This is a genomic window from Schaalia cardiffensis F0333 (assembly GCF_005886435.1).
Lineage (GTDB): Bacteria > Actinomycetota > Actinomycetes > Actinomycetales > Actinomycetaceae > Pauljensenia > Pauljensenia cardiffensis.
The window spans coordinates 1729745-1787415 of sequence record NZ_CP040505.1; the positions used below are offsets into that span (position 1 = coordinate 1729745).

Annotated in this window: 50 protein-coding genes (1 of these 50 cut by a window edge); 17 read left to right on the top strand and 33 right to left on the bottom strand. The window is 63.2% G+C overall.

Going from position 1 to position 57671, the window contains the following annotated elements; translation table 11 throughout:
• The 15 genes from FFA61_RS07235 to FFA61_RS07305 all read right to left on the bottom strand — a co-directional run.
• Positions 1-872, bottom strand: the 5' portion of a protein-coding gene (locus tag FFA61_RS07235; RefSeq protein WP_423213310.1) for a complex I subunit 4 family protein. The gene continues 685 nt to the left of window position 1, outside the view; 872 of the gene's 1557 nt are visible here — the first part of the coding sequence; it begins with the start codon at positions 870-872; its stop codon lies beyond the left edge, outside the window.
• Between the two features lie 14 nt (positions 873-886).
• On the bottom strand, positions 887-2857 hold the full coding sequence (gene nuoL, locus FFA61_RS07240) for an NADH-quinone oxidoreductase subunit L (RefSeq protein WP_005963446.1): 1971 nt from the start codon (positions 2855-2857) through the stop codon (positions 887-889).
• 14 nt (positions 2858-2871) lie between these two features.
• Positions 2872-3171: an NADH-quinone oxidoreductase subunit NuoK gene (gene nuoK, locus FFA61_RS07245; RefSeq protein ID WP_005963444.1), complete on the bottom strand. Its 300-nt coding sequence runs from the start codon at positions 3169-3171 to the stop codon at positions 2872-2874.
• Positions 3168-4139 (bottom strand): NADH-quinone oxidoreductase subunit J, encoded by a 972-nt coding sequence (locus tag FFA61_RS07250; protein WP_005963443.1) that lies wholly within the window; start codon positions 4137-4139, stop codon positions 3168-3170. The genes nuoK and FFA61_RS07250 overlap by 4 nt, the downstream gene beginning before the upstream one ends.
• The gene (gene nuoI, locus FFA61_RS07255) at positions 4136-4795 is read right to left on the bottom strand and encodes an NADH-quinone oxidoreductase subunit NuoI (protein WP_005963441.1); all 660 of its coding nucleotides are present in this window, start codon (positions 4793-4795) and stop codon (positions 4136-4138) included. The genes FFA61_RS07250 and nuoI overlap by 4 nt, the downstream gene beginning before the upstream one ends.
• Positions 4788-6098: an NADH-quinone oxidoreductase subunit NuoH gene (gene nuoH, locus FFA61_RS07260; RefSeq protein ID WP_005963439.1), complete on the bottom strand. Its 1311-nt coding sequence runs from the start codon at positions 6096-6098 to the stop codon at positions 4788-4790. Before nuoH ends, nuoI begins: the two co-directional genes overlap by 8 nt.
• On the bottom strand, positions 6095-8659 hold the full coding sequence (locus tag FFA61_RS07265) for an NADH-quinone oxidoreductase subunit G (protein WP_005963437.1): 2565 nt from the start codon (positions 8657-8659) through the stop codon (positions 6095-6097). Before FFA61_RS07265 ends, nuoH begins: the two co-directional genes overlap by 4 nt.
• The gene (gene nuoF / locus FFA61_RS07270) at positions 8656-9957 is read right to left on the bottom strand and encodes an NADH-quinone oxidoreductase subunit NuoF (RefSeq protein WP_005963435.1); all 1302 of its coding nucleotides are present in this window, start codon (positions 9955-9957) and stop codon (positions 8656-8658) included. Before nuoF ends, FFA61_RS07265 begins: the two co-directional genes overlap by 4 nt.
• The gene (gene nuoE / locus FFA61_RS07275; protein ID WP_005963433.1) at positions 9954-10646 is read right to left on the bottom strand and encodes an NADH-quinone oxidoreductase subunit NuoE; all 693 of its coding nucleotides are present in this window, start codon (positions 10644-10646) and stop codon (positions 9954-9956) included. Before nuoE ends, nuoF begins: the two co-directional genes overlap by 4 nt.
• Positions 10643-11992: an NADH-quinone oxidoreductase subunit D gene (locus FFA61_RS07280; protein WP_005963431.1), complete on the bottom strand. Its 1350-nt coding sequence runs from the start codon at positions 11990-11992 to the stop codon at positions 10643-10645. The genes nuoE and FFA61_RS07280 overlap by 4 nt, the downstream gene beginning before the upstream one ends.
• Positions 11992-12702 (bottom strand): NADH-quinone oxidoreductase subunit C, encoded by a 711-nt coding sequence (locus FFA61_RS07285; protein ID WP_005963429.1) that lies wholly within the window; start codon positions 12700-12702, stop codon positions 11992-11994. The genes FFA61_RS07280 and FFA61_RS07285 overlap by 1 nt, the downstream gene beginning before the upstream one ends.
• The gene (locus tag FFA61_RS07290; protein ID WP_005963427.1) at positions 12699-13253 is read right to left on the bottom strand and encodes an NADH-quinone oxidoreductase subunit B; all 555 of its coding nucleotides are present in this window, start codon (positions 13251-13253) and stop codon (positions 12699-12701) included. Before FFA61_RS07290 ends, FFA61_RS07285 begins: the two co-directional genes overlap by 4 nt.
• A 20-nt stretch (positions 13254-13273) precedes the next feature.
• A complete protein-coding gene (locus tag FFA61_RS07295; RefSeq protein WP_005963425.1) occupies positions 13274-13633 on the bottom strand; it encodes an NADH-quinone oxidoreductase subunit A in 360 nt (119 codons plus the stop codon).
• 40 nt (positions 13634-13673) lie between these two features.
• Entirely contained in the window at positions 13674-14930 is a 1257-nt protein-coding gene (locus tag FFA61_RS07300) for a geranylgeranyl reductase family protein (protein WP_005963423.1), read from the bottom strand.
• Positions 14931-15207: 277 nt separating this feature from the next.
• Complete coding sequence (locus tag FFA61_RS07305; protein ID WP_005963422.1) at positions 15208-15927, bottom strand: class I SAM-dependent methyltransferase; 720 nt, start codon at positions 15925-15927, stop codon at positions 15208-15210.
• A gap of 91 nt (positions 15928-16018) precedes the next feature.
• Between FFA61_RS07305 and FFA61_RS07310 the strand changes: the two genes are divergently transcribed.
• Entirely contained in the window at positions 16019-17446 is a 1428-nt protein-coding gene (locus tag FFA61_RS07310) for an isochorismate synthase (protein ID WP_242600882.1), read from the top strand.
• A 328-nt stretch (positions 17447-17774) separates the two neighbouring features.
• Here FFA61_RS07310 and FFA61_RS07315 read toward each other — a convergent pair whose 3' ends face one another.
• The 4 genes from FFA61_RS07315 to FFA61_RS07330 all read right to left on the bottom strand — a co-directional run bounded on the left by FFA61_RS07315 (position 17775) and on the right by FFA61_RS07330 (position 23948).
• Positions 17775-19220 carry a S1C family serine protease gene (locus FFA61_RS07315; RefSeq protein WP_242600881.1) on the bottom strand — a complete coding sequence of 482 codons (1446 nt, stop codon included), beginning with the start codon at positions 19218-19220 and terminating at the stop codon, positions 17775-17777.
• Positions 19221-19705: 485 nt separating this feature from the next.
• A complete protein-coding gene (gene menD / locus FFA61_RS07320; RefSeq protein ID WP_005963418.1) occupies positions 19706-21460 on the bottom strand; it encodes a 2-succinyl-5-enolpyruvyl-6-hydroxy-3-cyclohexene-1-carboxylate synthase in 1755 nt (584 codons plus the stop codon).
• Positions 21457-22530, bottom strand: a complete 1074-nt coding sequence (locus FFA61_RS07325; protein ID WP_005963416.1) for an o-succinylbenzoate synthase — start codon at positions 22528-22530, stop codon at positions 21457-21459. Before FFA61_RS07325 ends, menD begins: the two co-directional genes overlap by 4 nt.
• A gap of 170 nt (positions 22531-22700) precedes the next feature.
• Entirely contained in the window at positions 22701-23948 is a 1248-nt protein-coding gene (locus tag FFA61_RS07330; RefSeq protein WP_005963415.1) for a hypothetical protein, read from the bottom strand.
• A 59-nt stretch (positions 23949-24007) separates the two neighbouring features.
• Between FFA61_RS07330 and FFA61_RS07335 the strand changes: the two genes are divergently transcribed.
• The 4 genes from FFA61_RS07335 to FFA61_RS07350 all read left to right on the top strand — a co-directional run bounded on the left by FFA61_RS07335 (position 24008) and on the right by FFA61_RS07350 (position 28258).
• Complete coding sequence (locus FFA61_RS07335; protein WP_005963413.1) at positions 24008-24988, top strand: 1,4-dihydroxy-2-naphthoyl-CoA synthase; 981 nt, start codon at positions 24008-24010, stop codon at positions 24986-24988.
• A 390-nt stretch (positions 24989-25378) separates the two neighbouring features.
• The gene (locus FFA61_RS07340; protein WP_005963411.1) at positions 25379-26704 is read left to right on the top strand and encodes an AMP-binding protein; all 1326 of its coding nucleotides are present in this window, start codon (positions 25379-25381) and stop codon (positions 26702-26704) included.
• A gap of 22 nt (positions 26705-26726) precedes the next feature.
• On the top strand, positions 26727-27620 hold the full coding sequence (locus tag FFA61_RS07345; RefSeq protein WP_005963409.1) for a 1,4-dihydroxy-2-naphthoate polyprenyltransferase: 894 nt from the start codon (positions 26727-26729) through the stop codon (positions 27618-27620).
• Between the two features lie 191 nt (positions 27621-27811).
• Positions 27812-28258, top strand: coding sequence for a hypothetical protein (locus FFA61_RS07350; RefSeq protein ID WP_005963407.1), 447 nt, complete (start codon positions 27812-27814; stop codon positions 28256-28258).
• 95 nt (positions 28259-28353) lie between these two features.
• Here FFA61_RS07350 and FFA61_RS07355 read toward each other — a convergent pair whose 3' ends face one another.
• The 3 genes from FFA61_RS07355 to FFA61_RS07365 form a co-directional block, all read right to left on the bottom strand.
• Positions 28354-29022: a histidine phosphatase family protein gene (locus tag FFA61_RS07355; protein WP_005963406.1), complete on the bottom strand. Its 669-nt coding sequence runs from the start codon at positions 29020-29022 to the stop codon at positions 28354-28356.
• Positions 29023-29211: 189 nt separating this feature from the next.
• Entirely contained in the window at positions 29212-29310 is a 99-nt protein-coding gene (locus FFA61_RS07360) for a 30S ribosomal protein bS22 (protein WP_003792170.1), read from the bottom strand.
• A gap of 95 nt (positions 29311-29405) precedes the next feature.
• Positions 29406-29624 carry a helix-turn-helix domain-containing protein gene (locus tag FFA61_RS07365; protein ID WP_005963405.1) on the bottom strand — a complete coding sequence of 73 codons (219 nt, stop codon included), beginning with the start codon at positions 29622-29624 and terminating at the stop codon, positions 29406-29408.
• A 199-nt stretch (positions 29625-29823) separates the two neighbouring features.
• Here FFA61_RS07365 and FFA61_RS07370 point away from each other — a divergent pair, with 199 nt between their 5' ends.
• The 4 genes from FFA61_RS07370 (at position 29824) to disA (ending at position 34702) form a co-directional block, all read left to right on the top strand.
• On the top strand, positions 29824-31347 hold the full coding sequence (locus tag FFA61_RS07370) for a TrkH family potassium uptake protein (RefSeq protein ID WP_005963404.1): 1524 nt from the start codon (positions 29824-29826) through the stop codon (positions 31345-31347).
• A gap of 36 nt (positions 31348-31383) precedes the next feature.
• Positions 31384-32058, top strand: coding sequence for a potassium channel family protein (locus FFA61_RS07375; protein WP_040314053.1), 675 nt, complete (start codon positions 31384-31386; stop codon positions 32056-32058).
• A 167-nt stretch (positions 32059-32225) separates the two neighbouring features.
• Positions 32226-33596: a DNA repair protein RadA gene (gene radA, locus FFA61_RS07380; RefSeq protein WP_005963402.1), complete on the top strand. Its 1371-nt coding sequence runs from the start codon at positions 32226-32228 to the stop codon at positions 33594-33596.
• A 35-nt stretch (positions 33597-33631) separates the two neighbouring features.
• Positions 33632-34702 (top strand): DNA integrity scanning diadenylate cyclase DisA, encoded by a 1071-nt coding sequence (gene disA, locus FFA61_RS07385; protein WP_005963401.1) that lies wholly within the window; start codon positions 33632-33634, stop codon positions 34700-34702.
• Between the two features lie 231 nt (positions 34703-34933).
• Here the strand turns inward: disA and FFA61_RS07390 are convergent, their stop codons facing one another.
• From FFA61_RS07390 to dacB, 10 genes are all read right to left on the bottom strand, one after another.
• The gene (locus FFA61_RS07390; RefSeq protein WP_005963400.1) at positions 34934-35620 is read right to left on the bottom strand and encodes a hypothetical protein; all 687 of its coding nucleotides are present in this window, start codon (positions 35618-35620) and stop codon (positions 34934-34936) included.
• Positions 35621-35823: 203 nt separating this feature from the next.
• Complete coding sequence (locus FFA61_RS07395) at positions 35824-36309, bottom strand: DUF3180 family protein (protein ID WP_005963399.1); 486 nt, start codon at positions 36307-36309, stop codon at positions 35824-35826.
• Positions 36306-38414 (bottom strand): 2-amino-4-hydroxy-6-hydroxymethyldihydropteridine diphosphokinase, encoded by a 2109-nt coding sequence (gene folK, locus FFA61_RS07400; protein WP_005963398.1) that lies wholly within the window; start codon positions 38412-38414, stop codon positions 36306-36308. Before folK ends, FFA61_RS07395 begins: the two co-directional genes overlap by 4 nt.
• Positions 38411-39238, bottom strand: coding sequence for a dihydropteroate synthase (folP, locus tag FFA61_RS07405; RefSeq protein WP_005963397.1), 828 nt, complete (start codon positions 39236-39238; stop codon positions 38411-38413). The genes folK and folP overlap by 4 nt, the downstream gene beginning before the upstream one ends.
• 2 nt (positions 39239-39240) lie before the next feature.
• Positions 39241-39810, bottom strand: a complete 570-nt coding sequence (folE, locus tag FFA61_RS07410) for a GTP cyclohydrolase I FolE (protein WP_005963396.1) — start codon at positions 39808-39810, stop codon at positions 39241-39243.
• Positions 39810-41822: an ATP-dependent zinc metalloprotease FtsH gene (gene ftsH, locus FFA61_RS07415; RefSeq protein WP_005963394.1), complete on the bottom strand. Its 2013-nt coding sequence runs from the start codon at positions 41820-41822 to the stop codon at positions 39810-39812. Before ftsH ends, folE begins: the two co-directional genes overlap by 1 nt.
• 11 nt (positions 41823-41833) lie before the next feature.
• Positions 41834-42388, bottom strand: coding sequence for a hypoxanthine phosphoribosyltransferase (gene hpt, locus FFA61_RS07420; protein WP_005963393.1), 555 nt, complete (start codon positions 42386-42388; stop codon positions 41834-41836).
• 232 nt (positions 42389-42620) lie between these two features.
• Positions 42621-43805 carry a tRNA lysidine(34) synthetase TilS gene (tilS, locus tag FFA61_RS07425; protein ID WP_005963392.1) on the bottom strand — a complete coding sequence of 395 codons (1185 nt, stop codon included), beginning with the start codon at positions 43803-43805 and terminating at the stop codon, positions 42621-42623.
• A complete protein-coding gene (locus FFA61_RS07430) occupies positions 43798-44640 on the bottom strand; it encodes a zinc-dependent metalloprotease (RefSeq protein ID WP_051057823.1) in 843 nt (280 codons plus the stop codon). Before FFA61_RS07430 ends, tilS begins: the two co-directional genes overlap by 8 nt.
• A gap of 84 nt (positions 44641-44724) precedes the next feature.
• Positions 44725-46101 (bottom strand): D-alanyl-D-alanine carboxypeptidase/D-alanyl-D-alanine endopeptidase, encoded by a 1377-nt coding sequence (gene dacB / locus FFA61_RS07435; RefSeq protein WP_005963390.1) that lies wholly within the window; start codon positions 46099-46101, stop codon positions 44725-44727.
• 104 nt (positions 46102-46205) lie between these two features.
• Here dacB and FFA61_RS07440 point away from each other — a divergent pair, with 104 nt between their 5' ends.
• Positions 46206-46700, top strand: coding sequence for an inorganic diphosphatase (locus FFA61_RS07440; RefSeq protein ID WP_040313623.1), 495 nt, complete (start codon positions 46206-46208; stop codon positions 46698-46700).
• Between the two features lie 439 nt (positions 46701-47139).
• Here FFA61_RS07440 and FFA61_RS07445 read toward each other — a convergent pair whose 3' ends face one another.
• Entirely contained in the window at positions 47140-48510 is a 1371-nt protein-coding gene (locus FFA61_RS07445; protein WP_005963387.1) for a C40 family peptidase, read from the bottom strand.
• A 279-nt stretch (positions 48511-48789) separates the two neighbouring features.
• Here FFA61_RS07445 and FFA61_RS07450 point away from each other — a divergent pair, with 279 nt between their 5' ends.
• The 7 genes from FFA61_RS07450 to FFA61_RS07480 all read left to right on the top strand — a co-directional run bounded on the left by FFA61_RS07450 (position 48790) and on the right by FFA61_RS07480 (position 57578).
• Positions 48790-50124, top strand: coding sequence for an O-acetylhomoserine aminocarboxypropyltransferase/cysteine synthase family protein (locus tag FFA61_RS07450; RefSeq protein WP_005963386.1), 1335 nt, complete (start codon positions 48790-48792; stop codon positions 50122-50124).
• A gap of 143 nt (positions 50125-50267) precedes the next feature.
• Positions 50268-51416: a homoserine O-acetyltransferase MetX gene (metX, locus tag FFA61_RS07455; RefSeq protein WP_005963385.1), complete on the top strand. Its 1149-nt coding sequence runs from the start codon at positions 50268-50270 to the stop codon at positions 51414-51416.
• 949 nt (positions 51417-52365) lie between these two features.
• Entirely contained in the window at positions 52366-52752 is a 387-nt protein-coding gene (locus tag FFA61_RS07460) for a GntR family transcriptional regulator (protein WP_005963384.1), read from the top strand.
• Entirely contained in the window at positions 52752-53624 is an 873-nt protein-coding gene (locus tag FFA61_RS07465) for an ATP-binding cassette domain-containing protein (protein WP_005963383.1), read from the top strand. Before FFA61_RS07460 ends, FFA61_RS07465 begins: the two co-directional genes overlap by 1 nt.
• A 1-nt stretch (position 53625) precedes the next feature.
• Positions 53626-54378: a hypothetical protein gene (locus FFA61_RS07470; protein ID WP_005963382.1), complete on the top strand. Its 753-nt coding sequence runs from the start codon at positions 53626-53628 to the stop codon at positions 54376-54378.
• A gap of 783 nt (positions 54379-55161) precedes the next feature.
• Positions 55162-56370, top strand: coding sequence for an IS110 family RNA-guided transposase (locus FFA61_RS07475; RefSeq protein WP_040314463.1), 1209 nt, complete (start codon positions 55162-55164; stop codon positions 56368-56370).
• A gap of 83 nt (positions 56371-56453) precedes the next feature.
• Positions 56454-57578 (top strand): alpha/beta hydrolase, encoded by a 1125-nt coding sequence (locus FFA61_RS07480; RefSeq protein ID WP_005963379.1) that lies wholly within the window; start codon positions 56454-56456, stop codon positions 57576-57578.
• The last annotated feature ends 93 nt before the right edge of the window (positions 57579-57671 follow it).

Here is a 57671-nt window from a genome sequence, read left to right on the forward strand (position 1 = left end):
GCCTGATCCGCCGCTTCGGGGAAAAGACGCAGGCACAGGGCGATCATCCCGAAAGTGCCGATCTTGTCGAGGACGCCGACGAGGAGGACGGAGGTTCCCGGACGTGACACGGCGGCCGTATCGGGCAGCCAGGTGTGGAGCGGAACCATCGGGGCCTTGATCGCGAAGGCGATCATGAAGCTGATGAAGGCACCCATCTGCACAGTGGTCGGCAGCATCGACGAAGCGGCGGCAAGCTGATCGAGACGGAAGAATGCTACGGAGTGCTGGGGGGCAAAAGCCCACAGGGCGATGATTCCGCCGAGCATGACGAGTCCGCCTGCAAGGGAGTAGAGGAGGAACTTCATCGCCGCTGCCCTGCGTGCTTGGGCCTCGCCCACTCCGTAGCGCCCGATCATGAAGAACAGGGGGATGAGCATCGCTTCGAAGGCGATGTAGAAGACGACGAGGTCGAAGGCCGCGAAGATCACGACCATGAACATCTCCAGGAAGAGGACGAGGGCCGCGTAGGCTCCAGCTTCCGCTTCGTTCTCGTCCTCGTTCCACCCGGCCAGGAGGACGAGGGGCACGAGGGCGACGGCGAGGAGGATCATCATGAGGCCGAGGGCGTTGACACCCAAGGACCATGTGACGCCCATCTGCGCGATCCAGGGGTGGGACTCGAGGAGCTGGTAGGAGCCCGATTGTGTCCAATCGAAGGAGAGGGCCGCGCCGATCGCGCTCGCCAGTTCAAGCAGTGATACGGCCAGGGCGAATCCCTTGCCGGCGGTCTTGCGCAGCCCCGGGATGACCGCGAGGAGCAGCACGCCCAGTGCGGGCAGGGCCACAAGGAGGGTCAGCCACGGGAAGGAGCTTGCCATGATGTTTTCCATGTTCGAAATCTCCCTCACAGCCTGAAGCCGAGGACGATGGTGAGGGCGAGGATGACGCCCCCGAGGATGTAGGACGCGTAGGCGCGCACGTAGCCGTTCTGCGTCACTGAAATGAGGCGCCCCAGGCCCGCCGAGGCAGCGGCGATGCCTGTGAGGATACCGTCGATGATGAGACGATCCCCTGTGCTCGCGGTCTTCGCCAGAGCTGTGGCCGGTGCGACGAAGAGGGTCTCATTGACCTCGTCCTGGTAGAGGTCCTTGCGTGCGGCCTCGGTCAGGGCGTTGGCTGCTGGGACTGCGGTCGGGACCTCGGATGCGCCGTACATTCTCCACGCGACAAGGGTTCCGGCGATGACGAGGAGGAGGGTCGCGAGCTGAATGACGAGGACCGGCAAGACCGGTTCGACGTGCTCGACCTCGCCGGTGACGGGGGCGAGCCACTTCGTGAAGAAGTCGCCGATCGACATGAGGGCGCCGATGAGGACCGCGCCGAAAGCGAGGATGATCATCGGGATCGTCATGAGGGCGCTCGACTCGTGCGGGTGCACGCCCGATCCTTCTGCTTCAGTGGTCCACCGGGCTGTGCCGTGGAAGGTCATGAAGAAGAGTCGCGACATGTAGAAGGCGGTGAGTCCTGCGCCGAAAAGGGCGATCAGGCCGAAGAGCCACCCGGCCCAGGGCGCGTTGAGTGTGCCGAAGGAGTGGGCACTGAAGGCGGCCTCGATGATCTTGTCCTTCGACCAGAAGCCGGACAGGGGCGGGACTCCGAGGATCGCGAGCCAGCCCATCATGAAGCTCGCCCAGGTGATCTTCATGGCGGTGCGCAGCGCGCCGAAGCGGCGCATGTTCACCTGGTCGTTCATGGCGTGCATGACCGAACCGGCACCGAGGAACATGAGGGCTTTGAAGAAGCCGTGCGTGAAGAGGTGGAAGATCGCGAAGGCCCAGCCGATCGGGCCGAGTCCCGCGCCGAGCATCATGTAGCCGATCTGGCTCATGGTCGAGGCCGCGAGGACCTTCTTCATATCGTCCTTCGCGCTGCCGACGATCGCTCCGAATAGGAGGGTGATCGCGCCGACGATCGCGACGGCGCTCGCCGCGATGGGGGCGGCGGTGTAGACGGCGCCCGAACGCACGACGAGGTAGACGCCGGCGGTGACCATGGTGGCCGCGTGGATGAGAGCAGACACGGGGGTCGGGCCGGCCATGGCGTCGCCGAGCCAGGCCTGCAGGGGGAACTGCGCGGATTTACCGCAGGCTGCGACCAGGAGGAACATGCCGATCAGGGTTGCTTGGGCCTGCGGGAGGCCGGCAACACCGGCGTTGACATCCGAGAATCGGACCGAGGAGAAGTTCGCGACCATCACCATCATCGCGAGGAGCATTCCCATGTCTCCGACCCGGTTCATGAGGAAGGCCTTCTTCGCGGCGCGCGCATTCGCTGGCACACGGTTCCAGAAGCCGATGAGCAGGTAGGAGGCCAGGCCCACGCCCTCCCAGCCGACGAAGAGGACGGCGTAGGAGTCGGCGAGGACGAGGGTGAGCATCGCCGCAATGAAGAGGTTGAGGTAGGCGAAGAATCGGCGCCGATCCACGTCATGGGCCATGTAGGCGATCGAATACACGTGGATGAGCGAGCCGACGAAAGTCACGAGGACCACGAAGGTCATGGAGAGGGGGTCGACGAGGAGGCCGAAGTCCACTGAGAACTCCCCGGCGGGGATCCAGGTAAACAGGGTCCGCGTCATGCGGCGCGACGCTTCATCGACGCCGAGCATCTGGGCGACGATGAGCGCGCCCACGAGGAAGGAAGCCCAAGAGGCAATGGTGGCGAGCAGGTGACCCCAAGAGTCGCAGCGTCGCCCTAGGAGCAGGAGGATCGCGGCCGAGGCGAGCGGGACGGCGATCATGAGCCAGGCGTAAGAGGCGAAGCCGCTCGCGGCGACAGGTTCCACCACGTGGAGGGGTGCGAGGGATGCAGTCATGTGGTTCTCCTCCCTCAGTTCTTCAGCAGGTTGACATCGTCGACGCTCGTCGTGGAGCGCGACTTGAAGATGGACACGATAATCGCGAGGCCGACAACGACTTCAGCTGCGGCGACGATCATGACGAAGAAGGCCATGATTTCGCCGTTCACATCGCCGAGGATCCGAGCGAAGGTCACGAAGACGAGGTTCGCGGAGTTGAGCATGAGCTCGACTCCCATGAGGGAGATGATCGCGGAACGACGCACGAGGACGGTGACCGCGCCGATCGCGAAGAGCACCCCCGCGAGAATGAGGTACCAGGAAAGACTCACTTCTCCTCCTCCTGGGTTGAAGCGGGGGCCGCATCCTCCTCAGTGGAGGGGGCGAGCGGCTGGTCGAGGCCGCTCGGAGCGGCAGGTCCGGGCATGCCCCAGGAGCCGGAGAGGGGGATCGCTGCCGAAGCCTCGGGGGCGAAAGGCGAATCGATGACCTCTGCCCTGCGGGCGAGCATCAGCGACTGCGCGACCTCAGGGTCGACTTGCTCGATGCGGCGGTCCAAACCGCGCACGCGAATCACGCGCGGCACGGACTCTTCAACCGGGGCGAGGGTCTCACCCGAGATCGCGGGAACATCCGCCGCGTTCGAATGCGCGTACACGCCCGGAGCTGGCAGCTGGCCGATGTGACGTTTCGTCTCGGCGAAGGCGCGCATCTTCGCTTTCGCAGTCTCACGCTGGGAGATCTTCGGGCCGAGGGCGTCGGAGTGTGTCAGCAGCATCGCTCCAATGGCGGCGGTGATGAGCAGTGCTCCGGCGACCTCCATAGTGAGCCAGTGCTCGGAGAAGAGCGTTGTCGCCAAAGCGGTGATCGGCTCATCCGAATACGGGTTTTTCGGTTCAAGACCCACGGCCTCGCCCGCGAGGGTGGTGTGGGCGATGGCGGAGATGATGATCACTGCGAGGCCGAGTCCTGCGAGGATTGCGGCGACGATCAGGGATTTCGATTGGGTCGCGTAATCGTCGGTCGCGCCGATGCCGATCATCATGATGACGAAGAGGAAGAGCATCATGATGGCGCCCGTGTAGACGACGACTTGGACGATGCCAAGGAAGGGTGCCTGCTCGGTGATGTAGAGGACCGCTAGGCCGAGCATGACGCCGACCATGCTGATCGCCGCGTAGGCGGCCTTCTTGAAGAAGAGGACGCCAAGAGCGCAGGCGACCATGATGATCGCGGTGATAGAGAAGAGCACCGCCTCACCCGTTGAGCCCATGGTGGGCCATGTACCGAGAAGATTCATCGACGTGCCTCCTTCGCTGCGGCCTCGGCGGAAGCGATAGTCGGGTCGTCGGGGCGGTGCTCCTTGACCCAGTCGATCTGCGTCTGCGTTGGGCCGGTGACTTCACCACGGTAGTAGTCGCCGTCGCACAGTCCCTCAACCATCGGGTGCGGCGCGGCGAGCATCCCCTCTTTGAGGGGCACGAGCAGATCCTGTTTCTCGTAGATGTCCGCCGCGCGATCATAAACGGCGAGCTCGAACTCGTTACTCATGGTGAGTGCGCGGGTCGGACATGCCTCCATGCACAGTCCGCAGAAAATGCAGCGCAGGTAGTTGATCTGATACACCCTGCCGAAACGCTCCCCCGGGGAATACTGGCCTTCGGGCGTGTTCGCCCCGGCTTCGACGAAGATCGCATCAGCCGGGCACGCCCAAGCGCAGAGTTCACAGCCAATGCATTTTTCAAGGCCATCCGCGTAGCGGTTGAGCTGGTGGCGGCCGTGGAAGCGCGGTTGGACGCGGGCCTGTTCACGCGGATACTGCTCGGTGACGGTTTTACGGAAGAAAGAAGAGATCGTGACGCCGTAGCCGGCGATCGGGGCGAAGAACTCCGCGATGGGGCCCTTCGGGTCGTGCTCGAAGCGCATCTCCTCGCCCTTATCGGTGTTCTTACTCATCGGAGCCCTCCTTCGAAGGGGTGACGACGATCGGATTGCGGCCCTGACGCGAGGAGGCGATGGGCGTCTGACCGGGCAGGGGCGGGACGGGGAAACCGTCGGCGAAGCCGGTGTACTCCTCATCGGATGGCTTGGGCCGCTGCTCGGGCTCGCCCTTGTCGGTGATCCACATGATGAGCATGATGAGCCCGAACACTGCGACGATCACTGCGCCCAGGACCGGCAGGGAAACCTCCACCCAGGCGGTGATGCCGCGGACGATCGCAACGGCGACGAGCCAGACGAGGGCGATCGGCATGAGCCACTTCCAGCCGAGAGTCATGAACTGGTCGTAGCGGAAACGCAGGAGGGTCGCACGGGTCCAGATGAGTAGGAACATGAAGAACCACATCTTGAGGAAGAACCACAGCATTCCCCACCAGCCCTCGTTGAAGAAGGCGAAGAAGGAGAAGGGCAGGGGCGCATGCCATCCGCCGAGGAACATGGTGGTCGCAACCGCGGAGACATTGAGCATGTTCACGTATTCGGACAGGTAGTACCAGCCGAATTTCATCGAGGAGTACTCGGTCATGTGACCGGCGACGAGTTCGCCCTCGGCCTCGGGAAGGTCGAAGGGGAGGCGGTTGACCTCGCCAGTCGCGGAAATGCAGTAGACGAGGAAAGCGGGAATCAATGCGAAGGCCCACCAGACATTGCCCTGAGAGGCGACGATCTGCGATGTCGACATTGTCCCCGACATGAGGAACACGGAAACGAGGGCCATGCCCATGGCGAGTTCATAGGAGATCACCTGGGCGGAGGAACGGACCGCGCCGTAGAGGGGAAGGGTCGAGCGAGTCGACCAGCCGCCGAGGACCACGCCGTACAAGCCCAGGGAGGTGATCGCGAGGATGTAGAGCGTCGCGACGGGCATGTCGGCGAGCTGCAGGGGGCTCGAGTGGCCGAAAAGATTGACATTCGGGCCCATCGGGATCACCCCGAAGACGCTGAAAGCGGAGAAGGCCGCGATCGCGGGGGCGAGGAAGTAGAGGAACTTGTCGGAGCGACGCGTCCACATGTCTTCCTTGAACAAGAGCTTGCCCGCATCCGCGAAGGCCTGGAACAGGCCGAGGGGGCCTGCAACATTCGGTCCGGGACGGGTCTGCATACGACCGAGGCCGCGTCGCTCGACCCATAGGGCAAGCAGAACGTTGACAATCAGGTAGACGATGATGAACACCGCTTTGAGCAGCGTCAACCACCAGGTCTCCTCAGAGAAGTCGGATGCGGTGTAGTTGGGAACCGCGTTGAGCAGAAGATTCACCGGGCCACCTCCCCAGTGGCGCTGAGAGTCACGAGGGCACCGGCGGTGCCGAGTGACTGATGGACGAGGGACCCCTGCGAGCATTCCGGAACCCACACGACCGAGTCGGGCAGATCCGCTGCGAAAGCGGGCAGTTCAATGGAGCCGCGCTCATTTGTGAGCGTGAGTGCGCAGCCGGGGGCAACGCCTGCAGCGGCGAGAGTGTTCTCGGAGGCGAGGATGATCGGGCGGCGGGCTGAGCCTGCGAGCCAGGGGGCGCCATCTTGGAGGCGGCCCGCGTCAAGCATTGGCTTGTGGGTCGCGAGGATCGCCTGGCCCGCATCGACCGGCGTCGGGGCCGGGGCGCTAAGAGGCGTGAACTCTTCACGGGCCCCCGAAGAGTCCATGAGGGTGTTCGCCTCTTCATACAGGTCCGTCAAAGCCGTGACGCCCAGATCCACGCCGAACTCTTCGGCGAGCCTGGTGAAGACCTCGCGATCCGTGAGGGAACGGGCGGAAATCGCCTGGCCGAAGGGGCGCAGGCGCCCCTCCCAGTTGATGAAGGTCCCGTTCTTCTCCGTCGGGGTAGCGACGGGGAGGACCACGTCCGCGAGTTCAGTGACATCGGAGGTGCGCACTTCGAGTGACACGAGGAAGGGAACGGCCTCGAAGGCGCGCAGAGCACCGGCCGGGTCTTCGAAGTCTCGCACGTCAACGCCACCGACCACGAGGGCGGAAACACTGGAGTTGATGGCGCCTTCAAGCTGGGCGGACGCATCCAGGCCGCGGGCCTGAGGCAGTGTCCAGCCCATCTGCTCGCGAGAAGCGGCATCATCGAGGGGACGTCCAAAAGGCAGCAGGCCCGGAAGGAGACCCGCTTCAATCGCGCCGCGGTCTCCGGCTCGGCGCGGAACCCATTGGAGGCGCGCGCCCGTACGCTCGGCCAATTCGAGAGCGGCGGAGAGCAGGCCGGGGGCGCGAGCCGCACGCTCGCCCACGAGGATGACTCCACCCTTCAAAGCCTCCACCAAGTCGGCGTTCTGCCCGCCCTCGGCGATAGAGGCAAGAACCTCAGCTTCAGTGCCCGGAGCTGCGCGCAGCAGCCTCGCCGACAGTTTCGCCGACCCCTTGGAGGTGAAAGGCGCGACGCTCGTGACTTTCAGGCCGCCCTTGAGGACTGCCTTGCGCAGGCGCAAGAAGATCGCGCCGCATTCATCTTCGGGCTCGAAAGCGACGAGGAGGACCTGCCTGGCCTTCTCCAGATCCGCATAGCTCACACCCAGACCAGATCCGGCAACCTTTGAGGCGAGGAAGGAACGCTCCTCTTCGGAAAGGACACGCGAACGGAAGTCGATGGAATCGGAGCCGACGACGGTGCGCGCGAACTTCGACCACGCCCAAGCGTCCTCGAAAGTGAGGCGCCCACCGGGAAGGAAGCCGACCTGACCCTTCGCCGCCTCAAGGCCTTTGCGGACCACGTCGAGGGCATCGGACCAGGAGGTCGGGACGAGGGCGCCATCAACGCGAACGAGCGGCGTCTTCAGGCGTGATTCCTTCTCCCATTCGAAAGCGAAGCGGTCCTTGTCGGTGATCCACTCCTCGTTGACCTCGGGCTCGTTCCCGGCCATGCGGCGCACGACCTCGCCGCGGCGGATGTCGACGCGGATCGCAGAACCGGAGGCGTCATGCTCGGTGACCGAAGCGGTGGACACGAGGTCGAAGGGGCGTGCACGGAAACGGTAGGAGGCTGCAGTCAGAGCACCGACCGGGCAGATCTGCACGATATTGCCCGAGAAGTAGGACGCGAAAGCACGCCCGGACTGGTCGCGATCGGCCTCCGTGAGTTCGCCGCAGTTGAGGGCACCGAGGAGCCCGGCTTCACCGTAGGGGCCGGAAAACTCAGGGGCGCTGTGCTCTTTGCCTTTGGGATCGTGAAAATCGAGGGTGGTGGTGTCGAAGCCGCCGATCTGCTCGGCCATGAAGTAGTGCTCGTCCGTGGGGGCAGAGCCCCCGCCTCGGCCCTGAAGGTCGAGGAAGACGTCACCGGAGATCTCCTTGCCGAAGCGCACGCAGCGCTGGCACAGGATGCAGCGCTCACGGTCGAGGAGGATCTGACTGGTCAGGCGAAGGGGTTTGCGGTAGCTGCGCTTCGCATCCGTGAAACGAGATGTGGCGCGCCCATCCGTCATCGCCTGATTCTGCAGGGGGCATTCCCCGCCTTTGTCGCAGATCGGGCAGTCGAGGGGGTGGTTGATGAGGAGGAACTCCATGACCCCGTGCTGCGCCTTCTTGGCGACCTCGGAGGTGAACTGGGTCTTCACGACCATTCCCGGGGTGACGGCCTGCGCGCAGGAGGGCTGGGGCTTGGGCATGAAACGCAGCTCACCCGTGTTGCGGTCCGGCATCCCGACCTCGACGAGGCACTGGCGGCAGGCCGCGACGGGCTTGAGGAGCGGGTGGTCACAAAAACGCGGGATGCGGATCCCGGCCTGTTCGGCGGCCCTGATAACGAGAGTGCCCTGGGGGACGCTCACTTCGACGTCGTCGATGGTGACGGTGACCATGGTGGGAGCGTCGCTCATCGGACACCTCCTCGCGCGTAGACGGCGGATGCCTCGTAGGGGAAGAGTTCACGGGCCGCAGTGTTCAGCCCGGCTTCGAATTCTTCACGGAACTTCTTGATACCCGAGGTGATCGGCGTTGCTGCGGCGTCTCCGAGCGGGCAGAAGGAGCGTCCCGCGATGTTGTGGGCGATCTCGTCGAGCAGATCCACATCGCCGGGAAGGCCCTGGCCCTTTTCGAGGCGGTACATGATCTGCTTGATCCAATAGGTGCCCTCACGGCAGGGAGTGCACTTGCCGCAGGACTCGTGCTGGTAGAACTCTGCCCAACGGGTGACGACGCGGACAACGGAGACCGTCTCGTCGAAGACTTGGAGAGCACGGGTGCCGAGCATGGAACCCGCGGCGCCCACCGATTCGTAGTCGAGTGGAATGTCCAGCTCGGCTTCGGTGAAGATCGGGGTTGAGGAGCCTCCCGGGGTCCAGAACTTCAGGGTGTGGCCCTCGCGGATGCCGCCCGCCATGTCGATGAGTTCACGCATTGTGATGCCGAAGGGGGCTTCGAACTGGCCGGGGTTCTTCACGTGTCCGGACAGGGAGAAGATGCCGTGGCCTTTCGACTTCTCCGTGCCCATTGAGGAGTACCACTCGGGGGAGTTGCGGAAAATCCCGACGACCTGCGCGATCGACTCGACATTGTTCACGACCGTCGGGCGGGCGTACAGGCCTGCGACCGCGGGGAAGGGGGGTTTGATGCGCGGGTGGCCGCGTCGGCCCTCGAGGGAGTCGAGGAGCGCGGATTCTTCGCCGCAAATGTAGGCGCCAGCGCCCGCGTGCGCGGTGATCTCCAGGTCCGAGAGGATTCCCGCCTCCTTTGCCTCCTTGATGGCGTTGAGGAGCCTGCGGTACACGTGGACGACTTCGCCGCGCAGGTAGATGAAAGCGTGACGGCAGTTGATCGCCCTTGAGGTGATCGCAACGCCCTCGATGAGCACATGCGGGTTCGCCATGATCGTGGGGATGTCTTTGCAGGTTCCCGGCTCGGACTCATCGGCGTTGACGACGAGGTAGCGGGCACGACCATCATCGGGCGGCAGGAAGGACCATTTGAGGCCCGTCGGGAAGCCCGCGCCGCCGCGGCCGCGAAGACCGGAGGCCTTGACCGCGTTGACGATCTCAGCGGCCTCCATGGTGTTCGCGCGTTTGAGGCCTTCGTAGCCTCCGCGCGACAGGTAGGAGTCGAGCGTCCACGAGCGTTCCTCATCCCATCCTTTCGTCAGGATCGGGGTGAGGGGGCCGGGTGTTGCGAATGTCGTCATTCTTGTTCGCCTCCCTTGGTGTCGTCGAGGGCGAGGGGTTCGCTCCAACCCTTTTCGGCGGCGATGCGCAGGCCGAGGAGGGAGGGCTCACCCGCAGAGGGGCCTTCGTTTTCGTGTCCGTCGAGGAATCCGGCGAGGGTGCGCTCGTTTTCCTTGAAGGTCGGGACCTCTTGGGCGCCGCGCGTGGGGCGGGCGGGGCGCCCGGCTTCGAGATCATCGACGAGGGCGATAGCGGATTCGGGGGTCTGGTTGTCGAAGAACTCCCAGTTCACCATGACGACCGGCGCGTAATCGCAGGCCGCGTTACATTCAATGCGTTCCAGGGTGATGCGCCCCGATTCGTTCGTCTCATCGGAGCCGACGCCGACGTGTGCGGAGACGGCCTCCCAGATCGCGTCTCCACCCATGACGGCGCACAGCGAGTTGGTGCACACTCCGACGAGGTAGTCGCCGGTGGGGTGGCGCTTGTACTGGGTGTAGAAGGTGGCGACGGCGCTGACTTCGGCGCGCGTGATCCCCAGGATGTCGGCGATGAGGGCGATGCCATCGGGGCTGACGTAGCCGTCCTGGGACTGGACGAGGTGGAGCATCGGGAGCAGCGCCGAACGGGAGTGCCCGCTCGGGTAGCGGCCGATGATCTCGGCAGAATCGGCTCGCAGTCGAGCCTCGACTTCCTCGGTGTAACTCATCGGTCGACGCCTCCCAAGACCGGGTCGATTGCGGCCAGGGAAACGACGACGTCGGCCAGCTGGCCGCCCTCGGTCATCATGGCCAGTGCTTGAAGATTCGCGAAGGAAGGATCGCGGAAGTGTGCGCGGAAGGGGCGGGTCCCGCCGTCGGAGACGAGGTGGACGCCGAGGATGCCCTTCGCGTGCTCGACCGTCTGGTAGACCTGTCCGGCCGGAACGGTGAATCCTTCGGTGACGAGCTTGAAGTGGTGGATCAGGGATTCCATGGAGGAGCCCATGACCTCGCGGATGTGCTCAAGGGAGTTGCCCTGCCCGTCGCTTGCGACGGAGAGCTGCGCGGGCCAGGCGATCATCGGGTCTGCGACCATCACCGGGGCGCCCTCGCACTTTTCGAGGCGCTCGAGGGCCTGGTAGATGATGCGCAGCGACTGGTAGCACTCGTCGAAGCGGACCATGGTGCGGTTGTAGACATCGGACTGGTCGGCAACGGGAATATCGAAGTCGAAAGTCTCGTAGCCGCAGTAGGGCTGGGACTTGCGAAGGTCCATGGGAAGGCCCGCGGCACGAACACCCGGGCCCGTGGTGCCCAGGGCCATGAGGGCGCTCAGCGGCATGACCGCCACATCGCACAGGCGCTTTTTGAAGATCGGGTTGGCGCGAGTGAGGTCTTCGAGTTCACCGATGTCGTGTCGGCACTTGGGAAGGAGTTCGCGGATGTAGTCGATGGTGCCTTCGCCGATGTCTTGGACGACGCCGCCGGGGCGGATGTAGGCGTGGTTCATGCGAAGGCCCGTGATGCGTTCGAAGATCCTGAGGATCTCCTCGCGGCCGCGGAAGGCGATCGTCATGATCGTTGTCGCGCCCATCTCATTGCCGGTCGAGCCGATGGCGACGAGGTGGGAGGCGATGCGTGAGAGTTCCATCATCATGACGCGGATGAGGCTGGCCCTCTCCGGGATGTCATCGGTGATGCCGAGGAGTTTTTCGACGGCGAGGCAGTAGGCGGCCTCCTGGAAGAGGGGGGCGACGTAGTCCATGCGGGTGCACAGGGTCGTGCCCTGGGTGAAGGTCCGGTATTCCATCGTCTTCTCAATGCCGGTGTGCAGGTAACCGGTGTCGACGCGGGTTTCGCGGACGGTTTCTCCGTCGAGTTCGAGGATGAGGCGCAGGACGCCGTGAGTCGAGGGGTGGACTGGACCCATGTTGACGACGATGCGCTCCGAGGAGATCTTCTCGATCTCGTTGAGGATGTCCGCCCAGTCGCCTCCCTGGGTCATGACCTCGGGGATCTCATCGGTGTTGAGGGCGGCACCTGAGGCGGCCGCGTGGAAGTTCGGGGTGCTCATCACTTGTACGACCTCCGCGTATCGGCGGGCGCAATGGTGGCGCCCTTGTATTCGACGGGGATGCCGCCGAGCGGGTAGTCCTTGCGCTGGGGGTGTCCGACCCAGTCATCGGGCAGGGCGGTGCGCGTCAGCGAGGGGTGCCCATCGAAGACAATGCCGATGAGGTCCCAGGTTTCGCGTTCTTGCCAGTCGTTTCCGGGGTAGATGGACACGATGGAGGGGATGTGCGGGTCGGCGTCGGGGCAGGTGACTTCGAGGCGGATCATGCGGTTGTGGGTGATCGACCAGAAGGGGTAGATCGCGTGCAATTCGCGTCCCTCGTCTGAGGGGTAGTGGACGCCGTTGGTGCCCAGGCACATTTCGAAGCGCAGGTCGTTGTCGTCCCGAAGGTATTTCGCGACCCGCACGATGTGCTCGCGTGCGATGAAGATCGTGAGTTCGCCCCGGTCGACGACGACTTTTTCGATGACGTCCTTGATGTCGAGGCCGTCGGCGCTCAGGAGTTCTTCGAGGACGTCGACGACGGTGTCGAACCAGGAGCCGTAGGGGCGGGGGGATTCGCCGGGCAGGAAGCTTTCGGTGACGAGGCCGGAGAATCCGCTCGTGTCGGGGAACATGCCGTGGCGACGGGTGATGAGCTCGGGCGGAGCGAAGGCCCTGAGGGGGGCGACCCCGGTGGCGTCGCTGGGCGTGACGAGTTCGTCGCTCATGCGAGGAGTCCCTTCATCTGGTGGGTCGGGGTGGCGGCGAGCGCTGCCTGCTCGGCCTTGCGCGCGATTTCGCGGCGGTTGACGCCCAGGGGTTCTTTGCCGATCTGTTCGCGCAGCACGAGAACCGCGTGGATGAGGGCTTCGGGGCGCGGCGGACAGCCGGGGAGGTAGACGTCAACGGGCACGATGTGGTCGCATCCTTGGACGACGGCGTAGTTGTTGAACATGCCGCCTGAGGAGGCGCAGGCGCCCATGGAGATGACCCACTTGGGTTCGGGCATGGAGTCGTAGACGCGGCGAATCACGGGCGCCATCTTGTGGGAGACGCGCCCCGAGACGATCATCATGTCGGAGTGGCGCGGCGAGGCGCGGAAGACTTCCAGGCCGAAGCGCGACATGTCGAATCGGGGGGTACCTGCGGCCATCATTTCGATGGCGCAGCAGGCCAGGCCCATGGTGACGGGCCACTGGCTGTATTTGCGTGCAAGGCCGAGGACCTTCTCGATACTCGTCAGCGCAACGCCGGCGGGCAGGCTTTCTTCAAGACCCATTGGTTGTTCCTTCCTGTCCCTCAGTAATCGAGTCCGCCGCGACGCCACTCGTAGGCGTAGGGAACGGTGATGAGCGCGATGAAGGTCAGCATGGCGATGAGCCCGAAGAGGCCGAGCTGGTTGAAGCTCACGGCCCAGGGGTACATGAAGACGACTTCAATGTCGAAGATGATGAAGGTCATCGCGACGAGGTAGTAGCGGACCGGGAATCGGCCCTCGTGCAGGTGTGCGGAGGTCGGTTCGATTCCGCATTCGTAGTTATCGGCCTTCGTCTGTGATTTCTTCGTCGGTCCAAGGATGGCGGAGGCGACCAGGCCGCCGAAGGCCAGGACGAGTGCCGCCGCAGCCATGATGAGCAGCGGGAAATAGGGATTCGTCATCTTTCCTCCATGGATCGATCGAGGTTGGTGCCCTTGTGGTTCATAGGGAGGGCACCAGACGTGTGAGCATTGTGATGAGGCGATCGTCGAGGTCGCCGCCCTTGCGTTCGTAGCCGTCGGACAAGAGTTTGTTGACGAAGGTCATGAGACGCGGGATCGGCAGGCCCTTGTTCGTGCACAGCTGCATGATCTGCGGTTTTTCGATGAGGGCGACGAAGATCCGTCCGAGTTGGTAGTAGCCGCCGTATTCTTCGCGCAGCAGCTCGGGGTATTCGCTCATTGCCCGGTCGAAGCCCGCCCGGCTGTGGCGCGAGAGAGCTTGGGCGGCGCAGTGGGCGGCGAAACGACCGGCTTTGAGGGCCGGGGCGATTCCCTCGCCGTTGAAGGGCGAGACCATGCCGCCTGCGTCGCCGACGAGGACGAGGCCGGAAATGTAGTGGGGTGAGCGGTTGAAGCTCATCGGCAGGGCTGCGGAACGCAATGGGCCGATCTGGTTTTCAGCGGTGAAGCCCCAGTGTTCGGGCAGGTTCGCGGTCCACTGTTCGAAGATCTTCTTGTAGGGCAGCTGGGTCGCGTTCGCCGTGGAGGATACGGAGCCGAGGCCGACGTTGACGACGCCTGCGCCCATGGGGAAGATCCAGCCGTATCCGGGAAGGAGTTCGGATTTTCCGGGTTCACCGTTCCACAGTTCGAGGTGGGTTTCCATGAACTCTTCTTCGCCGCGTGGGCTGTGGAAGTAGGCGCGTGCAGCGACCCCCATGGGGCGATTGTGTTTCTTCTCCAGGCCCAGCAAGGTCGCCAGGCGCGCAGCGACTCCTCCGCAATCGGCGACGAGTTTGGCGTGGACGCTGAATTCGCGCGCCTTATCGCCTCGGCCGATGCGGGCATTCACGCCGAGGACGCGCCCGGTGGCGTCTTGGATTGCGCCGGTGACTGTTGCACCTTCGATGAGGCGGGCCCCGGCCTGGCGGGCTCGGGTGATGAGTTCGTGGTCGAGTTGTGTGCGGGCGCGAGTCATCCCGTAGCCGGGGAGGGATTTCTGGTCGGGCCAGCCCAGGGTCATGGTGTGTCCGCCGCCGATGACGGTCAGGCCGCGGTTGCGGGTCCACTCGGAGGTGTCCATTCCCATGAGGATGAGTTCGTGGACGGCTGCGGGGGTGAGTCCGTCTCCGCAGATCTTGTCGCGGGGAAATTGGGCTTTTTCGAGGACGAGGACGTCGATGCCCAGGGAGGCGAGGTGGTAGGCGGTGGAGGCTCCAGCGGGGCCTGCGCCGACGACGACCACGTCGGCCGTCATTGTGCCAGGTAGGTCATCGACCACTGGTAGTCCTCCCAAGTGTTGCGCAGCCCTTGGCTGCGCAGATGTGCAAAGCGGAGCGGTGTGCACTGCACCGCATTCCGATTCGCTAGCCTAGCCCTTTCCGTGAGGGTGTTGCTCCGCGGCTTGTAATTGCGCTATTCGCATGGTTTTTCTGCGCTTGCGAGGCGAAAAGCAGAAGACATTTTAGAAAAGGAAGGCGCACCTAATTCGCTGCGTCTTCCTCTTCCCTTTTCCTTGCCGAGGCGCGCAGGCCTCAGGGCAGGGGCTTGACCGCCCGATGCAGGGCCGCGATACCGCCCGTCAGGTTGCGGTATTCGACCGAGGCCCAGCCGTTTCGGGCGATCATCTCGCCGATTGTGCGCTGGTCGGGCCAATCGCGGATCGACTCGACGAGATAGTCGTAGGCGGCCTCGTCGGAAGAGAAGGCCTTCGCAAGATATTTGAGGACACTCGACTGGTAGCACTCGTAAAGGGAGCGGAAAAGCGGATTCGGCGGAGTGGAGAATTCGCAGACGACGAGACGCCCTTTGGGACGCACGACGCGAGCCATTTCCCTCAAAGTCAGCTCCGGGTCGGGAATATTGCGCAAACCCCAGGAAATCGTCACAACATCGAAGGAGGCTTCCTCGAAAGGCAGTTCCATCGCATTGCCCTGGATGAACTCAATATCGGGGTGGCGTTTACGTCCGACCTCGATCATCCCTTCAGACAGGTCGCAGGCAGTCACCTCCGCCCCCGCTTTCGCGAGCACCGCGCAAGAGGCTCCGGTTCCTGCGGCCACGTCGAGGACCTTCTCGCCTGGCAGGGGCGCAACTGCATTGCGGAAGGCCTTCATCCACACGCGGTCCATCCCGCCGGTCATGATGAGGTCCATGAGGTCGTAGCGTTCGGCCACGTGGTCGAACATGGAGGCGATCTCACTGGGCGCCTTGGTCAGATCTGCACGCAGGACAGGGGAATCGGCTGGCATCATGGGTCAATCATCCCACGCCTGGCCCTTGACCTCAGGGTGGCGAAGAAGCTGAGGAGGGTGGGCGGGTGTTCACGCGCGTAGGATGGTCGCCATGCCGAACGCCTCCACGACCGAGTCCCTCCACGCCAGAGCCGTCTCGCTCGCGGGCACGCAATGGGCGGACACTCCTCCGCTTCATTTCCTCCCCGAGGACCCCCGCGAGGATGCTGTAGCCCTGGCGTGGTTGGGTTTCAGGTGTCAGATGGTCGGCTGGGGGCGCGCAGCCGCATGGAAGGGCTCGGGTGTTCATGCGATTGGCGAGGCCGGGGCCTGGTGGGATCGTCTTCGCGCGGCCTCGAGCGTGAGTGTGGATGTTCATGGCCCACACTCGAAAGACCGGGATTCGGGCGAGCGGACTTCACGCGCCCCACTCTCGGGCGACTCGCTTTCGGGCGACTCGCTTTCGGGCGACTCGCTTTCGGGCGACTCGCTTTCGGGCGACTCTCCTTCGGCTGAAGCGGCTTCACACCTCGAGCGGGCTCTTCCTTCCTTTCCCATCGCCTTCGGTTCCTTTGGTTTTTCAGCTCGAACAGAGTCAACGCTCATCGTCCCGAGTTTCCTCCTGATCGACACTCCTGAGGGGCGCTGGGCGGTTTCCATCTCCTCGTCCTCGCCGATGCCCGATCCCCTCGAAGTCCTCGCTTCCACAACTCCCACATCCCCCAGGCCCCCGCGTGGACTGCGCACCGATGTGGGGCGCATGACTCAAAGGGAGTGGCGGGCCTCCGTTGAGGCGCTCGCGGCGAGGCTGAGGGCCGGTGACGCTTCGAAAGCGGTCATGACCCGCGACATGCTAGTGCGCGCAGATTCTGCGATCACTGTCCACTACCTGCTCGAACGCCTCGACTCTCTCTACCCGCAGACCTGGAGGTTCTGCGTAGATTCACTCATCGGCGCATCCCCGGAGATGCTGGGTTCCGCAGCCGATGGCGTCTTGCATTCTCGGGTCCTTGCGGGCACCTCTCCCGCTGGGCGGGGTGCCGAGCTTTTGGAGTCGGAGAAGAATCTGCGCGAGCATACGCTCGCAGTCGAGTCCGTGGCCTCAGCGCTGCGCCCGATCGTCGACGACCTGCAAGTGCCTGAGACCCCTTTCATCTTGGATCTTCCTAATGTTGCGCATCTGGCGAGCGATGTTCAAGCCCGTTTAGGTGAGCTCTCCCTTCTGGAGGCCGTGGCGGCCCTGCACCCGACGGCTGCAGTGTGCGGAACCCCGAGGGATCTTGCTCTTGAACTCCTCGAAGAGCACGAGCGCACCGAAAGGGGCCGCTATTCCGGCCCCGTCGGCTGGGTTGATGCGAACGGCGAAGGCGAGTTCTGTATTGCGCTGCGCTGCGGAGCGCTCGAGGAGGAGGGAAGGGCACTGAGGATCTTCGCCGGGGGCGGCATCATGCCCGACTCCGATCCGGGCGAGGAGTTGGCGGAGACTCGAAGGAAGATGGCTCCCCTGCTCGACGCTTTGGGCGTAGACACCACGGCATAGGAACACCAGCCGAAAGCACGCACAGCCCGGGTGTCTCGGGCCCGGCAAGCTCCGTCCACACGAGTGCTTGAGAGTGATTCTGAATATAGGCCGGGCACCTTCGCCGCCGAGTTCAGCGCGGCGAACGCGAGTGCTTGAGTGTGCTTCTGAACAAGCAGGGCCCCGCTCCCAAGAAGGACCGTACCCTCGGAGCCCGAGAAGAGCCGCTGCCCCTTGCTGCAAGACAATGCCGTCTGCCCAAGACAATGCCCGCCGTGAATACGCGCAGTGTCCCCTCAATGCGCGGTGCCCGCCCTCGATTCCGAGGACGGGCACCGCATTCACGCACTCACTGCTGCTTCGCTTTCAAGGTCGTCATCACGTCGTACTTCACACCCTCACGCACGTAGGTAATCTCAACAGAGTCACCGCTCTTGTAGCGGCGAATATAACCGGTGAGCTGCTTCGAAGAGGAAACGGACTCGCCATTCACCGCAAGGATCACATCCCCCTTGCGCAGACCCGCCGCTTCAGCTGCGCCGCCTCGAGAGACCTCCGCGACCTCGGCTCCGGCAACAGTCGAACCATCGACTTGGGTCTGCCCCGTCGTCACGGAGACGCCGAGGACCGCATGCTCAACAGTGCCCGTCTGAATGATCTGCTCAGCGACCGAAGTGACGAGGTCGACGGGGATCGCGAATCCCAGGCCGATCGACCCGGCCTTGTCCGAAGAGCTCGAGTTCGATGCGATCGAGGAGTTGATGCCGATGACCCGGCCAGATGAATCGAAGAGCGGGCCCCCAGAGTTACCGGGGTTGATGGAGGCGTCAACCTGAATCGCGTTCGTGATCACCGACTCTGAGGAGGCCGCCTGAGGGTTGGGCACTCCGGGGAGCTGGTTGAAGGGATCATTCGGATTGAGAGGATCATTGGGATCAAGCTGTTCGGACTCTGATTTTTCGGTGGAGACCTCAACCGGTCGGTTCAAAGCGGAGATGATGCCCGTGGTCACCGTGTTCGACAGGCCGAGGGGCGCACCGACTGCCATGACCTCGTCCCCGACTGAAAGGTCCTTAGAGGAGCCAAAGGTTGCGACGGTCAGATCCGAAGGAGGGTTCTTCAGGCGCACAACCGCAAGATCAGTCGTCTGATCGTGTCCGAGGATTTCTCCCTCGTACATGCGCCCATCGGCGAGGGTCACGGTGATCCTTCCTTGACCGTCGAGGGCCGCGGAGATCACGTGGTAGTTCGTCACGATATCGCCCTGCGCGTCGTAAATGACGCCGGAGCCGACTCCGGAGCTGGAGCTCGAGGAGACATTGATCGTCACAGTCGCCGGGGAAACGGCGCGCGCAACAGCCGCCCAGTCGGGGCTGTCACCGGTCGTTGAGACTGGCTGAACCGTCGAGGGCCCCTCGGATTGGGTGCTCGTCGACGCGTGGGGCGTGGCGTGGGGCTTACCATTGAACAGCGCCCAGGATCCGCCCAGGGTCAAAGCGGAGGTCAGGAGCATCGCGAGGAAGAGGGCCAACCAGGAGGGGCCTTTCTTCGTTTCTTTGCTGCCGCCTGCGCCCCTGGGCCTGGAGGGAGGAGCTTCTCCATTCATCTGCGGACCACCACTCGTCTGTGGAGTAGCACTCGTCTGCGAATCAATCGGCGTTCGCGCCCCTTGAGGGCTCATCGGCCAGGGCTGTGCGCTCGCAAAATCCGCGGCCGAGGTCGAGGCGGGAGTGGAAGGAGTGGGGCTCAGGGGCTTTGTCTGAGCGCTCGGCCCCGGGAAGGGGGCTTGCCCCATCCGGGCAGAGTGTCCCGCCTGCCCAGGCATCCCATGTCGCGGCCCCGATGAGGCCTGAGCAGCACGGGGGGCGCCCAAGGAGGGGGCCTGAGCGCCGCTGGGTGCGCCTGCCCTCGGCATCTGCGTAGTGGGCACCTGAGTACCACTAGGTGTGCTCGCCCTCGGCATGGGCACAGTGGAGGCCGCTGCTTCCTGCGTGTGAGCATTCCCGCGCGTCCAAGGGGAGGGAGTTGAGAATACCGAGGTCTGCTGCGCGTCTCGCCCTGCACCCTCGCGCTCCGGGGTTACAGGCAGGTGCATCGTCTCCGCATCCTCATTCTTCTGCGGATTCGAAGAAGAGCCCCTGTGAGCATTCAAGGGATCAGATTGCGGGGTCGTTGTCATAAGTCCTTCTTTCACTGCCTATCGGCTGATGAGAGACAGTATGGGCGCCTTCCTTGCCTCAACACTGATACTCGCCTGCATGTTTCCTGTACGCCACTGTCTCACTCCTCAGCTATCGGCCTCATCTCTGCCCGCATCGGGCGCGAGCCTTCACCCCGTCGGCACACCGCTTTCACAGCCGCGAGCGCGCTCGGCCTGGAGCAGGGGACTCGCAAAATCCGGATCCCCTTCCCCTCCTCGCCAATGAGCTCACTCAGCTCGGCTCTCGTGTGTGCTTCTCGATAGTCGGCGCCATAGGCGGCGGCGAGCTCTCGGATGGAGGTGGGCTGGGCGGTTGCGAACCAGCGTTCAAAAGTCGGCGCGTTCTCCTTAAGGCCGTGCTCGAGTCCGGCGAAGATCCCCCCGCCTGAATCGTCGGCGACGATGATGAGCAGGTCGGGTGTCTTTTCCTCTGCGGGGATTGCGAGCGCCCCGGCGTCGTGACAGAACGCCAAGTCACCCAAGAGGATCGTCACTGCCTCTCCCCTTGCGAGGGCAAGGCCGATCCCGGTGGCGAGGGTCCCGTCAATGCCCGCGAGCCCGCGGTTGGCGACCACGAGGCGTTTGGCGCCCGCCCGGCCCACGAGGTCGACCGCGCGCACGGAGTTGGAAGCGCCGAGCAGTAGGGTTCGTGTGTCCTTAGCCATCACGGTGTGGGCAATGCCGAGGACCGAGAGGGGTTCGTCCTCGACGAGGCGGGTGATCTTCTCCCCCGCTTCGAGGGCGGCCTCGCGCCATTCTTCAAGCCACGAGCCTTGGTCGCAGCTCACCGGTTCGCAGGGTGCGCTCAGTCCCGGCGCGACAAGGGCCGCATTGCCTGAGACATCGGTCCATTCTGGACTGGGGTCGATGACTACGAGCCGCAGGTCTGTGCGCGCGAGGAGCATCGACACTGAACGCGAAAGGGTGGGGCGTCCCGTGACGATCACCTGTTCGACGCTTCGGGCGAGGGGGCCGGACAGGAGGGACTGCTGGTAGGGGATGGCGTTCTCATCCCAGGCGAGGCCGCTCGAGGGCTCGGCGAGGATCGGAAGTGCGGCCCGGGATGCCCAGATGGAAGCATCCGGGTCGGCTCCATCTCCGGCGAGGATGAGGGTGCGCATCCCCTCCCTGACCGCTTCCTTCCATTCAACCCGGGGCGTGGGGGCGCGAAGAACTTTTGTAGATTCTCCCTCGAGGAGGAAGGGCACTGGAGTGATGGAGCCGCCCTCGGGGGTGAGGGGCTCACGGAAGGCGACATTGAGTTGAACCGGGCCGGGGGTTCCTGTGGGGATGCCCTCGGCGTGTGCGAGCAGACGGCGGACCCTGGCGTTCAGGCTCTGATCGGAGGCTGTTTCTGCGGGCAGGTCGAGGACTTCCAGGGCGTGGGAGGAGAAGATTCCGGGCTGACTGGTGGTCTGTGAGGCTCCGACTCCCCGCATTTCGGCGGGACGATCGGCGCTGATGACGAGCAGTGGGAGCCTCGAATGCTTTGCCTCGGCGACTCCGGCGTGAAGTTCAGCGACCGCCCCTCCTGAGGTCGTGATGATCGCGACGGGCGCGGGGCGAAGGCAGGGCCTCAAAGTGGAAAGCGCGGGTTCTGATTCCGCCCCGTCCTCTTCACTGCGTCCGGCTTTTGACAATCCGAGGGCGAGGAAGGCTGCGGAACGCTCATCGAGTCGCACATGCGCGCGCAGATGACCGGCTCGGCAGGCGGCGTCAAGCGCATAGGCGAAGGGGGCTGAGCGCGAGCCCGGACAGTAGACGACGTCTTTCACTCCCGCGCCGATGAGGGCTGCGAGGATCGCGCGGGCGAGCTTTTCAGCGGGGTGGCTCATCGTTTCTCCTCGCTCCGCTTCTCGTCGAGGTGGGCGCACATGGCGTCGAGTCGGTGCAGCCATTGTTCGCTCAGTTCGGGGGCGACTCCGGGCCCTTCGAGCAGGCTCAGATCGGGTTCGAGTTCACGCAAGGGCAGGTGTCCTTCCTCGACGCGAAGGGGCTCGGCGACGGTGTCTGCTGTGAAGAATCCTCCGGTCGCCAAACCGCAGGCGGGGGGCTCGCCGGGCAGACAGGCGGCGGCGTGCACTCCGGCTGCCAGGCCAATTGAGGATTCGAGGGCGGAGGAGATAACGAGCGTCAGTCCACTCTCCTCTCCGATTCTTAAGGCTCGGCGAATACCGCCGAGGGGAGCGATTTTCATGATCGCGACATCGGCGGCACCGGCGCGGGCGACGGCCAGGGGGTCTGGGGCGCGCCGGATCGATTCATCGGCGGCGATGGGGGTTTTCACGGCGGATCGGACCCGAGCGAGTTCTGGCACGCTCCAGCAGGGCTGCTCGACATATTCGAGTCCCCCGGCGTCGTGGGCCGCTTCCTCGAGGGCGTTGATCGCGCTGATCGCCGTATCCACGTCCCAGGCGCCGTTCGCGTCGACGCGCACCCGAGCCGCTTCACCGACTGTTTCTTTGAGGGCGAGGGCGACGGCCCGGACTCGCTCAATGTCCTCATGAAGGGGTGTGCCCGGGTCTGCGACTTTCACTTTTGCTGTCGCACAGCCCCCGGAGTGGAGGATCTTCTTGTACGCCTCTTCGGGGGCGATCACGGGGATCGTCGCGTTGACGGGAACACGCTCACGAAGCGGCGTGGGGCGTTCTTCATTCGCATGGGCGAGCGCTGCGGCCAGCCAGTTCGCAGATTCTTTGGGATCGTAGTCCCAGAAGGGGGATGCTTCGGCCCAGCCGAAGGGGCCGTGCAGGAGAAGGCCGTCTCGCCTGTTCAGTTGTCGGAATCGGACGTTCATCTTCAGGGAGTGGACGAGGAGGTCATCGACGGCGCCGAGGACGCGGCGAACGGGTGCGGACAGTCCTTCGAGGGGGATGCGAGTGAGGGCTGCGCCGTGATTCTTCATGCGTCCATTGTGCCCGAGGCAGCGACTAGCGACTCGCGCGGGCTGTGAAACCGGGCTTGGGGCGCTTCGAGCGATTCCCGAGTGGGGATGCAGTCATCGAGGCGGTGGCTGATTCTCCTTGCTCGTGAAGACGCTCGGCCCGTGCCGATGCTCCTGCACCTGCCTGTGTTTCAGAGGGCCGCCACGGCCATGGCGCCTGCACGTCCAAGGACGACATGCCCGGTGCACAGGCTCCCACTCACCCGATCAGTTCCGAACACCCCGGAGATCTCGCGCGCACGATCCGCATGGTTGATGAGCAGCAGCATCCCGCCCCTTTGGGCCGCTTCAATCCCATCGGGCAGATCGGCCCTGCTCAGCTGTACTCTCGCATAGGCGCCGATCAGGTTGAGCAGGCCGCGTCTCGTCGCTGAATCCACAACGCTTCCAATGCGCCACAGGGCTCCCGTGCCGCAGGGCTCACGGGTGATTGCCGCCCCTCCTGCGGGGTGGAGGGCGATTGTTTCTTCCTCTTCTCCCTGCTCGACGAGGAGGGATGCACGGGCTTGCAGGCTTCTGGCAGCGGGAGAAGGATCGAGGAGGCGGTCCATCGCTCTTTTCAGGGTGGGTGCGACGTCACGTAAAAGCGGGCCCGGCGTTCCGGTAAGCGCTTGTGTGTGGCGGCCCGCTCGGGAGATCCGATCGACGAGGAATCCCGAGTCGAGAACTCCCTCATCGCCCTCATCCTCGCAATAGTCGAGGATCACCTGCATGCCCTCCTCGACAAAGGGGAAAAGCCCTTCCTCCTCGATACTCGAGTCGGTGATGAGAATCCGAGGCAGATCCCCACTTCTTGTCCACTCTTGTCTGTCCCCATCCCCTGCTCCCCTGGGAACCCCATGTCCCCTCAGGAGTGCTTCACTCAAGCCCTGAAGTGCTTCGCTACACTCTTGCGCTTCGCGGATTCCGAGGGAGTAGCCCGCTTCCCAGGAGCTCGCGTGCCAACGTTGGATCGCGAGCGAGGCTGTGGGCGTGGTCGACACACACAGGATCCGGGGCGCGCTCTGCACATCGCGCCTCGTTCCCCCAAGGTCGGCTCCCTCAACGCCGGTTCCCTCAAGGTCGACTGCTTCAACGCCACTTTTCTCCATCCCAGCTCCTTCGCGCCCCGTTGTCTCGATGCCGAGTCCCCTGTCTTGCGCTGGATCATCAGTGAAAAGATCAGAAGCGTTTCCAAGCACGCGCCCGCGCGCTAAAGCCCCCTGAGCCCCGTGGGCGAGGGCCAGGACGAGCAGCCCGACCTCTTCCACAGCGCTCTTCGGATCGGTGTCGAAATCAGCGATCCAGGCACGTCCTCGGGCTCGGGCGTGAGCGCAATCGAGAGCGAAAGCGGTGGCGCGCGGCGAGGCTGCAAGAATCGACACGAAAAGGGAGGTCATGGACGAAGAGTAGCGGGCGAGGGCAAGAAGAGCTCAGGCGGATCGCCTACCCTGAACCCATGAGTGCACTCCCCTTCGTTTCCGACACCTTCGACCCGGATCGCTGGCGTGAAGTCGTCGGCTTCGACCTTCACGACCTCACCTATCACCGGGGGATTTCTCGCGGCCGTGAGATTGACGGGCACCCCCTCGGGGAGGATCTGCCCGTTGTGCGCATCGCCTTCGACCGCCCCGACATCCGCAATGCTTTCCGGCCAGGAACCGTCGATGAACTGTACCGATGCCTCGATCATGCGCGAATGACAAGTGACGTTGCGGCGGTGATCCTCACGGGCAATGGCCCCAGCGCGAAGGACGGAGGTTATTCCTTCTGCTCGGGCGGCGACCAGCGGGTGCGCGGCAACGACGGCTACCGTTACGAGGTCGAGGGCGCCAACGCCGACGCGGATCTTCAAACCCGGCGCGAGCAGGTGGATCCGGCACGGGCCGGGCGTTTGCATATTCTCGAGGTGCAGCGCCTCATCCGCACCATGCCGAAGGTCGTGATCGCCGTGGTCCCCGGGTGGGCGGCTGGCGGAGGCCATTCTTTGAACGTCGTGTGTGATTTGTCGATCGCCTCGAAAGAGCATGCGGCCTTCATGCAGACCGACGCGAATGTCGGAAGTTTCGACGCGGGCTACGGCTCGGCTCTGCTCGCCCGCCAGGTCGGGGATAAAAGGGCTCGTGAGATCTTCTTCCTCGCGGGTCGCTACGACGCCGATACGGCTGAGCGTTGGGGCGTGGTCAACGCCTCCGTCCCGCATGCGCAGTTGGAGGACACGGCCCTCGAGTGGGCCAAGACAATCGCGAGGAAATCGCCGCAGGCGATCCGCCTTTTGAAGTTTGCCTTCAATCTCGCTGATGATGGCATGGCGGGTCAGCAGGTGTTCGCAGGCGAGGCGACTCGTATGGCCTATATGACTTCGGAAGCTCAGGAGGGGCGCGATGCCTTCCTCGAGCATCGAGAACCGGATTGGAGCGCTCACCCCTACTACTTCTGAGCGAGTTCCTTCTCGGCGAGTGCCACCCGCGGGAAAGCCCCGACCGTCGGGCAAGCGCTGCGCGCCCTCGTCCTTACTACCACCCTCCGGGGGGGAGTCCTCGCCCTCCGGGGAAGCGCCCTCCGGGGAAGCGCCCTCCCTCTGCGCGAACGCGGGCCCCTTCAGGCCCGCTTCTGCACGCGCAGACCTGGCAGAGCTGCGCTGAGCGCGCCCCGTCGAGCTGCGGGTGTGAAAGACGCGAAAGACACGGTTTCTCCTGTGTTCTCTCCTTGGGGAATCGGCCACAGATTCGCGCTTTTCCGCCTTCCTCAAGTTTTTGAGGCGAGAGCAGCATATTGTTGACAGACAAATCTCTTTTCAGCAGTCTCACGAGTCGTACAAGGAGTCACGATGCCCGAGCCACGCGTCCTCGTCGTCCCCGGAGGAACGAACATCGGCGCCATCGCCCTCGCGAACGCCTCTTTACATAAGCTCATCGAATTGTACGAAGAACGCCTAGCGGACCCGGAGCACCCGGCCCCGCACACAGTCGTGGTCCTTCGCGACCCCGCAGAGGTCGCCCCATCGACTCTTCGGGGTGCCTCCCAATCCCCCACAGAGGCCTTTCCCGCCGATCAGTATCCGCAGCTCGCCGACAAACTCGAGGACCCGGACTTCTTCGAGGGCATTGACCTGGTGATCCGCACCTCGGGCTCAACATCTGGGGATCCCCGTCTCGTCGGCTTATCCGTCGAAGCGATCGTCGCTTCCATCCAAGCGACCGATGCCGCGCTTTCTGGCCCGGGGAATTGGATTCTCGCGCTTCCCGCTCACCACATTGCAGGGGCTCTTGTCATGTTGCGTTCCGCTCTCGCCGGGACGAATCCTTTCATCGTTGATGTTGAGACGTCTTTCGATCCGCGAGCGCTCCTGCCCGCCATCGCCGGAGCGACCCAAAACCCGGATGTGCCGGGCTATTTGTCGCTGGTGCCCACCCAATTGGCCGAGTGCCTCGATGCGGATGATGAGGTTCTTCACGCCATGCGCCGCCTTTCGGCGATTCTCGTCGGAGGTTCTGCCTCCCGTCCGGGCCTGATCGAACGCGCCAGGGAACTGGGCTTGAAGGTCCGGGAGACCTACGGGATGACGGAAACCTGCGGGGGCTGCGTCTACGACGGCATCCCACTCGAGGGCGTCGAGGTCCGTATTCTCGACAAGGACGGCCAACCGCGTATCGCCATTGGTGGCCCAACAGTGATGACCCGCTACCTGGATGGAACCGCCGATCCTTTCTTCGAAGAGGGCGGACACACCTGGCTCCTGACCGGTGATCTGGGGCTCATCACCGCGGGCGGGCAGGTCCGCGTTGATGGGCGCGCTGATGACATCATCGTCACCGGCGGCCTCAACGTCGCTCCCCGACAGGTGCTCGATGCTGCTCTGACTTGCGAAGATGTTGTCGATGTGTGGGTGACCTCAACTCCCGATGAGAAGTGGGGCGAGGCCGTCACCGCCCTCGTCGTTCCCCGCTCCATGCCCACTGATGCCAAGCAGATGGCCGCCCTTGGACGCAAGGTTCGCGATCATGTAGGTGGGATCATTGGCCGCACCGCAGCTCCGCGCAGGGTTGTCGCAGTCGACGCCCTCCCCTATCTCGAAGGGATGAAGATCGACCGGATGAAGGGGCTCGAACTCGCTTCGACGACGAGCTCGCCTGAGCGCGAATGGTGGCGTTAAAACGCCGGAAGGAGAGCTTCACGTGGCTTCGTTGAGCGAGTGGATCGAGGGCGCCCGGCCGCGGACCCTTCCCGCTGCGGCCGCCCCCGTCCTCGTCGGTACGGCAGCCGCCATTCACCTGGGTGCATTCGCCCCCCTGAGAGCGGGCCTCGCTTTCCTCGTCGCGCTCGCACTGCAGATCGGAGTGAACTACTCGAACGACTACTCCGATGGGATTCGAGGGACCGACGAGAATCGACAGGGGCCTGCCAGACTGACGGGCGGGCGTTTGACGGAGCCGAAGAATGTCCTCATTGCGGCTCTGTCCTGCTTCGGGGTCGCAGGAGTCGCAGGTCTGATCCTTCTCGCCCTCTCGGGCGCGTGGCTCCTCGTCGTCCCGGGCATCGCCGCAGTGGTCGCCGCCTGGTTCTACACGGGTGGCCGCACCCCCTACGGGTATATGGGAATCGGTTTGTCCGAGCTCTTCGTCTTCGTGTTCTTCGGCCTCATGGCCTGCGTGGGGACGACGTGGACGCAGATCCCGCAGGCTCCGGGGTGGCTGTGGGCTCTGGCGAGCGCACTGGGGCTGCTCTCGGTGGCCCTTCTCATGGCGAACAACATTCGAGATATTCCCTCTGATAGGGAGTCGGGTAAGAAAACCCTGGCGGTTCGTCTGGGCGATATGCCTTCTCGCGGCGTCTACGTGGCCTGCTTCGCCTTCGCGATCGGCATTCTCGGTGGTGTCGTCTCCTTCCTGGGTTTTCCCGTCTCTGTCGTCCTGCTCGCCCTCGTCGTCACAAGTGTGGGGGCAGCGCATGCCGTCTGGGTGCTCGCGAGTGGAAGGCGTGGGAGTTCCTTGATCCCCGCGATTAAAAGAACGGGCCTGTTCACCCTCGCATGGGCCGTGGAGATCAGCGTCTTCTTGGTCCTCGCCTGATCGTCATTGCAGGAAAGCTCCTCTTGGTTCTTCGGAGGTTTCTCTTCTGCCTCCTTGAGGGGGTTGTCTTCTGTACTCTTGAAGAGTTTCTCACGCGCCCCTCTTCGGCGTGTCCTCGAGGCCTTCCTCTCAGCTTCTGAAGCTTTGTCCTCCGCATCGCACACTTCCCGGCTCGACGATAGGATCAATGGATGCTGAGGATTGCCGCCATCGTCTTGTGGATCGCGATCACCGTGTACGCGTTAGCCGATTGTGTGAAGACTCCCGAGGATCAGATCCCCGCTCGGATCCCGAAAGCGATGTGGCTGATCCTCATCATCATTACGATTCCCTCCTTCTCGCTCGGCTCGATCGCGTGGATCATCGTGAAAGCCGTGGCCCGCGCCGAGGCCGGACAGGCTCCGCTCCCGGGCCTTGCATTCCCGAACTCCCAGCGCCCTCACAGCCCTCAAGGCCCCGCCGCCAGGCCGTCTGCGCCTGATGATGATCCGGAGTTCCTTTTCCGTTTGGAACGCGATATCCAGCGCGAGCGCAAGAAAGCCGAAGAAGAGCGGCGCCGCCGCCTCAAAGACGACTCCGCTTCGGATCAAGGTGATTCCTCCGCTGATTCGCCAGAAGGGGAGTCTCACCCCGAATGATCGGCTTTCCCACCTAGTCGTTTTCCCTCTGATCGGCTTTCCGTCTGATTGCTTTTCCCGGGGCGCTGGGCTCTTCAGCCCTGGGCCCCAAGGCCTTAGCGTTTGAGCGCGGCCGCAGAATCGCCGGGCGTCATGTCCTGCGCGTGTTCAAGCAGATCGGCGCTCGGTTCTGCATAGGAGATCCCAATGAGCGTCGCGTCTTCGAACTCGAAGCTCGTGATCGACGCCAAAGAGCACTGACGCGACCAGGGCGCATGAGCCAGAGGCTGTTTGCGGGCGAAGCGCGTGAGGATCGTAATGGGACTTTGATGCGAGACGATGAGCGCCTCATGCCCCTTCGCGGCTTTGAGGGCCCCGGAGACAGCCGCTCGCATGCGTTTGGCGATATCAACGTAGGGCTCACCCCAGCTGGGCTCCAAGGGCCTGAGATAGTTCTTCCAAGCGGAGGGGCGCAGGAGCAGGGAACGATCGGCGTTCACCGGCAAGCCCTCGAAATTGTTGCCCGCCTCGATCAGACGCGGATCGGAAATGATCGGCAGATCGTAGGCGGAGGCAGTCGGGGCGGCGGTGAGTTGTGCGCGCAGCAGAGGGGAGGAGATGACTGCGGTGATGTCCGCTCCCTGGTCGCGAAGAAAGTCCGCGCCTCTTTGCGCCATCTCATGGCCGAGGGGCGTGAGCCCGTAGCCGGGCAGGCGCCCGTACAGGATGCCCTTGGGGTTATCCACCTCGCCGTGGCGCATGACGTGAATCTTCGTCGAAGTCATGGGGCGATTCTCTCACGCCCGCTCCCCTCAGGGGTGAAAGGGCCCCTTTGAGCTCCACTCGACTCTCCTGCACACACGAGGGCGCTCCGCTCGGCGGCGGGCTGATGAGGCACTGGAGCGCCACCTGCGTGCACGAGGGCGAAGGCGCATAAAAGCTGGGCCCGACCTCATGAGGTCGGGCCCTGAAGCTCACTTCTTGTTACGACGCTGGTGACGCGTCTTGCGGAGCAGCTTACGGTGCTTCTTCTTCGCCATGCGCTTGCGGCGCTTCTTGATGACGGAGCCCATGGGGTTCCTCCCTCGTGTTCGGTTTGCGCGGCAGAGGTCACTACCGCTCGAGTGATCGCGGTCGTCTGGACCGCAGCGGGGATATCCTACCCGCTTCAGCCGCTGATTCCCGCAGCCCGATCATCACTGTGATCGGCAAGACCGGAGTTGATGAGTTGACCGACGGCCGCTTCGGGGACGCGGAAGCTCTTCCCGACCCTGATCGCGGGCATCTCGCCGGAGTGAATGAGGCGGTATACGGTCATCTTGGACACGCGCATAAGATCCGCCACTTCGGAAACCGTCATGAAACGGGGGGCGGGCTGGTGCACCATGAAGACTCCTGAAAACCTCGTTGGCGAGGCGCTCGGAATCGACCATCCGTTGCTTAGGCCGCCTCAGGGGACATACTAGTGCCTGAGGGCCGAGCCTTAGCAAGTTCCACAAGGAAATCTTCTCGGTCTTTGAAGACGAGGAGCCCATCGGGCGACTCGAAGTGCGACACGCGCCCCAAGGGGCGAGGAAGGACGGGGCATGGCACCTCGCAAAAGACGCTCCTCCTCCCCCATCGTTTCTCCCCTTGGTACGGGGAATCTGAAATCACGGGGCTCCGCGCTTACCCCCGTCACCGTGGAGGATTTCGGCACCACGCCTTCGCCCTTCGTTCGCCCTGTTGACGGGCCTATCGGGCCGAAGGAAGGAAAAATCGACTCCTTCAAGAGCTGGTTCACCCGCGAAGCCCGCTACGCTCCAGCGCGCCTCGCCCTCGGTGTTTTCGCTTTAATCATCGCGACGATCACCGCTTTGCTCTCCCTGCCCTTCGCCACCGTTCCCGAACGGCCCATCGCCTTCGTTGATGTTCTCTTCACCGCAGTGTCCGCAGTGTGCGTCACGGGTTTGACGACAATCGACACGGCGAGCTCATGGACCATCTTCGGCCAAGCCGTCATCGCCCTGGGCATCATGATCGGTGGCCTGGGGGTCATGACCCTCGCCTCGATCCTCGGTTTCGCGGTTTCTCGCCACCTGGGACTCACCCAGCGCATGCTCGCCGCCCAAGAGACGAAATCCGATGGCCTCGGCCAAATCACGGGCCTACTCAAAGCGGTCTTCACCGCGTCCTTGAGCGCCGAAGCTCTTCTCGCAATCCTTTTCTTCCCCAGGTTCCTCACCCTGGGACATGCTCCCCTCTCCGCCGCCTGGCAGGCCGTTTTCATGGCGATCTCCGTATTCAACAACGCGGGCTTCGTCATCATGGTCGAAGGGCTCTCTCCGCATGTGACAGACGGGTGGATGCTGATCCCCATCACCCTGGGCACTTTCATCGGAGCAATCGGCTTCCCCGTCATTCAAGACCTCAACGCCCACTGGCGAACACCAAGAAAATGGGCACTCCACACGAAGCTCACCCTCTCCGTGTACCTCATCCTCGCGCTCATCGGCTCCGTCATGCTCGCCCTGACCGAGTGGACGAACCCCGCAACCCTCGGCGCCCTCGACACCCCCTCGAGGATCCTCAATGCGCTCCTCGCCGGCGTGAACTCACGCTCTTCGGGCCTATCGGCTCTCGATGTCGGATCGATGCGCCCCCAGACCCACTTCGTGCAAGACATCCTCATGATGATCGGCGGTGGCTCGGCCTCGACTGCAGGAGGCGTGAAAGTCACGACCTTCGCGGTCCTCGTCCTCGCAGTCATCGCCGAGGCCCGGGGCGATCAGGACATTGAAACCTTCGGGCGGCGCATTCCCCCTTCCGTTGTCCGCCTCGCGGTCGCAGTGTCCCTCCTCGGAATGGCGATGGTTGCCGTCTCCGTCGTCTTGCTGCTCACCTTGACGAACTACTCCCTCGACGCGGTCCTCTTCGAAACGATCTCCGCTTTCGCAACCGTTGGTTTGTCAACGGGGATCAGCGCGACTTTGCCGCCGCTGGCGAAATACGTCCTCATCGCTCTCATGTTCGCCGGGCGCACCGGCTCCATGACGGTCGCAGCCGCTCTGGCACTGCGGGAGCGTTCCCGCGTCATCCGCATGCCAGAAGAGCGTCCGATCATCGGCTGAGCACGCAGAGAGCCGTGAACGGGCATAATGGCGGTCATGGCACACGAGGAAAGCAAGGATCTGACGTCTGGGACGCTCGTCATCGGGCTCGGGCGTTTCGGCTCCGCAGTGGCGGTCACCCTTGACAAGCTCGGCTACGAAATCCTCGCCGTTGAGAGGGACCCGGCTCGGGTTCGCGCTTTCGCCGGGCGCTTCCCCCTTGTCGAGGCCGACGCGACCTCCATGGACGCCCTCGAACAGCTTGGCGCCCGAGAGTTTAGGGCCGCAGTCGTCGGCGCAGGTTCTTCCTTGGAGTCCTCGGTCCTCATCACCGCGAACCTCGTGGACCTTGGGATGCCCTCCATCTGGACGAAGGCGATCTCGCGCGAGCACGGTCGGATTCTGCGTCGAATTGGCGCCCATCATGTCATCTACCCGGAGTTCGACGCGGGCCAGCGCACGGCGCACCTCGTGGGCGGAAGGATGATCGACTATATTGAAATGGAAAAGGGCGGCTTCGCCATCATGAAGCTGCGCCCCCCGAGGGAAGTCCACGGTTTCACTCTCGAAGACTTGGATTTGCGGGGCCGTTACGGGGTGAACATGCTCGGGATCCTGCGTCCGGGTCAGCCTTTCGAGTATGCGAAGGCCCAGACCCGCATCAATCCTGAAGACATCATCATTGTCTCCGGGGATGCTCGTCTTCTCGAATACTTCGCGAACCGCCCCTGAACCGAGGGAGTTCAGCGCGGATCGGCCCCTGAACGCAAGCGAAGGCCCCGTCAAACAGCCCGGTGCAGGGCAGTGTGACAGCCCCTCGCTCCCCCTTTCGCCCTCGCCCCTCCCCGCCTGCCTCAAGCCCGTCCGCAAATGCCCAGGGCTGTCGATACGGTTAAGACATGGCGAAGACGAAGACGAGTTACCGCTGTACGGAATGCGGGTGGACCAGCGCGAAATGGCTCGGCCAATGCCGAGAATGCTCCGCTTGGGGCACCCTGGAAGAGGCCGTGCCCGCAGGAGTGCTCGCCGGTGGCACCGCCCCCACTCCCCCGCGCAAGCCGGCCCGTCCGATCGGCCAGGTGGACGCGGGAATCTCGAAGCAGCGCCCCACCGGTGTGGGTGAACTCGACCGGGTCCTCGGTGGCGGTATCGTCCCGGGGGCGGTCATCCTCCTCGCCGGAGAACCCGGCGTCGGCAAATCGACTCTCCTCCTTGATGTTGCGGCCCGAGTCGCCCGCACCTCGACTCGCCTCGGCCCAGTCCTGTATGTGACGGGAGAAGAGTCCTCCTCCCAGGTGAAGTCCCGTGCAGAACGCATTGGCGCAATCGACGAAGGCCTCCTCCTCGCCGACGACAACGACCTGTCCTCGATCCTCGGGCATGTGGAGGCTGTCAAGCCCTCGCTCCTGCTCGTCGACTCCGTGCAGACAATCCAGTCCCCGCAGGTCGATGGTGGCGCGGGAGGCGTCGCCCAGGTCCGTGCGGTCGCAGCTGCCCTGATCCGCACCGCGAAGGAACGCAATATGCCGATCCTTCTCGTCGGTCATGTGACGAAGGACGGGGGCATCGCCGGACCTCGCGTCCTCGAACACCTCGTTGACGTGGTCTGTCATTTCGAGGGCGAGCGCCACGCCCGTTTACGCCTGCTGCGCGCGGTGAAGAACCGTTATGGCCCCACCGACGAGGTCGGGTGCTTCGAACTCACCGATTCGGGGATTCGTGAGCTCTCAGACCCCTCCGGACTTTTCCTTTCGCAGGCCTCACGGGACGTTCCTGGTTCCTGCGCGACGGTTTCCCTCGAGGGGCGGCGCCCCATGCCGACCGAAGTCCAGGCCCTCGTTGCCCCCAGCGCCGGGGGCTCGCCGCGTCGCACCACTTCGGGAGTCGACCATTCCAGGGTCGCAATGATCCTCGCGGTGCTTCAAGCCAGGCTCGACCTCGACTCCTCATCTTTGGATGTGTACGTGTCAACAGTGGGGGGTGCGAGGACCCAGGAGCCTGCGGTTGACCTGGCGATCGCGATCTCCATCGCTTCCGCTTTCAAAGGCTCAGCTCCCCGCTCCTCCTTGATCGCCATGGGAGAGATCGGGCTGACCGGGGAACTGCGGGCCTGCACGGGGCTGGGACGTCGCCTACAGGAGGCGGCTCGTCTGGGTTTTGAAACGGCGATCGTGCCTGCGCAGGGTTCGCAGGATCTTCCCCGCATCGAAGGCATGAACGTGTTCACCGTCTCCGAGCTGTCGACCGCGATCCGCGTGGCTCTGCCCTAGACTCGAATCAAGGTTGAGTCGCCTAGGAGGGTGGCATGAATGCTGACGCCGTCACTTTGAGGGAGGCCCTTGCGGCCGTCGCTCCTGGCACTGCTTTGCGTGAAGGGCTCGAAAGGATTCAGCGTTCACACACCGGCGCTCTCATTGTCCTGGGCTACACGCCCGAGATTGAGGCTTTGTGCTCAGGCGGTTTCGATCTTGATGTCGCTTTCACGGCCTCTCGTCTTCGTGAACTGTGCAAGATGGACGGCGCCGTCGTCCTCGATATTGACAAGTGGCGCATCCGCAAGGCGAATGTCCAGCTCCTCCCTGATCCTTCGATCCCCACTAATGAATCCGGCATGCGTCATCGCACGGCCCAGCGGACAGCCCGTCAGACGCACCTTCCGATCCTGTCCTTGTCCGCGTCGATGCGGATGATCTCCATCTACGTCGGCGAATATCACCGTCTCGTGGAAGAACCCGAGGCTCTCCTTGCGCGCGCCAACCTTGCTGTCGATACTCTCGACCGTTACTCTCAGCGCCTCGACGAGGTCCTCCAGACCCTCACTGTCCTTGAAATCCGTGATTCTGCGACGGTCCGTGATGTCACAACTGTGTTGCAACGCATGGAAATGATCCGAAGGATCATCTCCGAGATCAACAGCTACCTTGAAGAACTCGGCTCCGAGGGGCGTCTCCTCGCCCTTCAGGTCGATGATCTGATCCGCGGTTCTGCATCCGAACGGGCCCTCGTCATGCGCGACTACGTGCGTGACCAGTCCTCCATTGCCACTGTTGAACAGCATCTTTCAGAGCTGCCCGGCGATAAGCTCGTCGATCTCACGGCGATCGCGAATGTCCTCGGTTTGGGGGTCTTCGAGGTCGCCGACCTGGATCGAGAGATCCAGCCTCGTGGAATCCGCGCCCTCTCCCTTGTCCCGCACCTGCCGTGGAGCATCATCAAGGATGTTTCCTCGCATTGGGGGAGCTACGCGGAATTGCGAGCCGCGACCGTCGAGGATCTGCAAAGCATCGAAGGGATCGGCCCCTACCGGGCGAAACTCATCCACGAGAACCTCGAGCATCAGGCTCAGATGGCGGCGAACGGCCTCGTCGGCTGGTGAGGGGACGGCTCGGGAGATTCGCCCGCGCACGCGCGAGATTCACCCAGTAGGGGTGCTCAGGCACCCGCCCAGGGGGACACACGCGGGCACTCCAGAAGACCCGAGCGACAGGCATGCGCAGGTGTTGTGCGCCGACAAAACGCTTGTGGGGACTCCCCGCAAGAGCTCTGCTTACTACACAGTTTTCTCCCCCGCAAAGAGCCCCACAAAGAGCAGAACGGCGAGGGTATATCAGCCCGCAGCTTCGATGACGGTGAACACCAACTCACTCGTCACAGGCACGCCGGCGAAACTCAACTGGGCCCGGTACGTCCCCTCGCTTGCAAGGGGAGCCCCGCCCTCGGGCGTTGAACAGCCCTGCACGTAGACGCGCCCATCCCACGCCAATGAAGACGACCAGGGATCTCCGGGACTCAGGAGCAAGGGCGTCGCTTCCTCGTCACGAGAGGCGCAGCGCGCTGAATCGTAGATGAGTTGATCGCCGGAGCGGATCGCCAGATCCACTCGTCCGAGCGAAGTGAAGCAGGCGGTGCGCCCAATGTTCACCATCGTGAGTGCGAGGTTCTCTCCTGAACCGACCCGCGTTTGCGTGGCCGTCGCGGAAAAACTCAAATCCTTCGCAATGCACCCGGGGATCATCACTCCCTCTTCGCGGGTGACGACACCGTCTTTCGTCACCTCATCACTATTGCGAAGCTCAATCCTTTCTGTTCCGGACTGAATGAACTCCCCCGTCTTCGCCAAGGCCGACTGTGATTCATCGACCTTAGGCTGAGTGGTCATGAAGCCGATGATGAAAAGCACAGCCCACACGACCAGCGCGAGAATGAGGATCAGACCAAGTCCCGTAATGATGCGCCGAGGCCACAGGTTCTGCTTGCGTCTCTTCGGTGCACGACCGCCACCTAAACGCCTCATCCCCCGGGGCGAAGCTTTCTGACCCGAAGCTTTCTGAGAAGCCCCTCGAGAAGATGAAGGACGCGATGTGCCCTTGCCCGGGTTCGTCGTGCGAGGAGTCTTCCCCCGCTTCTGGCTCACGCCGCCTGGTGACTTTCGAGCATTCCCCCGCGACAGCGATGGTGTTTTCCCACGCTTTCGCGGCCCCTTCGACTGTGAATCCTTCATGCTGGGCTCACCGTCGGTCGTTGTGTTTCGACTCCGTCTTCGTGATCGTCCTCGTCAATAATGCACCAACGCTCCACGACGACGGCGATCACGCACCACAGCAGTCCGGTGGCAATTCCGAAGGCACAGGCGAGGGCGTTGCGCATCATCTCAGGTGCGCCGATCCGGCTGAGAGTCGCGACGAGGATGCCGAGCAGAGCACCGACAAGCAGGGACGCGACAATCGCTGATGCCCGCGCGCCTAGGGCGATCCTCATGGCGTGCATAGAGTTCACCCACGTGCTCTTATGAGCGATGAAACGTTTGACATGCACCCCTGCCCATAAGAGGAATACGGCGAGAAGCCCCTGAAGGAGTGCAAGCATCGGGGTGACGAGGATCGGGGAGCCTCCTGAGGCGACGATCATGAGGCCAATAGCTCCAGACACGAGGGCGCTGAGCGCTCCCATGAGGAGGAGCCAGGCCTTCGATAGGGGCATCATCTGTGGTCCCGATCCTTGAAGATCGGGATCTGCCCGGTCGTCGAAGGACGAACAACGATCTTGCGCAACAAGCCCGTCTTCGTGTTTTCTGTGTCGGCCACGTCTGCGCGAAGCGATTGAGAGTGGAGTTCAGGGTCCATGATGGAACGACGAACCGTGGATTCGGGAGCTGCACTGGCCTCAGCTTCCACATGAAGAGTCCGTGGAGTGGGTTCATCGACAATCCGCACGTCCCCGCGTGCAAAGTCCCAGCTCGGCAAATCCCTGTGCTCTTCTTGCACAGTAGCCCCTTCCTCTTCACGTGTAGAGGCGCGTTCGGAGGGGCGCTGAGTCTCAGTGGGCTTCGCTTGGCGATTCTTCCTCGTTTCAGAGGCAGCAGCGAGGGGAAGCCAGCGCAGGCGAGGCTGTTTCCCTTCTGAATTCGCCTCCCTGTCTTCACCTGCCGCTGTGGCCTCGACGCGAGACGCTGGCAACTTTTGAGCCGTGCGGGTCTTCGCTTCATCCCAAGAAGAGGCACGATCGTGCCTGTGAGTGGCTCGAGTCGGCGCAGGAGCCTGGGAGGCCCGAGTCTGTGCAGGAGCCTGGGGGGCCCGAGTCGGTGCGGGAGCCTGCGCTTCGAAAGCGTCACCTGCCCTTTGATTCCCCGACTGCGTCGTGGTGTTCTCGACCCGCGTGTCCTTCTCCAACGCGGCGGACCCCGTGGCAGGCTCCGCCTCCCCGTTTGCCATAGGAGCAGGGCGAAGAAGAGTCTTGCGACGAGGATCAACAGCTGCGAGAGCATCCTGAGTCATCGGTTGGGACCAGCGTTCCCACAGGCGACGCCACACGAGGTCATCGCCTTCACCTGAAGGAGCAAGACCTTCTCGCAGTTCTTCTGGCATGAAGTCCAGGCGGGTGGTCGTTGAAAGACGCGAAGAGGACACAGTAGAGGAAGCCGAGGCCCTCAACCCGCCTTGAGTCTCTGCAAAATGAGTCTCTTCAGGCGTTTCATTGTGCGCAGTCTCAAGGAGAGCATCCGACTCGGCGATGACGGAACCTGGTTCAAGAAGCCACTCGTCAACCGCGTCGATAATGCCATCCGTATCAGGGGCGCAGCGCAAAAGCTCGGCGACACTGTCATCTCCCAGGTGGGCGTCCTCATCCACCATGAGCCAGGGCGCCAAAACGAAAGCCCTCGTCGCCGCACGCGGATGCGGAAGAATCAAGTCCCCGTCAGCGAGGGTGCACCCCTCGTAGTCGATGACATCAACATCGAGGGTGCGCGGACCCCAATGCTCAGAGCGCACTCGACCAGCCTCTGCTTCGAGTTCGCGCGCGAGTTCCAAAACCTCATAGGGGTCGAGGCGAGTTTCCATGAGGACGACTGCGTTCCAGTAGTCCGCTTGAGGTTCTTGTCCCTCGGCGAGCACCGGGCAGGTGCGCAGCAGGGGCGAGACATCAAGGACATCAACCTCGGGCGAATCGACGAGAGCTTCAACGGCTGCGGCCAAACGGGTCGGCGCATCCCCAATATTTCCCCCGAGGGCGAGGACGACGTGCGCGGGCTCATCCGATTTCTCAATCGTGTCCCAAGCCTCCTCGCGAGGCTCACTGAGGGCTCCCCTGGCAGGGGAGGAAGGAGGCAAGGCCGGGGGCTGGGTGGAGAGCACCGGAGAGGATGGCAGTGGTGTTGTGGACGAGGCCGGAGTGTCGATTGAGAAAGTCGCGTCCTGCGAAGACAGTGCCGGAGCCGCGTCGATCTGTCCACGACGCACCGTCACGGACACGTCAGAAAAGGTCTGAGCGATCGGGGCTTGGGGCTTGTGAACAGTGACTTCAACGCCGAGAATCCGCTCATGGGCGAGGACTGCATCAGCGATCCTCTGGCCGAGAGTCTCAAGAAGCCGCACCGAAGGTCCTGTGAGGATCGCGGCGATCTCTTCAGCGATCTGAGCATAGGAGACCGTCTCTTCGATCTCGTCCAAACGGGCGGCCTCAGAGGCGTCGAGCCACATTCTCAGGTCGACGACGAAAGGCTGAGCGGCCAGGTGCTCATCGGGCAGGACGCCGTGGATCGCCTCGGCTGCGAGTCCGCGCAGCGTGATGACGTCGAGTGGCCGACTCATCTTCCCACCTCATTTCCCTCACGCGCCGCGCGAGCGTTTCCCCGTATTTCATGGACCCTCACAGCCCATATCCCCTCGCGCGCGCAACGGCGAGTGATTATAGAGGTCTGTTCGTCGCGGTCACCGCCCATTGCCGCAATGAAACGTTTCCGTGACGCACCGATGAGGACAGGGTAACCGAGGGAGGAAAGAATGCCGAGACCATCAAGCACCGTGTGGCATTGTTCGTTCGTGAGGGAGAAGCCGAGTCCGGGGTCGATAACGATCGCCTCCGGGGCAACTCCCGCGTCGAGGGCGTCCCTCACCTGTGCGTTGATCCGTTCTTTCAGCGTCCCCATGAGATCTTCGCCGTAGTCGAAGGACTCACCCGGCATCCCGGGCAGGGCCCGGTAGTGTTGAACAACATAAGCGAGACCGGTTTTCGCAAGCACAGCGTTCATCTGCGGATCCCAACGCCCGCCCGAAACGTCGTTGATGATCGCTGCCCCCGCGTCGGCGGCCCTCAGAGCGGTCGCGGCGTGCAGGGTATCGACCGAGCACACAACGCCCTGATCGGCGAGGGCACAGAGTACCGTGCTGATCCTCGACCACTCTTCTTCTTCTGAAACTCGCGTCGAGTTCGGTCGCGTCGATTCTCCGCCAATGTCAATAAGGTCGGCGCCCTCGTCGATCATCTGCACAGCGCGTTCGATCGCCGTGTCGCTACTCGACCAGCATCCCCCGTCGGAAAAGGAATCGGGGGTGACGTTGAGGATCCCCATGATGAGGGTCCGATCCGTAGGAAGGGACCAATCGCCTGGCAGTTTTGGAGTTCGAATACGCATCCTCAGCGTCGGCCACCCAACACCAGGGACATCATCTCAGCGCGGGTCGCGCCGTCATTCATGATCCCCCGCAAAGCAGAGGTGACGGTGGAGGAACCAGGCTTGGAGACGCCGCGCATCGACATGCACATGTGCTCGGCCTCAATGACGACGATGACACCCTGAGGGTGGAGGACCTCGTCAATGGCGTCAGCGATCTGAGCGGTGAGTCGTTCTTGGACCTGGGGGCGGCGGGAATAACCCTCGACGACTCGGGCGAGCTTCGACAAGCCCGTGACCCTGCCGCCGCGCGGAATGTATCCGACGTGGGCGCGCCCGTAGAAGGGGAGAAGATGATGCTCGCACACGGAGTGGAACACGATGTCTCGCACGAGGACGAGCTCATCGGTCCCTGCCTCGAACTGGGTGCGCAAATAGTCGCGCGGATCCTCGTTAAGGCCGTTGAGGATCTCCTTCCAGGCCTTGGCAACACGGGTGGGCGTATCGCGAAGCCCCTCACGATCGGGGTCTTCACCGATGGCGGCGATGAGTTCACGCGTGGCCGCTTCGGCTCGCGCTTCGTCGTAGCCCATCAGATGTCCTCGACTTTCTCCGCACCCTCATCGGCGTCAAGGGGCGCGCTATCCGCCTGCGTTTCTGCCGTAGGAATACCGACCGGTTCACCGAGGCGGGCTCCGGGGATCGCCGCATCCGCGCCGTAGTTCCAGACGGGACGCTCATCCTGCTTGCGGACGGCCTCGAAGATCTTCGCGAGCTGAGCCTCATCGAGGGTCTCCTCCTCGAGGAGACGGGCAGCGAGGGTGTCGAGCACATCGCGGTTCTTCGTCAGGATCTCCCAGGCTTCCCGCATGGCCGCGTCGAGGAGGAGACGCACCTCGTCGTCAATGATCCCGGCCATCTCATCGGAGAAGACACGCGATTCACCTGCGCCGCCGTGCCCGAAAGCCTCAGTGTCGGTCGTTCCGAGTTTGACGAGGCCGACGCGCGAGGACATGCCGTAGTCGGTGACCATCGCACGAGCGATCTTCGTTGCCTGCTGAATGTCGTTCGCCGGGCCCGTCGAAGGGTCGCGGAAGACGATCTCCTCAGCGACTCGGCCCCCCATCGCGTAGACGAGGTCGTCGAGGAGCTGATTGCGGGTCTTGTTGTAACGGTCCTCAGTCGGCATGACCATCGTGTAACCGAGGGCGCGTCCGCGCGGGAGGATCGTCACCTTCGTCACTGGGTCCGTGTACCTCAAGGCGGCGGCGCACAGGGCGTGCCCGCCCTCATGGTAGGCGGTCACGGCCTTGTCATGATCGTTCATCACGCGGGTGCGTTTCTGCGGGCCCGCGATGACGCGGTCGATCGCTTCGTCAATGGCGCGATCATCAATGAGGTCCGCGTTCGAACGGGCCGTGAGCAGCGCGGCCTCGTTGAGGACATTCGCAAGATCCGCGCCGGTGAAACCGGGGGTGCGCTTCGCAATCTGGAAGAGGTCAACTTGCTTCGTCATGGGTTTTCCTGCGGCGTGGACTTTGAGGATCGCTTCACGGCCCTTAAGGTCAGGGGCTTCGACGGCGATCTGGCGGTCGAAACGGCCGGGGCGCAGCAGAGCCGGGTCGAGGATATCCGGGCGGTTGGTTGCGGCGATGAGGATGATGTTCGCGCGCTCATCGAAGCCGTCCATCTCAACGAGAAGCTGGTTGAGGGTCTGTTCGCGCTCGTCGTTGCCTCCGCCGATGCCCGAGCCTCGGTGACGGCCGACCGCGTCGATCTCGTCAACGAAGATGATCGCCGGCGATGCTTTCTTCGCACGTTCGAAAAGATCACGCACGCGTGAGGCGCCCACGCCGACATACAGTTCCATGAACTCTGAGCCCGAGATTGAGAAGAAGGGGGCGTGAGCCTCACCGGCGACCGCCTTCGCGAGGAGGGTCTTGCCCGTTCCGGGAGGCCCGTAGAGGAGCACGCCGCGCGGAATCCTCGCACCGACCTTGTGGAATTTGTCGGGGGCGGCGAGGAACTCGCGGATCTCTTCGAGTTCTTCGACGGCTTCATCTTCACCGGCCACGTCGGCGAAAGTGATGTCGGGGCGCTCCTGGTTGAACTCTTTTGCCTTCGACTGGGCGAAACCACCGAGCATCTTATTTCCCGACATGGAGCGCATGAACAGGAGAAGAAGGCCGAAAAGGAGGAGCAGCGGAATGAGCATCTGCAGGATCGAGGAGAGGAAGGAGGCCTGTGGGCGCAAGGCGTTCCACCCCTTCGTCGGCTTCGCATTTGCGACCGCAGTGAGGATGTCCTCGGTCTGCGAATAGGAGTAGGTGAAGTAGACGTTCTTGCCGAGCTCCGCCGTGCGGTCGCCGAGCCCCGTCGACTCGTGCGTATAGGGCTCTGTCAGCGAAAGGTTGACCTGCTGGGTGGACTCGTTGAGGACGGCTCTTTCAATCGAGTTGCTCTTGAGGATCTCGAGTCCTTCGGAAGTGTCGACTGCGCGGGGCTGGAAAGCCTGCCAGAGGAACCACCCGCCGATCATGAGGACGAGGAGTGGCGCGATGATCCACGCCCAGTTGACTCGATTCTTCGTCTTGGTCTTCGCCATGGGTTCCCGATTCAGTTCTCGTAGACGTGGGGAGCGAGCGTGCCCACGAAGGGAAGGTTGCGGTATTTCTCCGCATAGTCGAGCCCGTAGCCGACGACGAACTCGTTGGGGATCTCGAAACCGACGTAGGCGACCTCGACCTCGACCTTCGCGGCTGCCGGTTTGCGCAGGGCCGTCGCAATGCGGACCGAAGCGGCTCCGCGCGAGAGAAGATTCGTCCTGAGCCAGGACAAGGTGAGCCCCGAGTCGATGATGTCTTCAACGATGAGGACGTGACGTCCGCTCACGTCCTGGTCGAGATCCTTGAGGATGCGGACGACCCCGGAGGACTTCGTTCCCGAACCGTATGAGGAAACGGCCATCCAGTCCATTTCAAGGGGCGTGTGGATCTTACGGGACAGGTCGGCCATCACCATGACGGCTCCGCGCAGAACACCGACGAGGAGAATCTCCTTGCCCGCGTAGTCTCTGTCGATCTCCTCGGCCATTTCGGCGAGACGCTGATCGAGTTGTTCTGCAGTAACCAGAACGTCCTTGAGTTTCTCGCCCATATCCGTGGTGTCCACGCGGTCCTCTTTTCATATCGTGCGCCCACATGAGCGGGCATCCTGCCTTAAGGTTGCCACATTTGGCGAGGGGGCTGCGACGCGGGGCGGCACAACTCACTGAGAGCGAAAACATGGTGGGCTCGGCGCGGAGGATCCTTCAAGTAGCGCAGCCCCACACCCTGGCGTTCCCTTCGAGAAGCGGCAGCTCAGCTTCGCCTGAGTCTTCCCCATCCCACACCCCGGCGTTCCCTCAGTGAGTGTTCTCCACGATCAGGACGGGGCGGGCGGCGATGTCGCGTCCTCTTCTTACCCTCACCCCGGCAAGATCAACGCCTTTTTGTCCGTGCCATTGACACAGCAGTGCATCGACCTCGTCAATGAGACGCGAGGAGAGGGCGCCCGCTCGCGCTCCTCCTTCGAGGCAGAAGCGGCGGATGATGCGGGTGCGGATCGCCATCGGCAACTCCATCATGGGAAGGATGTCGAGAGCCGGGGCGCGACTCCCATCAGGGAAGAGCGCTTCGCGTTTCGCCGTGTGCCACGCGCTCTTGGCCCAGGAGGCGAGGGCTTCGTCATCGCGGGCGGCAAGTTCGGCACTGCGGGCGAGGGCCGGGATTGGGTCAACTCCCAAGGCCTGAGCAAGAGAGGGAAGAGCATGGGCACGGACGGCGCTTCGTCGAAGAGGCCCCCCATCGGCTGCGCGCCAGGGGCCCTGGGGCTCATTCGTCAGATCCTTCACCCATTCGAGTCCGGCTTGCTCGCAGGCGCCTTCCGTCGTTTCTCGGCGTACTCCGAGCAGTGGGCGCAGCCAGTGCACGCCCTGAGAGTCGACAACTTTAGAGCGGATCGCTCTCAAGGAGTGTGCGCCCGATCCTCGGGCGAGGCGTAGGAGGACCGTTTCAGCCTGATCGTTGAGGGTATGTCCTAAAAGGACGGGGGCGCCCAGTTCCTGTGCTCTGCGTGCAAGGGCTTCGCGTCGTTTCTCGCGGGCGGCGCCTTCTGGTCCTCCCGCCGAGCCGATTTCGACCTTTTCAATGTCGGCCAGGGCTCCGAGTTCGCGGGCCAGGGCTGCGACCTTTTCGGCTTCTTGTGCCGATTCTGGGCGCAGACCATGATCAATGGTGAGGGTGTGGACTTGCCTGCCCGTCCTCGTTGCCCAGTCGATGACCCCGAGAGTCAGAGCGAGTGAGTCCGCTCCCCCGGACAGGCCCACGAGGAGTGGGCTTTTCGGGTCAAGGGATTCGAGGGATTCGAGGAAGTGCTTCACGGCGAGTGAGACGATCCGCAGCTGCCCTTTCGGGTTCGGGCCGATGATGCGGCTCGCATGTGAAGCGGGGGTGGAGCGGGGGGCGTGTTCGCAAGGATGCGCGCCCCGATTGTCTTGAGTGGACGAGGACGCCCGAGGATGCGCGACCCGTTTCTTTTTATCAGACACGCGGGCTCGTCGGAGTCGGGGGTGTCGTCGCTTCGGGTCCTTTGCGGGCAAAGTCCGGGAAGGGGTCCTCGTTGCGGGAAAGAGCATCAAGGGCAGGGCCCAAAGAGTTTGAGCTCACGATTTCTTGGGAGATTCTCCGATAGTCCTCGTATGCGCGGAAGAGTTCGGTCTGGGGGATTGAAGAGTCGAGGAGGAGCGCAGAGACGAGAGTACGAATTGAGGATTTCGGGCCGAAGTTGCGAATCCACAGGACCGAAGACAGGTCCGCTGGGGTGAGGCGCAGCATCAGCGCATCGAGGAGGGCATCCACGAGGAGGAGACGGGCCAGGAAGTCCGTGTTCTCCAGGGTTGGATCCACCAGGTTCGGCGCCTTGTGCACGATGAGGCCTTCCAATCCGACTCTCAGGGCGACCCACTTGCACCAGTCGGATTGGTCGAGGGAATGGGCGTGGGCGGCGGCGAGGACATTCGGTGCGATGAGGACGCGGGCCTTCACACGCGGATCCCATAGTCCCGTGGCTCGACGAGAAAGGGCTCTGATCGTGATAGCACGGTCGCGCAACTCGCGAAGCTCGTAGATGGGCGCGATCGTGTCCAAGGTGCGAGCCGTCTGAAGCGCGAAAGAATGCCGATCGAGGACGAGGACGGGTGAGGCGGCGATTTTGGCTGCTTCGGGCAGGCCGCTGAGGCTCTCCACGTAGGGTTCGGACCAGCGTGCGGCGCGTCTGAGGCGGGTGACGGCCCCGGCAGCGATCGCGGAGTTCGTCATTGGCCCCGCAGAGCTGAGGGTGTTGAGTGCTCGTGCAATTCCTCGGGAGCCAATCCGCATCGACATGGGCTCATTGTACAAAAGCCCCCTGCTGGCACGGGGAAGGACAGGGGCTTCGCCCGGCGGAAAACCCCTGGTGGCGCGGGTGGTTCAGAGGTCGGCCAGCCCCGTGACGAAAGCGTCAAGCACCGGCCTGGTCAAGGCTCCGCCGTCATCGGGGACATTCTCACTTCCGATGGCGTACACGAGGATCCTGCCTGTGGAGGTCTGCACGATCCCGGCCAATGATGACACTGCTCCTAGTGTTCCCGTCTTGGCCTGAGCATTCGCATAAGCCCCACCACCGGTCATGCGTCTTTCCATCGTGCCATTGAGTCCCGCCCAGGGCAGGCTGCGAGGAAGGTCGGCGAGCGGGCCTGTGGAGGCAAGTGAGACGTTGATGGCGCCCACCAGGGTCTGCGGGGCGATCCGGTCATCGGAGGACAATCCCGAGCAATCCCCCAGGGAAAGGCCACTCGTCGGCACTCCGGATTCCTCCAAGGTCTGGCGGATCACGGAAACGGCTCCTGGGAAGGAAGTCTCGACGCCTCGGGCCTTCGCGCTCAGGCGCCCCAGTTGTTCGGCGAGAGTGTTGTCGGAGTTGTAGAGCATCCATCGGATCTGCTCGCCTAGGGGCGCCGATTGGATCGTGGCGATCGTTTCTGCGCCTTCAAGTCCGCTCGACGCTCCCCCCAAGGTCACTGCGATCCCTCGCTCTTGTAGGCGCTGGGCGAAGACGGCTGCGACGGTGGACTCGGGGTCGTCGACGAAAGTGTAGACCGAGGGGGCTGTGCGTCCCGCATCAATCGCCATCGCTCCGACTGCTCCGACGTAGCCCTGGACGTCTTGGGCGGTCCAGGCTTCCAGGCGATCGGGCCCGTCGAAGGGAGAATCCGCCCAGTTCAGGGTCACATTGGTCGTTCCGGCATTGACGAGGGCGGCGGCCGCCTCCTCAGCCAGGTCGGCGAGTCCCGCGCGACCGTTGACATCGTCTGGATCGGATGTGCCCGCCCCGAGGAGGAAATCTCCTTCAGAGCTGAGGAAGAGTTCAGAGCCGGATACCTGCACGCTCGTTGTGAGTGTGCTCGCCGGATCGAGGGTCTTTAGGGCCGCGAAAGCGGTGAGGACCTTCGTGGTGGACGCTGGAGTATGCGCCTGGCTTGCTGAAGCATCGAGGAGGACCTCCCCGCTTCGTGCATCGATAACGTTTCCCCAGGCCCTCCATTGCCCCTCTTCGGCGGATTGGGCGACGCTTGCCCAGAGTTGGGCGACGTCGGAGGAGAGGACAGGTTCGCCTTCAGGTGTGGAGAAAGTGGCGAGGGATTGGCCTGAATCGGCGGGTAATTCAGGGGGGTCGGCAGGACTCGGCACTTCAGCGGTGGTGAGGAATCCTGGTACTCGGTCGGCAATATCGGCGGCAATATACCCACTGATCCCCAGCGCGAGTACTGCAACGCCTACAATCGCTGTAAGAGTTTCGCGCCGCATGGATCTCCTTCCGAGGTTCAACAACCGCTCCCACCCTAATGGTGAGGCGGCGGGGCGGCCGATCCGACACCCTCAGTCATGGGGGCAATATGAAGGAGTTCGCGGTGGAATTCGATGTGACCATTGAGATCCCGAAGGGGAACAGGAACAAGTACGAGATCGATCACGAGACGGGACGCATCCGCCTTGACCGTATGCTCTTCACCTCGACAAGGTATCCCGATGATTACGGCTTCATTGATGACACCCTCGGTGAAGACGGTGATCCGCTTGACGCCCTCGTCCTCCTTGAAGAGCCCACTTTCCCTGGTTGTGTGATTCGTTGCCGCGCACTCGGTATGTTCCGCATGGCCGATGAGAAGGGCGGGGACGACAAGGTCTTGTGTGTTCCCGCCTCGGATCAGCGCGCATCGTGGCGTACTGAGATCGAGGACGTTTCGGAGTTTCACCGCCTCGAAATCCAGCATTTCTTCGAGGTGTACAAGGACCTCGAGCCCGGGAAGTCGGTTGAGGGCGCCCACTGGGTGGGGCGTGAAGAGGCTGAAGCTGAGATTAAGCGTTCCTATGAGCGTTTGAAGGAGCACGAGGCCGGGCACTGAGAGCTATTCACACCCCGAGCGGGTGGTCATGAGCTGCGGCTCATGACCACCCGCTCTTTGTGTCTGGGCGTGTTGGTGAAGACCTTGTCCGCTTGGGGAATGCGCCAGACTGTTCGAGGATGAGATCCCGAGCGGCGTGCTATGCGCACACCTCAGGCCCCGAGTGTCTCAGAGTGCGCGCGTCTAATAAGACGCTGCGCCTGACTGGCGAACATGCGCCCACCTGCCTGAGGGATGACAACTAGCTGTGTGTAACGATCAGTGTGAAGGCGCAGACGCACGAGGCCCAACGCTTCATGCTGAGCACCTCCACTTCACGCAGAACGCGTCATTCGAGATACGAGCCTCAAAGGCGGGGGGAAGACGTTCCCCGTTCAAGCCCCGACGCTCCCACGGAGCGCCTCGCATCCAGGCGGAGTGAGTGCTGAAGGGGTGGGCCTTAGAGGCGCGTCGCGTAGGGCATGAGCTGAGACCAGCCCCAGATCGAGGTAATGCGCACCGTCATACCGAAAGTTGGAGCTTCGATCATCTGACCGCCGCCAAGATACATAGCGACGTGGTAGATGCCGGACTGGTATCCATTGGAGGACCAGAAAATCAGGTCACCGGGCTCCATCGAATCGATCGGCACATGCGTTCCATAACCGTACTGGGAGGCCGAATAGTGCGGCAGGTAGACCCCAGCTTCAGCCCATGCGAGCTTCGTCAGACCCGAGCAGTCGACGCCTCCGTAGGATTCACCACCCCACACGTAGGGGACACCTAAGAAGGACTTCGCGGCCGCAATCGCGGTGGAAGCCCCTCCAGAGGAGGACCAGGAGGGAGAGTAGGACCCTCGTGAAGACTGGGAGGGGGCGACGTAGGAGGGTTCCTCCCAGTCTTCCTCCTCTTCAGCTGCTTGCCTGGCTGCTTCTTCAGCCGCACGCCTCGCCGCTTCTTCAGCGGCCGCTTGAGCTGCCGCCTGCCTTTCGGCTTCGAGGGCGGCTTCTCTTTCGTTGATGAGTTCGACGGTGGTGCCCTGCTTCTTCGCGAGTTCGTTGACGTAGACCTCGCGTTGAGCTGCGGTTGTTTGCTGAAGGGCAAGAGCGGATTCGGCGGAGGCGCGAGCTGCTTCAGTGCGAGCCTCAACTTCCTCAGTCGCAGCTTGTTGGACGTTCACGGCTTCATCGGCAGCAGATTGCATGACCCTGGCGACCTGTTCGAGCGCCGCAACCTCCTGCATCTTTGCGTCAGCGGATGCGGAGAAGGAGTCAAGGGAGGCTTGCTTCGTTTCAACGGTGCGTAAGCCATCGGCCCCCAGATAGGGGGCGAGAGAATCAAGGGAGGCGGCGCCTTCGCGGTAGGCGGTTTGAGCGACGGAGGCGATTTGCTGTTTGCCCTGCTCGAAATCTAAGAGCGCCTGGTCCGCGTCTTGTTGGGCCTTCGAGGCAGTCATCCTCGCTTGTTCGAGCTCAATATTCGCAGCGTTGAGCTGTTCAGCAGCGATCCGCGCCTCTTGAATGGCCATGTCCGCCTGTGCGGAAACTGTGGCGAGGCGAACCTCGATCTGAGCGACCGACATTCGTGCCGCTTCTTCTTCAGCCTGGGCGCGGGCAATGTCTTCTTCGGAGGGAGCGGCTTGCGCAATCTGTGGGAGTACAAGAGCGGCGCTGGCCAAGAGGGCGATGATTCCTGCGCGTAAGCGGAAGGAGTGTGATCGGCTGCTCGAATCAGACACTGAATCACCTATCGTCGAGGACGCGGAGGCACACCGGAGCTGGTGCACCTTCTCGCGAGGATAGTTCACTTCAGTCTCAACACGCAACACCATCCACTATCTTCCCTATTATTTACATTCATCACAATCACACCATCTTTCACAGGGTGTCACCTCGTCCCAGCTTCTGAACAGCTCCCCTTTCACTCCCCTCCACGCCGTAGCCTCGTCATCATGAGCTTACGAATGCCCCGCTGACTGGACCCCAGCACCCCTGGCGCACCAGAGCGCACAGTGCTGGCGTGCAGTCAACCCCCAGTCCCTGCGGGAGGCCGCAAGCGCCCAGGAACGCGCCGTACAGCTCCCGCTCCTCAGATCTCTCAGGAGCCCACAATGACCCAGTCCAACGCCCAGAACTGGAAGTTTGAAACCCAGCAGGTCCACGCAGGCTGGGACCGCGATCCCGCGACCGGAGCAACCGCCCTGCCAATCCACATGTCCAATGGATTCGCCTTTGAATCCGCTGAACAAGCGGCCGATCGTTTCTCCCTTCGACAAATCGGCAATATCTACACCCGCCTATCGAATCCAACGAACGACTCCCTCGAAGCCCGTGTCGCCGCCCTCGAAGGTGGAGTCGGCGCCCTCTTCCTCGCATCAGGACAATCCGCAACCGCCCTCTCGATCCTCAACCTGGCAGACACGGGAAACAACATCGTCGCCTCCGGTTCCCTTTACGGCGGCACCGTCACACTGCTGAAGAACTCCCTGGGCCGCCTCGGGATTGAGGTTCGTTTCGTCTCCGACCCTCTCAACGCTGAAGCCTGGAAAGCCCTCGCCGACGCCAAGACCGTCGCTTTTTTCGGTGAAGCCATCCCGAATCCGCGCGGCGACATCCTCGACATCGAGCCGATTGCCCAAGCCGCCCACGAAGTCGGGGTCCCCCTCATCGTTGATAACACGGTGTCCACCCCCTACCTGACGAGGCCCTTCGAATGGGGTGCGGATATCGTCGTCCACTCGGCCTCGAAGTCCCTGGGCGGACACGGCACGACCATGGGCGGTTTCATCGTCGACTCCGGGCATTTCGACTATTCGGCCGATCCGAAGCGCTTTCCGCACTTCAACACTCCCGACCCCTCCTACGGGGGAATCATCTACGCGCGCGACCTCGGCGAAGAGGGCGCATTCGGGGCGAATCTGTCCTATATCCTGCGCGCCCGCCTCCTCGGGCAGCGCGACTTCGGTTTCGTCCCCTCCCCCTTCAACGCCTTCCTCATTGAGTCGGGCATCCAGACCCTGTCACTGCGCATCGAACGGGCAACCGACAACGCCCTCGCCGTCGCCCGCTACCTCGAGGCACATCCACAGGTCGAATCGGTGAACTACGCGGGCCTCGAGTCCTCACCACTGCACCACCTCCACCTCAAGTACTGTCCACGAGGCGCGGGTCCACTTCTCTCCTTCGTTATCAAGGGCGGCTACGAAGCGGGGCGCGCTTTCGCGAATTCACTCGAACTCCTGCCCCTTATCGCCAACCTCGGTGACAACAAGACACTCGCCACTCACCCGGCCTCGATGACACACTCCCAGTTGTCGCCCTCGCAGCTTGAAGCCGCGGGCATTGAAGGAGGAACCTTCCGCCTGTCGATCGGCATTGAGCACATCGACGACATCATTGCCGACCTCGAAATCGGGTTCACAGCGGCCAGCACCGTCGCGTCCTGAACAGTCGGGGACCTGGACGCTGTCACTCGACACGAAGGATGAGCCCTCCCCTTCACCTCAACCCCAGAATCCCGGAGAGCTGCCTACGGTTCCCATCCCTCCTCTCAACACCTTCTCGCCCTCGTCCACCCCAAGGAGAATCGATGCCCACCGCCGCCAACCCCGGTCCCTCGGCACCCGTTTCCGGAGGGTGGAACGAGGGCGACCCCGTCGCTGAACGCCTCTTCGCAGACCTGGGAACCCTGGAGCTGGAGAACGGTAAAACCCTTCCCGGCACCAAACTCGCATACGAGACCTGGGGTGAGCTCAACGCTGAGAAGTCGAATGCCGTCCTTATTCTCCACGCGCTCACTGCGGACGCCCACGTGGTCGGCGAGGCGACCGAGGGACAAGCAACCGGTGGATGGTGGAATGAGATCGTCGGACCGGGCAAAGTCATCGACACAGAGAAGTTCTTCGTCCTTGCCCCGAATGTGCTCGGCGGATGCCAAGGTTCGACGGGTCCCTCTTCCTTAGCACCCGATGGAGCTCCCTGGGGCTCAAGGTTCCCTGTCATTTCAACGCGCGACCAGGTCGCAGCTGAGGCCCTTCTGGCCGATCAGCTCGGTATTGAGAGTTTCTCCCTCGTCGTCGGCGCTTCTCTTGGCGGGCACCGCGCGATCGAATGGGCCGTCGATATGCCCGAGCGAGTTTGCCGACTCATTGTCGTCGCCTCGGGCGCACACACCACGGCCGAACAGGCGGCCTGGGCACATACGCAGTTGCGGGCAATCGAATTGGACCCCGCCTGGCAGGGGGGCGACTACTACACTTCTCCGGACAAGCCCAGTTCCGGACTCGCTCTGGCTCGTCAGATCGCTCATACGACCTATCGTTCCCCCGAAGAACTCGATACTCGCTTCGGAAGGCGCCCTCAGGGAGACGAGGACCCCCTGCATGGCGGGCGCCTCGCTGTTGAGTCATATCTCGACTATCACGGCACGAAGATCGTCAACCGCTTCGATGCTGGGTCCTATGTGGCTCTTACGAGGTCGATGCTTTCGCATGATGCGGGCCGCGAGCGCGGGGGCATTCCCGAGGCATTGGCGCGGATCACGGCAGCGACCCTTGTTGTCGCCGTGGATTCGGATCGCTTGTTCTTCCCTGAGCAACTCCGCAAGATCGCCGAGCAGATCCCCGGTGCCATTTACCGTCAAATCCACTCAGACTATGGGCACGACGGCTTCCTCCTCGAATACTCCCAGCTCACCGCCATGTTCGATGAGTTCTTGGGGGATACCGTCCAACTCTGAGGGGACACGGAAGGGAAGTAGCCCTCGGCGTGGAGGGGGCACTTCCCGTGGGGCCTCTTCCGGGGCTCGACCAACACGTGTAGTCCTCGGCGCGGAGGGGCTGTGCCCGCCCTCGAGAAAGCCGCAGCTGCCTACCTGGGTGTAGTCCTCTGCACGGGGGTGCACGTCTCAGCGTCGAGGGGCTCTACGCCTCGGAGCAGAGGGGGCACATACCTCGGCCCAAACGGGCGCCCCACGACAAGACCGCCGGGCCTGATGCCATCTACACGCCCACGACCCCAAGCAAGCACTCCCGGTTCCACCTTTCCCGCGCGGATTCCACCTTCCCAGCCACCACACCCTGCTCCCGCCCCGCGCGGGTTCCACCTTTCCCGCCCTATTCCTGCCCTATGACACCCATTCCTGCCGGGAAAGGTGGAATAGACATCGCCATCCCCGGGAAACATGGACTAGGCGATGACGCACGCAAGAAAACACCGAACAGGCAATGGTGGATGCCGAACCAGGAAGCTCCGCCCCTCCCACCCTCCGGATTCCAGGTTTCCCGGCCACCACACCCTGCTCCCGCCCCGCGCGGGTTCCACCTTTCCCGCCCTATTCCTGCCCTATGACACCCATTTCTGCCGGGAAACATGGAATAGGCAATGACGCACGCAGGAAAACCTGGAACAGGCGAGGGCCGACACCACACCGGAAACGCTTCACCACTCTCAGGACATTTCACCGCTCTCCCCTCCCGATTCCAAGGGTTTCGAGCGACGCACCCTCCCGATTCCAAGGGTTTCGAGCGACGCACCCTCCCGATTCCAAGGGTTTCGAGCGACGCATCGTTTCCCCCTCCGGGTTCCAGAGTTACTACACCCTTCTTCTTCCCCACTCGAACCCTCTTGACAAGCCCACCACTTCAGTGGTTAATTAGTCATGTAACGAACCAGAGAGGAGGTTCTCCGTGGAATTCGACTCCACAACCCCGATCTACATCCAGATCGCAGAAGAACTCCGTCACGAAATCCTCATCGGAGCCCTCGACGAAGGGGACCAAGTCATGTCAACCACGAAATACGCGACCACATACCGCATCAACCCGGCGACAGCAGCAAAGGCCTTCACCGCTCTCGTCGATGAAGGCCTACTCGTCAAGAAACGCGGCATCGGAATGTTCGTCGCCGCTGGCGCCCGCGAGCGCCTTCGCACCACCGGCCGAGCCCGATTCATCCAAGACTCTCTCCTCCCAGTGGTCGAAGAGGCACTCGCCCTCGGACTGACCCCAAATGACCTCATCGACGCAATTCACACCCACGCGCAAAGCGCCGAAACACACACCAAGGAGCACTGATGATCCGCATCGACTCGCTCTCCCACACCTACCCCCGTCAGAAGGAGCCCGCCCTCGATTCCTTCTCCCTCGAACTCGCCGAAGGAGCAATCACAGGCTTCATCGGCCCGAATGGCTCGGGGAAGACAACCCTCTTCAAAGCCCTTGCAGGGCGCATTCTTCCCTCCAGCGGCCAGGTCCTCATTGACGGCCGCCCCGCCGGGCGCGAAAAACTCATCGCCCACTGCCTCTACGTCGGCGACGACAAAGACCTCTCCCCCGTCTCGGCGAAGAACGCACTTCTTTACGCGAGATGCCGTCCGACCTGGGACGAAGCGATCTTCACTCGTCTCGCCCAGCGATTCGAACTCTCCTTCAAAGGAACCCTGAGCCGACGCTCCCTGGGCCAACGCGCCCTCTTCACTGCGGCGCTCGGACTCGCATCGGGCGCGCCGATCACCCTCCTCGACGAGCCGAGCGGCAACCTCGATGTGCCCACACGACTCGCACTCGCCGAAGAGATCATCCGCGTGAATGCCGAGGCCGAGGGCGCACGGACGATCCTCATCTCCAGCCACATCGTCAGCGAATTGGAGTCACTCATCGAACACGTCGTCGTCTTGAAGAAGGGACGACTCGTCAAAGCAATGCCCGCCGAGGAGCTCCGATCCGCCGCCATCGCCCTCGTCGGCGATCCCACCACGATCCGGGCCGCGCTCGCATCCGAAGCGAAGACGCGAATCCTCGACGAACGCCCCCTCGGGCGCCTCGCTGAGATCCGAATCATCGGTCACACTCCCGAGCTCCTCGAATCCCTGAGCCGTTCAGGAATCGAGATCCAGCCTCTGTCCTTCCAGGACGCCTTCGTGTCCCTCATTTCTGAGGAGAAGTGAAATGACGACCGCACCCCTTTCCCGAAGCACCGTCGGAGCGCATGAAGGCCCCTCCTTCGTCCGTCTCATTGGCGCCGAACTCACTGAAATCCGCCTCTACTGGCTCATTCCCGTAGGTGTGACCGCAGCGAATCTCCTCATCAACGCACTCATCCTCTTCTTCAGCGAAGGGGCGAATGGCGAGCACGATCTTGCATCCTCGATCCCCACGAACTGGGCTTTCAGTTGGTTCATTCTTTTCCTCGTCGTTGGAATCGTCAGAGGCCTCAACGCCACCCCGCAGGCGGCCCTCTCGGGTGCAGGCTTGAAAATGCAAAACCTCGTCGGCTGGGTCTCGGATGGTCTTGAAGCGCTCGGCGCGATCCTCGTCTGGATGCTCACAATGGCTCTCATTCCCTCCTTAGAGCGATCCATCTTTCTCGCCGATTCCCAGGGAAACTTCCTCGGACTGCCCCTCCCCTTCATCCTCAGCGGAGCGCTCGCGCTCCTCGTCCTGTGGGCGAGCATCGGTGCGATCGGGAGGATCATCAGCCACTCATTCAGGATCTGGTCGATCTGGGGCGGGCTCTTCTCACTTGTGGCATTGCTCCTTCTCGGTCCCGTTCTGGGCGCCGTGGCGGGCTGGTTCGATACGACCATGAGCGACGGATCGTGGGAATCGAACTTCGTTCTCGCGATGGGAGGGATCGGGCTCCTCATGGTCCCGATCGCCTGGGTCCTTGGAGAACGGGGGCCAATCCGCACGGTCGGCTGAGGCACTAGGCCGACTGAAGTCCTCGGTCGGCTCAGACACTCGAGCCCCTGGCGGTCGCTCGTCTCAGTTGAGGCGCGCGGCCGCCAAAGCCATGCGGCTATCTGACGCCGTTCCCACACCCCAAAGACAATCTCGACACCTACGCCCACCCCACACCACCGCCGAAAACATAATCAGGGCACAACACACCCATTCCCAAGCCCCCACACGCACCCCACAAACAATCTCGACGCGTGCACCCTCACCCCAGACCCGCCGAAAACATAATGAGGGTCCGTCGGCGATCGCTCGGGGCCAGGGCACTCCAAAGATTGCAGTACAAACCCCCGGTGAGCGCCACGCAGCCCCAAGACCAAGGCTCTTAGCACTCCCGCGTATGCATGCCAGAGCCCAGCGACCACGCCTCACCCCCGGTGAGCACTTCTCAGCCCCGACAGACCACGCGCCACGCAGTCCCAAGACCAGGGCTCTTAGCACCCCCACGAACGCACGCCAGAGCCCAGCGACCACGCCCCACGCACCACCCCTCCGCCAGGCCACGCGGTTCGCCCGTTACCTTGTTGGTGGTTGCCGGTGAATGAGTGCCGGTGGCTGGGCCAGCGGTGGTCGGCATGATGTTTTGCCCCTGTCTTTGAATGGTCCGGGGGGTGTTGTCACCGGCCGCCGCGGGGCTGCTGCTCACCGCTGATCAGGGGAACGACCCGCTCGAGGTCTTTCGTAACGTGGGTGCGGGATCGGCGGCTCAAGGCTGGCCCGATCTCCTACGAGACGAGGGAGCGGCACGTGCAGACCTCCAGCATTGACGTGTTCATCGGCATCGACGTGGGTAAGTCCGACCACTGGGCCACCGCCCTGGACCGGGACGGTAATCGCCTGTTCGACAAGGCCTTGCCCAACGACGAGACCAGACTGCGAGACCTCTACGAGCGGCTGGCCCGGCACGGGCGGGTGCTGGTGGTCGTGGACCAGCCCGCCACCATCGGAGCGCTGGCTGTTGCCGTGGCCCAGGACATGGGCATCCCCGTGGGCTACCTGCCTGGCCTGTCGATGCGGCGCATCGCGGACCTGACCCCGGGCAACGCTAAGACCGATGCCCGTGACGCCGCGGTCATCGCCCAGGCCGGCCGCACCATGCCGCACACGCTGCGGGCCATCAACGGCTCGGACCAGGACGCAGCCGCCCTGTCCATGCTCACGGGCTTCGACCTGGACCTGGCCCGCCAGGTCAACCAGACCTCGAACCGGATCCGGGGCCTGTACACCCAGATCCACCCCGCCCTGGAGAAGGTCCTGGGTCCACGGCTGGAGCACGACGCCGTCCTTGAGGTCATCGCCTCGTGGCCCGTCCCCACCGCCCTGCGAAAGGCCGGGCGGGTACGAGTGGCCGCTAAGCTCAAGGCCCACGGCGCCCGCCGCCACGAGGCCTGGGCCGGCGAGATCATCAGCGCGCTGGAGGCCCAGAACGTCGTGGTCATCGGCACCGACGCCGCCGGAATCGTCCTGCCCCACCTGGCCCGCCAACTCATCGCCCTGCACGCCCAACGCCGTGACGTCGCTGCCAAGGTCGAGGCCCTGGTGGAGGCCCACCCTCTTTACCAGGTCCTGACCTCCATGCCCGGCATCGGGGTCAGGACCGCCGCCGTTTTCATCGCCGAGACCCTCGGACGGTCCTTCGACACCGGAGCGCACCTGGCCTCCTACGCCGGGCTCACACCCGTCACCCGACGCTCCGGCTCCTCGATCCGCGGCGAGTACACCTCCCACGCGGGCAACAAGAGGCTCAAACGGGCCATGTTCCTTTCAGCCTTCGCCTCACTACGCTCAGACCCCGTCTCCCGGGCGTACTACGACCGCAAGATCGCCCAGGGCAAGCGCCACAACCAGGCCGTCATCGCCCTAGCCCACCGCCGCATCCTCACCCTACACGCCATGATCCGAAACGCCACCCTCTACAACCCCCAACCCACCCACCAACTACCAACCGTCGCTTGACACACCACATAGGGGCACCCCCCAAGACCACGCCTCACCCCCGCGAGTGCACAAGAAAGCTCCCGCCCTCGTAGGGTAATCCCATGAGCGAGCAGGACGATGAACTGAACATTCCCGAAGCGGAACCCGAATACGACGTCATGGAGCCTTGGGCGAATGACGGTCCCCCTCCGCTTGGCGAATGGCGAGAGGACATCCTCGGTCCGGCCTACGAATCTCAGACGATCCCCCTGATCCCCGATGAGGAGGGCGACGCCTCCGCTGTCCTCGTACGCTATTCGGCCCACCGCGACCCCCACGCCTCCCACGAGGCGAAGGCTTTCCCCAGTTTCATCGCCTTGTACCTGCACGGACGTAACGACTATTTCTTCCAGACTCAGCTCGCGCAAACAATGGCCGAGGCCGGATGCGCTTTCTACGCTCTTGACCTGCGAAAATACGGACGCTCTTTGCGTCCGTGGCAACAGATCGGCTACGTGGACGATCTGAGTGTCTACGACGAGGAGATCGGCGAGGCTTTGAGCATCATGCACGCCGAGCAGGGACATCTCCCCCTGATTCTCGTTGGGCATTCGACCGGCGGACTCATCGCGACCCTATGGGCGCACCGCCACCCCGGAGCAGTCGCAGGCTTAATCCTGAACTCGCCCTGGCTTGAAATGCACACCATGGCGAATCTGCGTCCCGTCGCTCAGCCGATCCTCGGGCGAATCGCCTCGCGCAACCCGAAGTGGGAGGTCCCCTCCGGTGGTGGCCTCGATTTTTACGGCCGTTCTCTCCTCTACGGTCGCCAGGCGTCCGAACTGCCCATCCCCGAGGGGATCAGCGAGGACGACCCCGTTGTCACCGGATGGGGCTATGTTCGAGCGTGGAAGCGCCCCGAGTCCTACCCGATCCCAGCTGCCTGGTTGGATGCGATCATGGCCGGACACGAGACGATTGAAAAGGACGTGCATTTGACGTGCCCGGTCCTCTCGATGACCTCGACCACCTCGTATTTTGAATCCGAATGGTGCGAGAAGGTCTTCACTTCTGACATCGTTCTCGACGTGGAGATCATCCGGGAGCGCTCTTCACGCCTCGCCGACCAGGTTACGATCGCGCGTTTCCCCGGCAAGCACGATCTGTTCCTCTCGGATCCGGATGTGCGTGAGAAGGTGTACGACACGATGAAGCGATGGATCGGCGCTTTCGTGACACAGGGCTGATCAAGCATCCCGGGGCTCGCTGATCAAACGTCCTGGGGCTCGACACCTGGGCAGCTGAGAAAAGCGCTTTCAGGCAGTGAGGTAGAGAGTGTG

Excerpts from the sequence above, each read along its gene's own strand:
- nuoL (WP_005963446.1), bottom strand. The coding sequence starts at position 2,857 with ATGACTGCATCCCTCGCACCCCTCCACGTGGTGGAACCTGTCGCCGCG.
- FFA61_RS07250 (WP_005963443.1), bottom strand. The coding sequence starts at position 4,139 with ATGAATCTTCTCGGTACATGGCCCACCATGGGCTCAACGGGTGAGGCG.
- nuoI (WP_005963441.1), bottom strand. The coding sequence starts at position 4,795 with ATGAGTAAGAACACCGATAAGGGCGAGGAGATGCGCTTCGAGCACGAC.
- FFA61_RS07265 (WP_005963437.1), bottom strand. The coding sequence starts at position 8,659 with ATGAGCGACGCTCCCACCATGGTCACCGTCACCATCGACGACGTCGAA.
- nuoF (WP_005963435.1), bottom strand. The coding sequence starts at position 9,957 with ATGACGACATTCGCAACACCCGGCCCCCTCACCCCGATCCTGACGAAA.
- nuoE (WP_005963433.1), bottom strand. The coding sequence starts at position 10,646 with ATGAGTTACACCGAGGAAGTCGAGGCTCGACTGCGAGCCGATTCTGCC.
- FFA61_RS07280 (WP_005963431.1), bottom strand. The coding sequence starts at position 11,992 with ATGAGCACCCCGAACTTCCACGCGGCCGCCTCAGGTGCCGCCCTCAAC.
- FFA61_RS07285 (WP_005963429.1), bottom strand. The coding sequence starts at position 12,702 with ATGAGCGACGAACTCGTCACGCCCAGCGACGCCACCGGGGTCGCCCCC.
- FFA61_RS07290 (WP_005963427.1), bottom strand. The coding sequence starts at position 13,253 with ATGGGTCTTGAAGAAAGCCTGCCCGCCGGCGTTGCGCTGACGAGTATC.
- FFA61_RS07295 (WP_005963425.1), bottom strand. The coding sequence starts at position 13,633 with ATGACGAATCCCTATTTCCCGCTGCTCATCATGGCTGCGGCGGCACTC.
- FFA61_RS07300 (WP_005963423.1), bottom strand. The coding sequence starts at position 14,930 with ATGACGGCCGACGTGGTCGTCGTCGGCGCAGGCCCCGCTGGAGCCTCC.
- FFA61_RS07305 (WP_005963422.1), bottom strand. The coding sequence starts at position 15,927 with ATGATGCCAGCCGATTCCCCTGTCCTGCGTGCAGATCTGACCAAGGCG.
- FFA61_RS07310 (WP_242600882.1), top strand. The coding sequence starts at position 16,019 with ATGCCGAACGCCTCCACGACCGAGTCCCTCCACGCCAGAGCCGTCTCG.
- FFA61_RS07315 (WP_242600881.1), bottom strand. The coding sequence starts at position 19,220 with ATGGGGCAAGCCCCCTTCCCGGGGCCGAGCGCTCAGACAAAGCCCCTG.
- menD (WP_005963418.1), bottom strand. The coding sequence starts at position 21,460 with ATGAGCCACCCCGCTGAAAAGCTCGCCCGCGCGATCCTCGCAGCCCTC.
- FFA61_RS07325 (WP_005963416.1), bottom strand. The coding sequence starts at position 22,530 with ATGAAGAATCACGGCGCAGCCCTCACTCGCATCCCCCTCGAAGGACTG.
- FFA61_RS07330 (WP_005963415.1), bottom strand. The coding sequence starts at position 23,948 with ATGACCTCCCTTTTCGTGTCGATTCTTGCAGCCTCGCCGCGCGCCACC.
- FFA61_RS07335 (WP_005963413.1), top strand. The coding sequence starts at position 24,008 with ATGAGTGCACTCCCCTTCGTTTCCGACACCTTCGACCCGGATCGCTGG.
- FFA61_RS07340 (WP_005963411.1), top strand. The coding sequence starts at position 25,379 with ATGCCCGAGCCACGCGTCCTCGTCGTCCCCGGAGGAACGAACATCGGC.
- FFA61_RS07350 (WP_005963407.1), top strand. The coding sequence starts at position 27,812 with ATGCTGAGGATTGCCGCCATCGTCTTGTGGATCGCGATCACCGTGTAC.
- FFA61_RS07355 (WP_005963406.1), bottom strand. The coding sequence starts at position 29,022 with ATGACTTCGACGAAGATTCACGTCATGCGCCACGGCGAGGTGGATAAC.
- FFA61_RS07360 (WP_003792170.1), bottom strand. The coding sequence starts at position 29,310 with ATGGGCTCCGTCATCAAGAAGCGCCGCAAGCGCATGGCGAAGAAGAAG.
- FFA61_RS07365 (WP_005963405.1), bottom strand. The coding sequence starts at position 29,624 with ATGGTGCACCAGCCCGCCCCCCGTTTCATGACGGTTTCCGAAGTGGCG.
- FFA61_RS07370 (WP_005963404.1), top strand. The coding sequence starts at position 29,824 with ATGGCACCTCGCAAAAGACGCTCCTCCTCCCCCATCGTTTCTCCCCTT.
- FFA61_RS07375 (WP_040314053.1), top strand. The coding sequence starts at position 31,384 with ATGGCACACGAGGAAAGCAAGGATCTGACGTCTGGGACGCTCGTCATC.
- radA (WP_005963402.1), top strand. The coding sequence starts at position 32,226 with ATGGCGAAGACGAAGACGAGTTACCGCTGTACGGAATGCGGGTGGACC.
- disA (WP_005963401.1), top strand. The coding sequence starts at position 33,632 with ATGAATGCTGACGCCGTCACTTTGAGGGAGGCCCTTGCGGCCGTCGCT.
- FFA61_RS07390 (WP_005963400.1), bottom strand. The coding sequence starts at position 35,620 with ATGAGGCGTTTAGGTGGCGGTCGTGCACCGAAGAGACGCAAGCAGAAC.
- FFA61_RS07395 (WP_005963399.1), bottom strand. The coding sequence starts at position 36,309 with ATGATGCCCCTATCGAAGGCCTGGCTCCTCCTCATGGGAGCGCTCAGC.
- folK (WP_005963398.1), bottom strand. The coding sequence starts at position 38,414 with ATGAGTCGGCCACTCGACGTCATCACGCTGCGCGGACTCGCAGCCGAG.
- folP (WP_005963397.1), bottom strand. The coding sequence starts at position 39,238 with ATGCGTATTCGAACTCCAAAACTGCCAGGCGATTGGTCCCTTCCTACG.
- folE (WP_005963396.1), bottom strand. The coding sequence starts at position 39,810 with ATGGGCTACGACGAAGCGCGAGCCGAAGCGGCCACGCGTGAACTCATC.
- ftsH (WP_005963394.1), bottom strand. The coding sequence starts at position 41,822 with ATGGCGAAGACCAAGACGAAGAATCGAGTCAACTGGGCGTGGATCATC.
- FFA61_RS07430 (WP_051057823.1), bottom strand. The coding sequence starts at position 44,640 with ATGTCGATGCGGATTGGCTCCCGAGGAATTGCACGAGCACTCAACACC.
- dacB (WP_005963390.1), bottom strand. The coding sequence starts at position 46,101 with ATGCGGCGCGAAACTCTTACAGCGATTGTAGGCGTTGCAGTACTCGCG.
- FFA61_RS07445 (WP_005963387.1), bottom strand. The coding sequence starts at position 48,510 with ATGGTGTTGCGTGTTGAGACTGAAGTGAACTATCCTCGCGAGAAGGTG.
- FFA61_RS07450 (WP_005963386.1), top strand. The coding sequence starts at position 48,790 with ATGACCCAGTCCAACGCCCAGAACTGGAAGTTTGAAACCCAGCAGGTC.
- metX (WP_005963385.1), top strand. The coding sequence starts at position 50,268 with ATGCCCACCGCCGCCAACCCCGGTCCCTCGGCACCCGTTTCCGGAGGG.
- FFA61_RS07465 (WP_005963383.1), top strand. The coding sequence starts at position 52,752 with ATGATCCGCATCGACTCGCTCTCCCACACCTACCCCCGTCAGAAGGAG.
- FFA61_RS07470 (WP_005963382.1), top strand. The coding sequence starts at position 53,626 with ATGACGACCGCACCCCTTTCCCGAAGCACCGTCGGAGCGCATGAAGGC.
- FFA61_RS07480 (WP_005963379.1), top strand. The coding sequence starts at position 56,454 with ATGAGCGAGCAGGACGATGAACTGAACATTCCCGAAGCGGAACCCGAA.